49 protein-coding genes, 2 tRNA genes and 1 pseudogene (2 of these 52 running past the window's edge) are annotated in these 57,671 nt (G+C 69.2%); 27 read left to right on the forward strand and 25 right to left on the reverse strand.

Annotation, left to right across the window (positions count from 1 at the left end; all coding sequences use genetic code 11):
* Both B5D66_RS13115 and B5D66_RS13120 read left to right on the forward strand, forming a co-directional pair.
* Window positions 1-915 carry the 3' end of a CocE/NonD family hydrolase gene (locus B5D66_RS13115; protein ID WP_078761983.1) on the forward strand. 1,143 nt of this gene lie to the left of the window's left edge, so the window shows 915 of its 2,058 coding nt (coding positions 1,144-2,058); its start codon lies beyond the left edge, outside the window; it ends in the stop codon at window positions 913-915.
* Between the two features lie 294 nt (window positions 916-1,209).
* Window positions 1,210-2,277, forward strand: a complete 1,068-nt coding sequence (locus tag B5D66_RS13120) for an aminotransferase class V-fold PLP-dependent enzyme (RefSeq protein WP_078761984.1) — start codon at window positions 1,210-1,212, stop codon at window positions 2,275-2,277.
* 41 nt (window positions 2,278-2,318) lie between these two features.
* On the opposite strand, the gene B5D66_RS13125 is transcribed toward B5D66_RS13120, so the two are convergent.
* The 6 genes from B5D66_RS13125 to B5D66_RS13150 form a co-directional block, all read right to left on the reverse strand.
* Window positions 2,319-3,146 (reverse strand): alpha/beta fold hydrolase, encoded by an 828-nt coding sequence (locus B5D66_RS13125; RefSeq protein WP_078761985.1) that lies wholly within the window; start codon window positions 3,144-3,146, stop codon window positions 2,319-2,321.
* A 255-nt stretch (window positions 3,147-3,401) separates the two neighbouring features.
* On the reverse strand, window positions 3,402-3,569 hold the full coding sequence (locus B5D66_RS25480) for a hypothetical protein (protein ID WP_159457264.1): 168 nt from the start codon (window positions 3,567-3,569) through the stop codon (window positions 3,402-3,404).
* Window positions 3,570-4,180: 611 nt separating this feature from the next.
* Window positions 4,181-4,265, reverse strand: a tRNA-Ser gene (locus B5D66_RS13135).
* Between the two features lie 318 nt (window positions 4,266-4,583).
* Window positions 4,584-5,081, reverse strand: a complete 498-nt coding sequence (locus B5D66_RS13140) for a nucleoside deaminase (RefSeq protein WP_078761987.1) — start codon at window positions 5,079-5,081, stop codon at window positions 4,584-4,586.
* On the reverse strand, window positions 5,078-5,581 hold the full coding sequence (locus tag B5D66_RS13145; protein ID WP_078761988.1) for a tRNA adenosine deaminase-associated protein: 504 nt from the start codon (window positions 5,579-5,581) through the stop codon (window positions 5,078-5,080). Before B5D66_RS13145 ends, B5D66_RS13140 begins: the two co-directional genes overlap by 4 nt.
* Window positions 5,582-5,647: 66 nt before the next feature.
* Window positions 5,648-6,151, reverse strand: a complete 504-nt coding sequence (locus B5D66_RS13150) for a tRNA adenosine deaminase-associated protein (RefSeq protein ID WP_078761989.1) — start codon at window positions 6,149-6,151, stop codon at window positions 5,648-5,650.
* A gap of 634 nt (window positions 6,152-6,785) precedes the next feature.
* Between B5D66_RS13150 and upp the strand changes: the two genes are divergently transcribed.
* The 5 genes from upp (at window position 6,786) to B5D66_RS13180 (ending at window position 10,225) form a co-directional block, all read left to right on the forward strand.
* Window positions 6,786-7,439, forward strand: a complete 654-nt coding sequence (gene upp / locus B5D66_RS13155; protein ID WP_078761990.1) for a uracil phosphoribosyltransferase — start codon at window positions 6,786-6,788, stop codon at window positions 7,437-7,439.
* Window positions 7,440-7,815: 376 nt separating this feature from the next.
* Window positions 7,816-8,058: a hypothetical protein gene (locus B5D66_RS13160; RefSeq protein WP_078761991.1), complete on the forward strand. Its 243-nt coding sequence runs from the start codon at window positions 7,816-7,818 to the stop codon at window positions 8,056-8,058.
* Window positions 8,059-8,182: 124 nt separating this feature from the next.
* Complete coding sequence (locus B5D66_RS25740) at window positions 8,183-8,347, forward strand: hypothetical protein (RefSeq protein ID WP_200813631.1); 165 nt, start codon at window positions 8,183-8,185, stop codon at window positions 8,345-8,347.
* A gap of 13 nt (window positions 8,348-8,360) precedes the next feature.
* A complete protein-coding gene (locus B5D66_RS13170; protein ID WP_078761993.1) occupies window positions 8,361-8,867 on the forward strand; it encodes a PH domain-containing protein in 507 nt (168 codons plus the stop codon).
* Between the two features lie 767 nt (window positions 8,868-9,634).
* Window positions 9,635-10,225 (forward strand): RDD family protein, encoded by a 591-nt coding sequence (locus B5D66_RS13180; protein WP_078761995.1) that lies wholly within the window; start codon window positions 9,635-9,637, stop codon window positions 10,223-10,225.
* 223 nt (window positions 10,226-10,448) lie between these two features.
* On the opposite strand, the gene dnaB is transcribed toward B5D66_RS13180, so the two are convergent.
* Window positions 10,449-12,776, reverse strand: coding sequence for a replicative DNA helicase (dnaB, locus tag B5D66_RS13185; RefSeq protein ID WP_078761996.1), 2,328 nt, complete (start codon window positions 12,774-12,776; stop codon window positions 10,449-10,451).
* A gap of 326 nt (window positions 12,777-13,102) precedes the next feature.
* Here dnaB and B5D66_RS13190 point away from each other — a divergent pair, with 326 nt between their 5' ends.
* Window positions 13,103-14,464, forward strand: a complete 1,362-nt coding sequence (locus B5D66_RS13190) for an MATE family efflux transporter (protein WP_078761997.1) — start codon at window positions 13,103-13,105, stop codon at window positions 14,462-14,464.
* Window positions 14,465-14,474: 10 nt separating this feature from the next.
* Here B5D66_RS13190 and B5D66_RS13195 read toward each other — a convergent pair whose 3' ends face one another.
* The 7 genes from B5D66_RS13195 to B5D66_RS13225 form a co-directional block, all read right to left on the reverse strand.
* Window positions 14,475-15,302, reverse strand: a complete 828-nt coding sequence (locus B5D66_RS13195) for a peptidoglycan recognition protein family protein (RefSeq protein WP_078761998.1) — start codon at window positions 15,300-15,302, stop codon at window positions 14,475-14,477.
* 156 nt (window positions 15,303-15,458) lie between these two features.
* A complete protein-coding gene (gene rplI / locus B5D66_RS13200; protein ID WP_078761999.1) occupies window positions 15,459-15,905 on the reverse strand; it encodes a 50S ribosomal protein L9 in 447 nt (148 codons plus the stop codon).
* 25 nt (window positions 15,906-15,930) lie between these two features.
* Window positions 15,931-16,167 (reverse strand): 30S ribosomal protein S18, encoded by a 237-nt coding sequence (gene rpsR / locus B5D66_RS13205; protein WP_078762000.1) that lies wholly within the window; start codon window positions 16,165-16,167, stop codon window positions 15,931-15,933.
* A gap of 76 nt (window positions 16,168-16,243) precedes the next feature.
* A complete protein-coding gene (locus tag B5D66_RS13210; RefSeq protein ID WP_078762001.1) occupies window positions 16,244-16,804 on the reverse strand; it encodes a single-stranded DNA-binding protein in 561 nt (186 codons plus the stop codon).
* Window positions 16,805-16,865: 61 nt separating this feature from the next.
* The gene (gene rpsF / locus B5D66_RS13215; RefSeq protein ID WP_078762002.1) at window positions 16,866-17,156 is read right to left on the reverse strand and encodes a 30S ribosomal protein S6; all 291 of its coding nucleotides are present in this window, start codon (window positions 17,154-17,156) and stop codon (window positions 16,866-16,868) included.
* 127 nt (window positions 17,157-17,283) lie between these two features.
* Entirely contained in the window at window positions 17,284-18,630 is a 1,347-nt protein-coding gene (locus B5D66_RS13220) for a glycosyltransferase family 87 protein (protein WP_078762003.1), read from the reverse strand.
* Between the two features lie 19 nt (window positions 18,631-18,649).
* The gene (locus B5D66_RS13225) at window positions 18,650-21,352 is read right to left on the reverse strand and encodes a transglycosylase domain-containing protein (protein ID WP_235000967.1); all 2,703 of its coding nucleotides are present in this window, start codon (window positions 21,350-21,352) and stop codon (window positions 18,650-18,652) included.
* Between the two features lie 866 nt (window positions 21,353-22,218).
* Here B5D66_RS13225 and B5D66_RS13230 point away from each other — a divergent pair.
* The 3 genes from B5D66_RS13230 (at window position 22,219) to B5D66_RS13240 (ending at window position 25,476) form a co-directional block, all read left to right on the forward strand.
* On the forward strand, window positions 22,219-22,839 hold the full coding sequence (locus tag B5D66_RS13230) for a PadR family transcriptional regulator (protein WP_078762005.1): 621 nt from the start codon (window positions 22,219-22,221) through the stop codon (window positions 22,837-22,839).
* Window positions 22,840-22,904: 65 nt separating this feature from the next.
* Window positions 22,905-23,984: an inositol-3-phosphate synthase gene (locus B5D66_RS13235; RefSeq protein ID WP_200813632.1), complete on the forward strand. Its 1,080-nt coding sequence runs from the start codon at window positions 22,905-22,907 to the stop codon at window positions 23,982-23,984.
* Window positions 23,985-24,183: 199 nt separating this feature from the next.
* A complete protein-coding gene (locus B5D66_RS13240; protein WP_078762006.1) occupies window positions 24,184-25,476 on the forward strand; it encodes an MFS transporter in 1,293 nt (430 codons plus the stop codon).
* A gap of 148 nt (window positions 25,477-25,624) precedes the next feature.
* Here the strand turns inward: B5D66_RS13240 and B5D66_RS13245 are convergent, their stop codons facing one another.
* Window positions 25,625-27,139 carry a CCA tRNA nucleotidyltransferase gene (locus tag B5D66_RS13245; protein ID WP_394330052.1) on the reverse strand — a complete coding sequence of 505 codons (1,515 nt, stop codon included), beginning with the start codon at window positions 27,137-27,139 and terminating at the stop codon, window positions 25,625-25,627.
* A 475-nt stretch (window positions 27,140-27,614) separates the two neighbouring features.
* Here B5D66_RS13245 and B5D66_RS25090 point away from each other — a divergent pair, with 475 nt between their 5' ends.
* From B5D66_RS25090 to trxA, 7 genes are all read left to right on the forward strand, one after another.
* Entirely contained in the window at window positions 27,615-30,020 is a 2,406-nt protein-coding gene (locus B5D66_RS25090) for a DUF6049 family protein (RefSeq protein WP_200813633.1), read from the forward strand.
* A 193-nt stretch (window positions 30,021-30,213) separates the two neighbouring features.
* Window positions 30,214-31,956 (forward strand): murein biosynthesis integral membrane protein MurJ, encoded by a 1,743-nt coding sequence (murJ, locus tag B5D66_RS13265; RefSeq protein WP_144390109.1) that lies wholly within the window; start codon window positions 30,214-30,216, stop codon window positions 31,954-31,956.
* 456 nt (window positions 31,957-32,412) lie between these two features.
* Window positions 32,413-33,966 carry a hypothetical protein gene (locus tag B5D66_RS13270; RefSeq protein WP_078762012.1) on the forward strand — a complete coding sequence of 518 codons (1,554 nt, stop codon included), beginning with the start codon at window positions 32,413-32,415 and terminating at the stop codon, window positions 33,964-33,966.
* Window positions 33,967-33,974: 8 nt separating this feature from the next.
* On the forward strand, window positions 33,975-34,595 hold the full coding sequence (gene sigM / locus B5D66_RS13275) for an RNA polymerase sigma factor SigM (RefSeq protein ID WP_078762077.1): 621 nt from the start codon (window positions 33,975-33,977) through the stop codon (window positions 34,593-34,595).
* The gene (locus tag B5D66_RS13280) at window positions 34,592-35,440 is read left to right on the forward strand and encodes an anti-sigma factor family protein (RefSeq protein WP_078762013.1); all 849 of its coding nucleotides are present in this window, start codon (window positions 34,592-34,594) and stop codon (window positions 35,438-35,440) included. The genes sigM and B5D66_RS13280 overlap by 4 nt, the downstream gene beginning before the upstream one ends.
* 132 nt (window positions 35,441-35,572) lie before the next feature.
* The gene (gene trxB / locus B5D66_RS13285) at window positions 35,573-36,505 is read left to right on the forward strand and encodes a thioredoxin-disulfide reductase (RefSeq protein WP_078762014.1); all 933 of its coding nucleotides are present in this window, start codon (window positions 35,573-35,575) and stop codon (window positions 36,503-36,505) included.
* 48 nt (window positions 36,506-36,553) lie between these two features.
* The gene (gene trxA / locus B5D66_RS13290) at window positions 36,554-36,877 is read left to right on the forward strand and encodes a thioredoxin (protein ID WP_078762015.1); all 324 of its coding nucleotides are present in this window, start codon (window positions 36,554-36,556) and stop codon (window positions 36,875-36,877) included.
* Window positions 36,878-36,978: 101 nt separating this feature from the next.
* Here trxA and B5D66_RS13295 read toward each other — a convergent pair whose 3' ends face one another.
* The 9 genes from B5D66_RS13295 to rpmH all read right to left on the reverse strand — a co-directional run bounded on the left by B5D66_RS13295 (window position 36,979) and on the right by rpmH (window position 43,990).
* Window positions 36,979-38,076, reverse strand: coding sequence for a peptidoglycan recognition protein family protein (locus tag B5D66_RS13295; protein WP_235000968.1), 1,098 nt, complete (start codon window positions 38,074-38,076; stop codon window positions 36,979-36,981).
* Window positions 38,077-38,307: 231 nt separating this feature from the next.
* The gene (locus B5D66_RS13300; protein WP_078762016.1) at window positions 38,308-39,234 is read right to left on the reverse strand and encodes a ParB/RepB/Spo0J family partition protein; all 927 of its coding nucleotides are present in this window, start codon (window positions 39,232-39,234) and stop codon (window positions 38,308-38,310) included.
* Window positions 39,235-39,259: 25 nt separating this feature from the next.
* A complete protein-coding gene (locus tag B5D66_RS13305) occupies window positions 39,260-40,330 on the reverse strand; it encodes a ParA family protein (RefSeq protein WP_078762079.1) in 1,071 nt (356 codons plus the stop codon).
* An 8-nt stretch (window positions 40,331-40,338) separates the two neighbouring features.
* The gene (gene rsmG / locus B5D66_RS13310) at window positions 40,339-41,004 is read right to left on the reverse strand and encodes a 16S rRNA (guanine(527)-N(7))-methyltransferase RsmG (protein ID WP_235000979.1); all 666 of its coding nucleotides are present in this window, start codon (window positions 41,002-41,004) and stop codon (window positions 40,339-40,341) included.
* A gap of 322 nt (window positions 41,005-41,326) precedes the next feature.
* Complete coding sequence (locus B5D66_RS13315) at window positions 41,327-41,833, reverse strand: Jag family protein (RefSeq protein ID WP_235000980.1); 507 nt, start codon at window positions 41,831-41,833, stop codon at window positions 41,327-41,329.
* A gap of 155 nt (window positions 41,834-41,988) precedes the next feature.
* Window positions 41,989-42,921 carry a membrane protein insertase YidC gene (gene yidC / locus B5D66_RS13320; RefSeq protein WP_078762019.1) on the reverse strand — a complete coding sequence of 311 codons (933 nt, stop codon included), beginning with the start codon at window positions 42,919-42,921 and terminating at the stop codon, window positions 41,989-41,991.
* A 29-nt stretch (window positions 42,922-42,950) separates the two neighbouring features.
* The gene (gene yidD / locus B5D66_RS13325; RefSeq protein ID WP_078762020.1) at window positions 42,951-43,268 is read right to left on the reverse strand and encodes a membrane protein insertion efficiency factor YidD; all 318 of its coding nucleotides are present in this window, start codon (window positions 43,266-43,268) and stop codon (window positions 42,951-42,953) included.
* A complete protein-coding gene (rnpA, locus tag B5D66_RS13330) occupies window positions 43,265-43,765 on the reverse strand; it encodes a ribonuclease P protein component (protein ID WP_078762021.1) in 501 nt (166 codons plus the stop codon). The genes yidD and rnpA overlap by 4 nt, the downstream gene beginning before the upstream one ends.
* Window positions 43,766-43,846: 81 nt before the next feature.
* Window positions 43,847-43,990 (reverse strand): 50S ribosomal protein L34, encoded by a 144-nt coding sequence (gene rpmH, locus B5D66_RS13335; RefSeq protein ID WP_078762022.1) that lies wholly within the window; start codon window positions 43,988-43,990, stop codon window positions 43,847-43,849.
* A gap of 884 nt (window positions 43,991-44,874) precedes the next feature.
* Between rpmH and dnaA the strand changes: the two genes are divergently transcribed.
* The 9 genes and pseudogenes from dnaA to B5D66_RS13380 all read left to right on the forward strand — a co-directional run bounded on the left by dnaA (window position 44,875) and on the right by B5D66_RS13380 (window position 57,567).
* Window positions 44,875-46,917, forward strand: a complete 2,043-nt coding sequence (gene dnaA / locus B5D66_RS13340) for a chromosomal replication initiator protein DnaA (RefSeq protein WP_235000981.1) — start codon at window positions 44,875-44,877, stop codon at window positions 46,915-46,917.
* A gap of 771 nt (window positions 46,918-47,688) precedes the next feature.
* Complete coding sequence (gene dnaN, locus B5D66_RS13345) at window positions 47,689-48,828, forward strand: DNA polymerase III subunit beta (RefSeq protein WP_078762024.1); 1,140 nt, start codon at window positions 47,689-47,691, stop codon at window positions 48,826-48,828.
* A 45-nt stretch (window positions 48,829-48,873) separates the two neighbouring features.
* Window positions 48,874-49,770: pseudogene (gene gnd / locus B5D66_RS13350) on the forward strand (phosphogluconate dehydrogenase (NAD(+)-dependent, decarboxylating)); the annotation flags it as partial.
* A gap of 143 nt (window positions 49,771-49,913) precedes the next feature.
* On the forward strand, window positions 49,914-51,047 hold the full coding sequence (gene recF / locus B5D66_RS13355; protein WP_078762026.1) for a DNA replication/repair protein RecF: 1,134 nt from the start codon (window positions 49,914-49,916) through the stop codon (window positions 51,045-51,047).
* A gap of 16 nt (window positions 51,048-51,063) precedes the next feature.
* A complete protein-coding gene (locus B5D66_RS13360; RefSeq protein WP_200813638.1) occupies window positions 51,064-51,543 on the forward strand; it encodes a DciA family protein in 480 nt (159 codons plus the stop codon).
* Between the two features lie 390 nt (window positions 51,544-51,933).
* Window positions 51,934-53,871 carry a DNA topoisomerase (ATP-hydrolyzing) subunit B gene (gene gyrB, locus B5D66_RS13365; protein ID WP_078762028.1) on the forward strand — a complete coding sequence of 646 codons (1,938 nt, stop codon included), beginning with the start codon at window positions 51,934-51,936 and terminating at the stop codon, window positions 53,869-53,871.
* A 59-nt stretch (window positions 53,872-53,930) separates the two neighbouring features.
* Window positions 53,931-56,498 (forward strand): DNA gyrase subunit A, encoded by a 2,568-nt coding sequence (gyrA, locus tag B5D66_RS13370; protein ID WP_078762029.1) that lies wholly within the window; start codon window positions 53,931-53,933, stop codon window positions 56,496-56,498.
* A 222-nt stretch (window positions 56,499-56,720) separates the two neighbouring features.
* Complete coding sequence (locus B5D66_RS13375; RefSeq protein ID WP_078762030.1) at window positions 56,721-57,311, forward strand: DUF3566 domain-containing protein; 591 nt, start codon at window positions 56,721-56,723, stop codon at window positions 57,309-57,311.
* 182 nt (window positions 57,312-57,493) lie between these two features.
* Window positions 57,494-57,567: transfer RNA gene (locus tag B5D66_RS13380), tRNA-Ile, on the forward strand.
* Between the two features lie 75 nt (window positions 57,568-57,642).
* Here B5D66_RS13380 and B5D66_RS13385 read toward each other — a convergent pair.
* On the reverse strand, window positions 57,643-57,671 hold the 3' portion of the coding sequence (locus tag B5D66_RS13385; RefSeq protein WP_159457265.1) for a site-specific integrase. Its footprint extends 484 nt past the window's final position; the window shows 29 of its 513 coding nt (coding positions 485-513); its start codon lies off the right edge, out of view — the gene reads right to left on this strand; the stop codon is at window positions 57,643-57,645.

Genomic DNA, 57,671 nt, shown 5'->3' on the forward strand with positions numbered 1-57,671 from the left:
ACCGGGATCGACGCCGGACGGTTCTTCCCGTTCGGCAACGACGCCGACCTTCCCCCCGACCAACGCGAGGAGGACGGCCGCTCGGTGTGCTTCGACTCCGCGCCGTTGGAGGAGCGGGTGGAGATCCTGGGCCGGCCCCGCGTCCGGCTGCGCATCCGCTGCGACGCCCCCCGGGGCCAGGTGATCGCCCGCCTCCTCGACGTCGCCCCCGACGGATCGTCCACGCTGGTCACCCGGGGCGTCCTCAACCTGCTCGCCCGCCACGGCAGGGACCGGGCCGTCGAGTGGGAGCCCGGGGCGACCGAGGACGTCTCCTTCGACCTCAACGGCATCGGGCACGCCTTCCCGCCCGGGCACCGCGTCCGGCTCGCCCTCTCGTCGGCCTACTGGCCGTGGATCTGGCCCCACCCCGACGCCGCCGGCTTCGCCGTCGATCCGCGCGCGAGCGCCCTGGACCTGCCGGTGCGCGACCCCGCGGCCGACGCCGGGGCCGCCCCGATCCGGTTCGAGGAGCCGGAGCAGGCCGAACCGCTCGGCGTGGTCACGCCCGAGGCCGCGGAGCAGCGTCCCGAACGCCGCGTGGTGCGGGACGTCCGCAGCGGGGAGTGGCGGCTGGAGGTCGATCCGCGTTACGGCGGTACCCGGATCTACCCCGATGGGCTGGAGTTCACCGAGGACGCGCTGGAGACCTACGTCATCCGCTCCGACGACCCCCTGTCCGCCCGCACCCGGTCGGACTGGTCGATCCGGCTGCACCGGCCCGACATCGGCTGGGACGCGCGGGTGCGGACCCGTTCGGAGATCACCGCCACGGCGACGGAGTTCGTCGCCTCCAGCGAGGTCACCTGCCTCGACGGCGACGAGACGGTCTTCCACCGCACTTGGGAGCGGCGCATCCCCCGCACCGCGGGCTAGAACAGCGGCCGGGCGGTGGGCGGGGCTGCGGCACCCACCACCCGGCGCGTCTCGCGGTCCTGGTGACCGCCCCGCGCGCCCGCACCGCATCCGCCGAGGCCGGCGGTGTGCCCCGGCGGCGTGGCGGCTCCGGCCCGTTGGGGCGCCGCCACGCGTTGGCGGCGCCCCGTCGTGGTCCCCTCACCCGCCCGGTACGCGGTCTCCTCCCCGCCCCGGCTTCCCGCGAGGACGGGCCGCCGCCAGGAGACGACAGAGCGTCTTGTCGACAAAGGGGCGGCCTGCGAACATCTGAGCATGCACCCCAGCTCTCCGGCGTCCACGCCCCTGCGGTCCGCTCGCGACCGCTTCGCCCCCGAGGGCGTCTTCCTCAACACCGCCACCTACGGTCTTCCTCCCGCCGAGGCGACGGAGGCGGTGGTCGCCCTGGAACGCGACCGCGCGGCGGGCCGGCTCGACCCGGCCGCCTTCGACACGATCGTGGCCCGGGGCAGGCGGGCCTTCGCCCGGCTCATCGGCGTTCCCGACCAGCGCGTCGCCATCGGCCCCCAGGCGTCCCACTTCGTCGGTCTGGTCGCGGCGTCGCTGCCCTCCGGCGCCGAGGTCGTCGTCGCCGACGGCGACTTCACGTCGTTGCTGTTCCCGTTCCTCGTGGCCGAGCGGCGCGGGGTGCGGGTGCGTTCGGTCCCGCTGGAACGGATCGTCGAGGAGGTGACGCCCGCCACCTCTCTGGTGGCCGTGTCCGCGGTGCAGTCCGCTGACGGACGTATCGCCCCGGTCGAGGACCTGATCACCGCCACGTCGGGGAACGGGGCCCGGCTGCTGCTGGACGTCACCCAGTCGGCCGGATGGCTGCCGCTGCCCGCCGAACGGGTCGACCTGCTGGTCTGCTCCGGTTACAAGTGGTTGCTCGGTCCGCGTGGGACGGCCTTCCTCGCCGGAACGGAGGAGGCGCTGGCCTCGCTCGTCCCCTTCGCCGCGGGCTGGTTCGCGGGAGCCCAGGTGTGGGAGTCCATCTACGGGCTGCCACTGCGGCTCGCGACGGATGCCCGTCGCCTCGACCTGTCCCCGGCGTGGGCGTCGTGGGCCGGCCACGTTCCGGCGCTGGAACTGCTCGCGGAACTGGGGGAGGCGGCCGTGGGCGCGCACAACCGCGCGCTGGCCGACCGTTTCCGGGCGAGCCTGGGGCTGGAGCCGGCCGGATCGGCGATCGTCTCCGTCGAGGCCGATCCGGGAGCCGTCGACCGCCTGGCCGATGCGGGGGTCCACGCCGCGGCCCGCGCGGGGCGGGTCCGCTTCTCGTTCCACCTCTACAACGACGAAACCGATGTGGAGCGGGCGGTGAAGGTGTTGACCGACCGCTGAGGTCCGGGTCCGGGGCCGAGACCGGCCCCCGGACCGCAGGGTCACCTGCCGAGGAACTCCAGCAGGTCCCGGTTGAACTTCTCCTTGTCCCCGGGGACGTTGGCCAGACCGTGGGACCCGCCCTCGTAGACCTTGTAGGTGCAGTCGGGGATGATCTTCGAGGACTTCGCCCCGGCCGCCGCGATGGGCACGACCTGGTCGTCGTCACCGTGGATCACCAGGGTGGGGACGTCGAACCTCTTGAGGTCATCGGTGAAGTCGGTGAAGCCGAATGCGTCCACGCACTTCACGCCGGCCTGGATGCTCTCCTGCATCGCCATGAGCCAGAAGGAGTCCCGGTTGCCCTGGGTGACCTTGTTCCCGGGACGGTTGGCGCCGAAGAAGGTCTCGGAGGCGTCCTTCCAGAACTGTGACCGCTCCTTGAGGATGCCGGCCTTGATGTCCTCGAACACCTCCTCGGGTGTGCCCTCGGGGTTGGTGTCCGACTTGATCATGACCGGCGGGATCGCCGCCAGCAGGACCGCCGACCGGATCCGGGAGGTCCCGTGCCGCCCGATGTAGCGGGCCAGTTCACCACCGCCCATCGAGTGGGCCACGAGGGTGACGTCGCGCAGGTCGAGGTGGCCGATCAGATCGGCGAGGTCGTCGGCGAAGGTGTCGAAGTCGTAGCCGCCCCAGGGCTGACTGGACCGGCCGTGCCCGCGCCGGTCGTGGGCGATGCCGCGGTAGCCGTTGTCGGCCACGCACTTCATCTGGTCCTCCCAGGCGTCGGCGTTGAGCGGCCAGCCGTGGATGAACACCACCGGACGGCCGGACCCCCAGTCCTTGTAGAAGATCTCGTTGCCGTCGCGGGTCGTGACGTAGGCCATGCCGCTGTCTCCTCAGTACGTTCCGTCGAGAGTGACGACCGTGCCCGCCCGGCCTCGTCGGCGTGGCGGACCGTCGTTCTCAGCGGCGCTACCCACGGCCCGTCGACCGGTCGCCCTCGCGCGAGTACGGAGATCTTTACCGTGGCTTCCTATGAGGACGGCGCGGTTCGGGGAGGGGTGTCTGGCCGGAGACATCGAGGGGTCGGGCGCGGGCGATGGCCCGGTCCGGCCCCGGTACGGGAGACGGCCGTCCGATCAGGCGTGGCGCGCCGTCACGGTGTCCGTGTACCGCCTGGTGGACCGACCGTCCTCCTGGCTGCCGAGGCCGAAGATCCCCCTGCGGACCGTGGCGAGCCCGTCGGTGGGCACGTCGTCGTGGACAGGCGTCTCCGCCTGCGTCCCGTCGAGTTCCGGGACGGTCACCGGCGTCGCCGTGCGCTCCCGGCCACCGGCCGGGAGGGTGGTGTCTCCCGCGGTGCTCCGCCGATCGGACCAGACGGTCGGGACCGGGACCGCGCGGCACGGTGGCGACGGCCTCGGGCGTTTCTCCCCGTGTCCCGCGTTCGCCGTGGAGCCGTTGGCCGCGTCGACCGCCGGCGTCGTGGCGGTGAGCGGCGCCTGCCGTTCCCCGTCCTGTCCGACGCCCCCGGGCCCGCGGCTCACCGTCCTGCCGGGCGGGTCCCCGGTCCGGCCGGTCGTGGCAGGTGTCCCGGTGGACCGTGGCCCGTTCAGGGGTGAGCCCCCGCCTTCGGCTCCGCGTCTCGGCGCGCGATCTTGCCCGCCGGTATCCGGCCGGACGAGGGCGCGGGGCCGCGCCACGGCGACCATGACGCTCGACACCTACGGGCATCCATCCCTGATCGACTCGACGAGATGGCCGATGCGCTGGGCGCGCTCCGGACCAAGACGACCGCCAGGAAAGGCGAAGAGCCGACCGCCCCCGACCGTGTGCAGTGAATGTGCAACGGCCGGACGCGACCGGCTCTCTCAACCTCTTCGGCCCTCCGTCCGCCTGCGCAGACTCCGGCCTTCAGCGGTGGAGGAGGGATTTGAACCCTCGGAAGGTCTCCCTTCACGCGCTTTCGAGGCGCGCGCACTCGGCCACTATGCGACTCCACCGCGACCAACTCTACCGGAGTTCACCCGATGCTCGGTACGGATCATCCGCCCCTGGCGGCCTTCCTCATGAGTGGTGTCGGTTACCGGGGACCACGGGCGGACCGTTCGTGGGGGCGTCCGGCGAGAAGGGACGCGGCCCCGCCGGCGGGTACCGCCGCCGGGTCCTTCCGCTGTCGTCGTTCCCGCGCCCGGGGACCGGGGCCGAGCCCGGCGGCCCGACAGACGGAACGGTCGAGCGCTCCCCGACACGTTCTTCGGTCCCTCCCCCGCGGGCCCGCTCTCCCAACGGGCCGCGACCGGGGCATCGCGGGCCCGTCGTCAGACGGCTCTGCCGCGGCGACGGCCGAAGAAGTCGGTGAGGAGCGCCGCGCACCGCCCCGCGACATCGGGATCGACCAGGTCGGGGGGGACGACCTCGGGCCGGTGGTTGAGCCTGCGGTCGCGTACGACGTCCCACAGCGAACCGACGGCGCCCGCCTTGGCGTCACGCGCCCCGTAGACCAGCCGCTCCACCCGGGCGAGCACGATCGCGCCCGCGCACATCGTGCACGGTTCGAGGGTGACGGCGAGCGTGCAGCCTGTGAGACGCCACTCCCCCACGTGCCGGGCCGCCGCGCGAAGCGCCAGCACCTCGGCGTGCGCGGTGGGGTCGCCGCTGGCCTCGCGCTCGTTGCGTCCGGTCCCGATGACACCGCCCTGAGGGTCGAGGACCACCGCCCCCACCGGGACATCCCCGCTGTCAGAGGTGCGCGCCGCCTCCTCCAGGGCGAGTCCCAGCGCCGCGTCGTAGCCGGAGGGGCCGGTGGGCGGGATCATGCCCGCAGGGCGTCGAGGGCGTCGGCGAAGCCCGCGTGGTCGGCGATCGTGGCCAGCGCGTCGGCGGGCAGCACCCCCTCACGCAAGGTCAGCGCCAAAAGCGTCTCTTCGGGAGTGCCCAGGTCGACGAGCAGACCGGCGTCGCCGCCGGGGTCCGGATAGGGGCGCTGCCCGCCGCGTTCCTCCTCCTCGTCACCGGCGGCCACCGCCACCGTGTCCTCCAGCAGGAGCGCGGCGATCGGATAGCCGTGGACCATGCGGGCGTCGGAGAGGAAGACGCGCGGATCGGCGCGGTCGTCGACGCGCACGATCCCGAACCACTCGTCGTCGGCCTCGGCCAACAGGAGCATGGTGTCCTCGGCCGCGCCGGGATCGTGTGCGGCCGCGATGTCGCGCATCAGGTCGGCGACGTCGTCGATGCCCTCGACGTCGGTCAGGTCGACCTCGGTCCCCGTCCATCCGTCGGCGGAGCGGGAGAAGACCGCTGAGAAGATCGACACCGTGGGCTCCTGTCCTCTCTTCCGGTTCGGGGGTGGCACCCCGATCATTTCCGTTCCGCCGTCGGCCTACCCCATCGCGTCCAAAGCACGCTGAAACGCCTGCTGGAACCCCAGCCGCTCGGAGATGCTGGCCAGCACCTCGTCGGGGTACAGGTCGAGGTCGCCGGCGAGCGCGCCCAGCTCCATCTCGTCCAGGCCGAGGTCGGCGAGGATCGACAGGTCGCCGGCGGGCAGCACCTGGTCGAGGTCCTCGTCCTCGGGGACGTCGATGTCGAGGTACTCCAGCACCGAGCGCGCGATCTGCCAGTCGACGGAGGCGGTGACGTCGGAGAGGAACAGACTGACGTCGTCGCGCCCGTACACCCGGGCGATGATGAAGAAGTCGTCTCCGACCGCGACCAGCCCGATGGCCCCGCTGATGCTGGGTTGCTGGCGCAGCGCGTGCAGCAGCCCCTTGAGGTCGTGCGTCAACGCGACGGGGAGCACGTCGACGTCCCAGTACTCCTCTTCTCGATAGGCGACGGCCGCGAAGTCGTTGGAGCCGTCGTCATCGTGTTCGAGTTCCGTCATCGTCACCCCACCCGGATGTCCCTGGTCCGGCCAGGATCGCAGATCGTCCGAGGCAGCGTCATCGTAACGGCCGCTCTCGCCCGTGACTCGGTCTCCCCATAGGGGGCCGTCTCCGTGATAGAAGTCCGCGCTCACACGTCCTATTAGAACGGACGCCCCGTCCTCGACAGAACGCGACCATAAAGTTCGCGTGCGTCAACCGGACGGGAGCGTCGGCGTCACACGGAGTCTCCGGGACGGAGCCCCTGGTGAGTAAGGGTGTCCCGTTTCACCTCTGTGTCCTGGAACGCCGAAAAAGGCAGTTTCGGGCATAGATGAAACCCACCATCAGAGTGGCCGCAACCGGGCTTCCCCTCGCCTCTCGCGAGGCCGGCGCGCCGTGCGGTCCGGCCCCGCGCCCATAGGGGATCGCCCGGTGACACGCCCCGGGGAGCGGTCCCCGGTGTGGGCGCCGGGGGCGTCAGGGGCGTCGGGATGGTGCCGTCTCCTCCTCGCGGACCGGGTCCACCCCTGACTGTGGCCGTCGCCTCGCCGGACGAGCCCGCGCAGGCTCGGGAGCGCTCCTGCCCCGTCGGTAGACTCGCCGCTGGCGCCCCGCCGCATTCGCCCAGCTCACCCGGAGTGTGTTTTACAGATGGAAACCCTCATCGTCGACCATCCGCTCGTCGCGCACAAGCTCACGACGCTGCGGGACGTCAGAACCGATTCCCCGACGTTCCGTCGGTTGACCGACGAGCTGGTCACCCTGCTCGCCTACGAGGCGACACGTGACGTGCGGGTCGCCGAGGTCACCGTGGAGACCCCGGTCGCCACGACCACCGGGGCGCAGCTCACGCGGCCCACCCCCCTGGTGATCCCGATCCTCCGGGCCGGGCTGGGCATGCTCGACGGCATGACCCGTCTGCTGCCCACCGCGGAGGTCGGTTTCCTCGGCATGGCCCGCGACGAGGAGACCCTCCAGCCGGCCACCTACGCCGACCGCCTTCCCCAGGATCTGTCGGGGCGGCAGTGCTACGTCCTCGACCCCATGCTCGCCACCGGCGGGACGCTGGCGGCGTCGATGAAGCTGCTGGTGGACCGCGGCGCGGACCACGTCACCGCGATCTGCCTGCTCGCCGCACCCGAGGGGCTGAAGGCGGTCGAGCGGAAACTGGTCGAAAGCCTCGGCCGGGAGCACCGGGCGCAGCTGCGCGTGGTCACGGCCGCCGTTGACGAGCGGCTGAACGAGCACGGCTTCATCATCCCGGGCCTGGGGGACGCCGGGGACCGGTTGTACGGCTCGGTCTGACCGCGTTTCACGCACCGCGTCCGTCCACGCTTCCGTGGACGGACGCTTTCTAATTTTGGATATCAGTTAACCGTGTATTCGGATGGCCGTTTTTGAGACGTGAGAGACATCGCTCTATTTTGTGTTATCCGAATTCACGTTGAGACGGAGTTGTGACCCATAGAGGCGATCCTGGATCTCGGACGATCCGGATCAGGAGACATCCCACGCCCGAAACTTCCCGCCCCACTCCTCGCCCCGAACTCTCGGCCACGACCTCCCCTTCTGTACACCCCACCCTCCCCATACCTCCTTCCCACCTCCCTGCTACGGTTACCCACCGAAGATAATTAGGTACGGAGCGCCACCAACCACCCCTACCCCACCAAGGAGTGACATGACCGAAACGCCCACCGCAGCGCTGCACGAATTCGCTCCCGTCATGGATAAGCTCCGGGCCGAATTCGCCGACGTCCATCCGGAGACGACGGTCTCCCGCTGCGTCCGGGCGGCCAGGTCAGGGCTGCGGGATGTCACCGGGAAGGCGACTCCCGACCTCGTCGAACGCATCGCGCGCCAACATCTCCACGTTCTGGCAGCAGCATTTGCGGAAGTCGGACAGTCCCAAACCACCCGGTGACCAGGGCCACACTGTTCCCACCTGGAACGCCACGCCGTCAGCTCGGATCTGCCTTTACGAGCCCCGACAGCGGTGTAACAATCACCTTGGGTTAGTGGGTCAGTGGCATTCTTTGGAGTTGATCATGGCGAGGTTGAAACAATGGCTGAAATACGCGCTCATCGCCTTCGTCGCTTTCTATCTGCTCACCCAGCCCGAATCCGCCGCCGGAGTGATCGACGCGGGCCTGGGTGGGTTGATGTCCGCGGCCGACTCCCTGTCCCGCTTCGTCAACGCCGTGGCCGCTTAGGTTCTGAGGCGGCATGAAGCTCGTAACTCCGGGCGACGCGGCGCCCGCATCGGTCAACCGCTACCTGCTGCCACACGAGCAGCAGGTCATCACCATGCGGCGGCATCCGGCGATCCTGATCGGCCCGGTGGCCCTGGTCCTCGGCGGCCTGATCGCCGCCGGTGTCCTGAGCAGCGTCATCGGCGATCCCACCGCACTCGCCGTCATCTGGTGGGTCTGGCTCCTGCTGCTCGTCTGGTTCGTGTGGAAGGTGGCCGAGTGGTCGGTCGACTACTTCGTCATCACCTCCGCGCGCCTGCTCCTGACGACCGGGTTGATCACCCGGCAGGTCGACATGATGCCCCTGGGCAAGGTCACCGACATGCGATTCGAGCGTTCCTTCATGGGTCGGCTCCTCGGCTACGGGACGTTCGTCATGGAGTCCGCCGGTCAGGATCAGGCACTGAGCAGGATCAACTTCGTGCCCTATCCTGAACAGCTCTACCTGGAGATCGTCGGACTGATCTTCCCCGGCGACTGAGGAACAGCACACCACCAGCAGGACGTGGAAGAGGCGCCCATCGGCCGATGGGCGCCTCTTCCACGTCCTGGCATACCAGGTAGATAGAACCAAGTTGACTTAAAGGTGAACAGAAGGTTAACTATAGTCCTCACTATGCTAAACGAGGGGGTGTCGCCATGGCTCGAAAGGTGTCCGAGGCTTCGCTGACCACCCGACCCGCTCCGACCCGACGTCGCCGTCGCGCAACCGTGAACCGTGCGTGCGCGACGGTCACCTCTTCCCTCCCCCGCCCCCGGTCGATGGAGGAGACGGTGACCGAACCCGCACGGCCCGCGCTCGTCTGGGTCCTGGTACCCGACGCGACCGGTCGCATGCGCCCCGAAGCCCGCTGGGCCTAGGACACGCGACCGCGGAAGCGGCCGTCCACCACAGGTGGACGGCCGCTTCCGCGTTCTCCCCTTCTCGACTCATCGACACGGCGACCTGGCGCCTCATCTACCGGACGGACCGCCGCGGCGCCGCATACGGTCCCTCGACGTCTGCGTCCACCACCCCGGTGGACACGGGCCCGGCGCGCGGCCGCGCAGAGGGCGGGGCGCCCCCGGGCCTACGACGGGCCCCATGGCGCCGTCTCGCCGCCAAAGCGACCTGTCACCTCAGCGCCTTGTCGACTTGTCCCCGCCGATACGGCCCTGCGGCCGCAAAGCCCGGGTTTCGGCCCACTGGAATCCCCCACCTGCCACAATGCCGGGGACCCACCTGAATCGACGAGAATCCGGAATCCCATGTCCCTGCCCCCACCGCCCGGTGTCCCCTACGGACCGGGCTACGGCCCCCCGGTCGCGCCGCCGCACTACCCCGGCTACGGCTACCCGGCCGCCCACCACCTCGGCGGTCCCATCGCCTACGGCCCCCAGCCCGCGAGTTGGGGGGTCCGGCTCGGCGCCCACATCATCGACGGGTTCATCGCGACCTTCATCGGCTTCACGGTCTACCTGGCCGGAGCACTGGTCGTGATGGTGCCGCTCTCCGTCGCCCTGGACGGCCGGCCGGAGTCCACGATCGCCTCCATCATGGTTCCGTCCGTCCTGCTGATCGCCGCCGCCGCGCTGTTCTCCTCCTTCGCCTACTACTGGCTGTCCTATTCGAGGAGCGGGCAGACGCTGGGCAAGCGGATGGTCGGCATCAAGGTGATCGCCATGGCCACCGGCCTGCCCCCCACCAAGAAGGCGGCGGCCGGCCGCGTCCTCACCCAGTTCCTGCTCGCCTACGTCCCCTTCGGGTCGCTGCTCGACGGCCTGTGGCCGTTGTGGGACGAGCCCTATCGCCAGGCCCTGCACGACAAGGCCGCCAAGACACGCGTCATCGCCGTCTGACCGCGAAGGAACCTCGTCCCGCTCTCCCCCGCCCGGCCGTGGCGGGGGCCGGGGACGCCCGCTCCCGCCTCATCGGGCGTCGAAGGGCGCGACCGGGCACGCGGCCGTCCGGCGCCTCGGGGGACGGGAGGACACCCGGCCGCACCGGGACGGGCCGTTTCGAGCCAGGCCGCCCGGGGACGCGACAGCCGCCCCTGGGGAAGCGGCACCCGCGGCGGCTCGATCACCCCGGCGCCATGTCGACAAAGCGGCTGTAGTGCCCTTGGAAGGCCACCGTGACCGTCGCGGTGGGGCCGTTACGGTGCTTGGCGACGATCAGGTCGGCCTCGCCCGCACGCGGTGACTCCTTCTCGTGCACGTCCTCGCGGTACAGGAGGATGACCATGTCGGCGTCCTGCTCGATGGACCCCGACTCTCGAAGGTCGCTGACCTGCGGTTTCTTATCGGTCCGTTGTTCGGGTCCACGGTTGAGCTGGGACAGCGCGATGACCGGGACCTCCAGCTCCTTGGCCAGGAGCTTCAGCGACCGCGACATCTCCGAGACCTCCTGCTGGCGGCTCTCCACCCGCCCGCTGGAGCTCATGAGCTGGAGGTAGTCGACCACGACGAGCTTGAGGTCGTGCTGCTGCTTGAGCCTGCGGCACTTGGCCCGGATCTCCATCATCGACATGTTCGGGGAGTCGTCGATGAACAGGGGCGCGCTCGCCACCTCGCCCATGCGCCGGGCCAGCCGGGTCCAGTCGTCGTCGGTCATCAGCCCCGACCGCATCGTGTGCAGCGGTACCCGCGCCTCGGCCGACAGCAGGCGCATGACGATCTCGTTGCGGCCCATCTCAAGACTGAAGAACACGGTCGTCAGCTGGTGCTTGATGGCCGCGGCGCGGGCGAAGTCCAACGCCAGGGTGGAGTTGTGGGTGGGGACCATCGCCTCGGTCGCGAGGTACAGGTGGTCGGGATGGTCCACTTGGACACAGCGCACCGGAACGCTGGGCACCGGCCGGATCCCGGTGATGACGCGCGGGGCGAGGGCCTCCTCCCCGGGTCCGCCGTGGTGGGCGGCGGGTCCGTGCCCCACGGGGAACGTCTCGCGGGGGGCCCGGATCACGACGACGTGTTCCCGGCCCTGTCCTCCCCTCCGCGCCGGCAGCGACGCGGTCCGGTACCCCAGGCCGTGGACGAGGTCGCGGACGTCGCGGGCCAGACGGCGCGTGCCGACCGGAAGACGGATCGCCCCGTCCTCGTCGACCGCGCCCCCCGTGTCGAGGAGGCCCGCCAGCAGCGAGCGCCGCTGGGCGGGGGAGGAACGCAGGTACTCCACCGGGAGGTGGGGCTCGTCCACCACGCCCAGTCGGGTGAGGCGCGCCGTGGTCTCGGCGGCCTCGGCCCAGGGCAGGACGACGTCGTAGCAGTGCTCGGAGACGCCCACGGGCTTGGTGACCAGCCCGCTGGCCTCGATCCCCATCCGGACCTCGGGGTTCGGGCAGGCGATGCGCGCCATGGCGGGATGGCCGCCCCCCAGCCAGGCGCCGAGGAAGTAGGGGGGCAGCGCGAGATCGCGCTCGGGAAGGTCCAACGGCGCCGCGAGGGCGATGGCGGGCCGGCCCTCCAGGCCGTCCTCCAGCGACGTGGCGAGCTCACGCGTGGTCCGTACCCGGACCGGCCGGTCGGGAGCGCTCACGGGCCACTGGTGCTCGGCGTCGGCGATCACGGTGGTGCCGTCGTCGAAGGTGATCTCGTAGCACGGGCGGCCGTGCATGACCTCGGTGGTGGCGACGACGCGGGTCGGGGTGCCGTCGGCGGCGACCAGCAGGTCGCCGGTGCGGACCCGCCCCATGGTGGTCCACCCGTCGGGGGTGGGCAACGGGGTGTCCAGGGCGAGCGCCTTACCCACGGCGGGCCGGGCCGCGATGATGATCATCTGCCCGGGATGCAGGCCGTTGGAGAGGGCGTCGAAGTCGGTGAACCCGGTGGGAACCCCGGTGAGGGAACCGTCGTGGGCCGAGATGGCCTCGATCTCGTCGAGGGCTCCCGGCATGATCTCGCTGAGCGGGAGGTAGTCCTCGCCCGTGCGCTTCTCGGCCACCCGGTAGATCTCGGCCTGGGCCCGGTCGACGAGGTCGTCGACCTCTCCGTCCCCCGCGTACCCGATCTGGGCGATGCGGGTCCCGGCCTCGACGAGTCGGCGCAGAACAGCCCGGTCGGCGACGATGCGGGCGTAGTAGCCCGCGTTGGCGGCCGTGGGGACGGCCTCGGTGAGGGTGTGCAGGTAGGGGGCGCCTCCCACGCGGGTGATCTCGCCTCGCTTGGTCAGCTCGGCGTTGACGGAGACCGCGTCGACCGGCTCGCCGCGCGAGAACAGGTCGATGATGGTGTCGTAGATCGTCTGGTGGGCGGGCCGGTAGAAGTCGGCGGAACGGACGATCTCGACGACCTGGCTGATGGCCTCCTTGGAGAGGAGCATGCCTCCCAGGACGCACTGCTCGGCCATGATGTCGTTCGGAGGCGTGCGTTCGAAACCGCTCTCCTCGCGCGGGCCCTCGGTGTCGCTCACGCCTGTCCCCCCTGCACGTGCTTCAACATGCTCGAACTTGGATTGTCGCCACTTCCGACGACACCCGCAAAACGACCTGTGGACGAGCCTGGGGAGATCCTGTGGACGACCGCGCGGTTTCTGCGGATAGCTTGTGCACAACATCTGTGGATAACTTGTCCACCACCCGCACACACCCTATCTGAGCTGCAAAAACACTATTCACCGCCTGTGTGTGAAAGAAAGTTCACACGCAACTTTCCACAGGTTATCCACAGGGGATCCCGGAAGTGGTGGATAACTGTGGACAACCCGGTCGAACACCCGTCCGGTAACGTGACAGGGCCATGCCACGACCGTCCTCACTGCTCCCGGCTCCGCCTCTGCGGCACCACCACGACCGCGAGATCCTCCACCTCGCCGTCCCCACGTTCTTCGCGCTCGTCTCCGAGCCGCTCTTCCTGCTGACCGACTCCGCGGTGGTGGGACGGCTCGGCACCGCGGAACTCGGCGGGCTCGGGATCGCCTCGCAGATCCTGATGACCCTGGCGAACCTGTGCATCTTCCTCGCCTACGGCACCACATCGGCGGTGGCCCGCAGGTTCGGGGCCGGAGACATCCGCGGCGGCATCCGCAACGGTGTCGACGGGCTGTGGCTCGCGCTGCTCATCGGCGTGGCCGTCATCGCGTTCGGCTGGCCCCTGGCCCCCTGGGCGATCGAGGCCCTGGGAGCCTCCGACACCGTCGCCCCCCACGCGCTCACCTATCTGCGGATCAGTCTGTTGAGCACCCCCGCCCTGCTCGTCATCATGGCGGGCACCGGCGTACTGCGCGGTCTCCAGAACGCGCGGACGCCCCTGTTCGTGGCCGTGGGCTCCAACCTCGCCAACATCGTGCTGTGCGTGTCGTTCGTCCTGGGGTTCGGCTGGGGGGTCGCCGGGTCGGCCTGGGCGACCGTCATCGCGCAGAGCGGCGGCGCCGTCGTCTACATCGCGGTCGTGGCCCACGCGGCCCGCAGGTCAGGGGTCTCCCTGGCCCCTGACGCCGCCGGCCTGAAGGCGTCGGCCTCGGCCGGCGCTGCGCTGTTCGTCCGCACCGTGTCGCTGCGGGTGGCCCTGCTCGCCACGACCGCCGTCGCGGCGCGGCTGGGCGACGGCGAGATCGCCGCCCAGCAGGTGGCGTTCCAGATCTGGTCGCTGCTGGTGTTCGCGCTGGACGCGATCGCCATCGCCGGTCAGGCCATCATCGGCCGTTACCTGGGCGCCTCGGACGCGGCGGGGGCGCGGGCCGCGACCCGCAGGATGGTCGAGTGGGGCGTCATGGTCGGCCTGCTCTTCACCGTGCTGGTGCTCCTGGTCCGCCCCTGGGCGGCCGTTCCCTTCACCACCGACGAGGAGGTCCGGGCGTTGATCGCGGGGGCCCTCGTGGTCGTGGCGCTGCTCCAGCCCCTCAGTGGCGTGGTCATGGTGCTGGACGGCGTCCTCATGGGTGCCGGGGACCAGCGTTACCTGGCGTGGGCCAGCCTGTGGACGACGCTGGTCTACCTTCCCTTCAGCGTTCTCGTGCTGTGGCTGGTCCCCGAGGGGTCGACGATGGGACTGGTGTGGCTGTGGCTGGCCTTCGGGGTGTGGATGCTGGCGCGCGGGGTCACGCTGGGGCTGCGTGCGCGAGGGAGCGCGTGGCTGGTCACCGGAGCCACGCGCCCCTGAGGCTCGGCCGTCAGCGGGTGGGGTCCGCGGGCCCCAGCGCGGGTCCGTGGGCGAAGGCGACGGCCCGCTCGTTCATCGGGACCTCGGGGAAGGAGGGCAGGTGTTCCTCCGGGACAGGCTGCGGGGCCGGTGCCGCCAGCCGCATCTCGATCCTGGCCAGGGCCGCGCTGACGTCACGGCGCAGTTGCGGTAGCAGGGCGTACAGCTTGTCCCCCGGGCACGAGGTGACGTTGTAGTCGCGATGCCCGACGATCGCGCTGTCGGGCTTGAGCCCGTAGACCGCGCACAACCACGCGCACGTCTCGACCAGGGCGTCCATGAGCGCCGCCGGCGGCGTGGCCGAGGTGTAGGTTCCCTCGTTCTCGATACCGATGGTGTGGGCGTTGTGGTTCGCGGTGTGCGCGCCCACCGCGTGCCGACGGTTGCGGATCGCGGGCAGCGAGCTGTTGCGGCCCTCCATGATGTGACCGCCGCGGCTGATCGTGAGCTGCTGGCCGATGTCGTCCCACCCGTTGGTGTCCATGTGGTAGCGCTGAATCGACCGGGACAGCGCGAAGGCGTGGTCGCGCGAGTAGTCCGTGCTGTTCGCGGTGGCGGTGTGGTGGATGACGATGTGGTCCGGTCCGCTGCTGAGGACCTGGGCGGTGCGCTTGGCGCTGCGCGCCCCCCAGTCGCCCCGGTGGTAGACGGTCGGCTCGCCGGCGGCGAACGCGCCCCGCGCGGTCCCCAGGTCGGCGGCTCCTCCGAGGAACACCCCTCCGGTGACGAGCGCGGTACCGCGCAGCATGGTCCGTCTGCTCAGGCCCGCCTCGGCGGCGCTCTGTTCATGAGTGGACACTCGGCCTCATCCTTCCCGTTCGGGTACAGGCCCATCGCCACGATAATGTTGCAGAAAGTAATCAAACCGTCACTTTAAGCACCATGGCGTGTTGCCAAACCCGGGCAAAGGAAAACCCCGGCCCCTCGCGGGGCCGGGGTTCGAGGAGCCGCGCCGTTAGGCGGGAACGACCTCGAGCTCGATCGTGGCGACGACCTCGGGGTGGAGGCGGACCTCGACCCGGTGCTCGCCGACCGACTTGATCGGGTTGCGGATCTCGATCCGGCGCTTGTCGACCGTCGGACCGCCGGAGTTCTTGACCGCCTCGGCGACGTCGGCCGCGGTGACCGAGCCGAACAGACGGCCGGTGTCACCGGCGTTCTGGGACAGGCGGACCTTCAGCGCGCCGAGCTGGCCGGCGACCTGCTTGGCCTCGTCCAGGCTGCGGATGTCGCGGGCCGCGCGGGCACGGCGGATCGAATCGATCTGCTTCTGCCCACCACGCGTCCAGCGGATGGCGAACCCACGGGGCAGCAGGTAGTTACGGCCGTAGCCGTCCTTCACCTCGACGACATCGCCCGGGGCGCCGAGACCATTGACCTCGTGGGTCAAAATGAGCTTCACGACTTAAACCTCCCTCGGATCCCCGTTAGCGAGCGGTGCTGGTGTAGGGCAGCAGCGCCATCTCGCGGGCGTTCTTGATCGCCGTGGCGACGTCACGCTGGTGCTGCGTGCAGTTGCCCGTCACGCGACGGGCGCGGATCTTGCCGCGGTCGGAGATGAACTTCCGCAGCAGGTTGGTGTCCTTGTAGTCGATGTAGGACAGCTTTTCCTGACAGAACAGGCAAACCTTCTTCTTGGGCTTGCGCACTGCCGGCTTTGCCATCGTGGTGCTCCTTGTTCAAGAGCCCCGGTCGTCCCGGGGATGGTCATTCGGACAGATCAAAACGGGTCGTGACGGCCTAGAACGGCGGCTCGTCGGAGTAACCCCCGCCGCCGCCGAAGCCCCCGCCACCGCCGGTGGCCCACGGGTCGTCGGCGGGCGGGCCGGAGCGGCCCCCCTGCTGGCCGCCGAAGCCGCCACCACCCTGGTTGCCGTAGCCCCCGCCACCGCCGAAGCCGCCACCGCCGCCTCCGCCGAAGCCCTGGCCGCCCTGACGCTGCGTCTTCGTCACCTTGGCGGTGGCGCTGCGCAGCGCGGGGCCGACCTCTTCGACCTCGACCTCGAAGACGGTGCGCTTCTCGCCTTCCTTCGTCTCGTACGACCGCTGCTTGAGACGGCCCTGCACGATGACGCGCATACCACGCTGAAGGCTCTCGGCCACGTTCTCGGCGTACTGCCGCCACACCGAGCAGGTGAGGAACATGGACTCGCCATCTCTCCACTCACCGCTCTGGCGGTCGAACGTGCGCGGCGTCGAGGCCACACGGAAGTTCGCCACCGCGGCCCCGCTGGGGGTGAAGCGCAGCTCGGGGTCGTCGACGAGATTGCCCACGAGCGTGATCTGGGTTTCGCCTGCCATTGGTCGGCTCCGGATTCCTAGGTTCGGATCGGGCGGGGCGGGGCGCTGAGCGCCGGAGGCGTCAGTGCACCTCGGGACGCAGGACCTTGGTGCGGAGAACGGCCTCGGTGAGGTTGAGCTGGCGGTCCAGCTCCTTGACCGTGGCGGGCGTGGCGGTGAGGTCGATCACCGCGTAGATGCCCTCGGCGTTCTTGGCGATGTCGTAGGAAAGGCGGCGCTTCCCCCAGACGTCGACCTTCTCGACCGAGCCACCGTCGTTGCGGACGACACCCAGGAACTGCTCCAGCGACGGGGCGACCGTGCGCTCGTCGAGGTTGGGGTCGAGGATGACCATGACTTCGTAGCGACGCATAGGCGTGCCTACCTCCTCTGGACTGTTGCGGCCATGGTCTCTCCATGGCAGGAGGGCACAAGCTCGGATCGGCGCGCCGGAGGGGCGCCGGAGCTCTGAGCCGGACGACATCCCAGGCTACCAGTCGTCACGACGCGGAATCGCCGTCGCTCAGGCAATCCACGACGATCAGGACAGCGACGGCCAGCAGCGAGAACAACCGCGCGAACAGCAGCACCGCGTACCCCTCGAATCCCAGTCCCGTGGCCGGGTCGATGCTCCACATCAGGTGCCGCCAGATCCCCAGGACGTAGCCGATCTCGGCGAGCTGCCACACCCCGAACACCACGAGCGCCGGCCACCCGCGCGACCACCGTGGCCACGCCAGCGCCGCGAGGGGCACCAGCCACAGGACGAACTGGGGCGACCACACCTTGTTGGTGATGAGGAAGGCGGCGACGACCAGGAACAGCAGCTGTTCCAAGGGAGGGCGGCGGCGGGCGAACAGCCCGAGCAGGGCGATGCCGACACAGGCCAACAGCAGTCCGCCCGTTCCCACGGTGTTGATGCGGTCCAGATCCGCGGTGTCGAAGAGCCCGAAGCCGCCCAGGCCGTAGTAGACGGACCCCCAGTCGGCGCCGCGCTCGCTGCTGAACCGGAAGAAGGTCGCCCACGCCTGCGGAGCCGCCAGGGCGACGGGGAGGTTCACGGCCGTCCAGGCGATCAGGGCGCCGCCCAGCGGTCGCAGGAAGTCCCCGACGCTTCCCCGTCCGCGGAGCACGTCGCGCGCCACGAGCACGAACATCGGGCCGAGGAAGAGCAGGGGGTAGAACTTGGCCGCGACGGCCAGCCCGATGAGCGCCCCCGCGAGCCAGGGGCGGCGGTGCGCGTGGGCCACCAGGCCGCCGGTCGCCAGCGCGACGGCGAGCAGGTCCCAGTTGATGTAGGCGGTGAGGACCGCGGCCGGCGCGAGCGCGGTGAAGGCCCCCGCGATGAGCGCGCGGCGCCGGTCGAACGCGCGCCCGTCCCCGGACAGCCCGCCGCGCCCGGCCAGGTGCCCGACCCCGATCACCGTCGCCCCCAGGCACAACGCCAGCACCAGCGCGGTGACGTCGAAGTAGCCCAGGGCGCGCGAGAGCTGGTCGGGCAGCCAGCTCACCGACCGCGCCAGGAGGTGCATGAGGCCGCCGGTGAGCACGGGGTACTCGACCGGGACGTCCAGGTAGGGGACGATCCCCTGGTCCAGGCCGTCGCGGTAGTACAGCGGGAAGACGTCGCTGTAGCAGGACGCCGCGTACTGGGTGCCGTCGAGCCAGGCGCCGCCGAACCTGCACGGCGCCTTGGCCGCGTATCCGAGCGCCGCGCCCAGCAGGGCCAGCCCGGCCAGCTGCGGCCAGGGGGTCGCGTGACGGGTGGAGAAACGCCGGGTGCCGGCGGCGTCGGTCGCGACACCGCCGGCACCCGGGTCCCCGGTCTCACCGGAGATGGAGGTCACCTGTGCTCCATGTTGTTAGTCACCAGCCGAACGGATTGCCGTCCGGATCCTCTGGACGTCCGGGATCCCCCGTGTTGTTGTCCCCCCAACCGGGACCGTCCGGTTGTTCGGGATCGGGCGTCTCCTCCTGGCACTGCGGAAGCCACGACTGCTCCTCGCAGTCGGGCCGGCCCGGCTGCGCCGGCTCCGAGTGGGACGGGGTGGGGTCGGGCGACTCCGACTGCGTGGTGCTCGGGGTCGGCTCGGGCGAGTCGGAGGGCTCCGGCTCATCCGACGGCTCGGGGGTGGGCGTCGGGACGAAGCTCTGCGGGCTGCCGACGTTGGCCCGGCCCGGGAACTGCTGGATCTCCTGCCCCTCCATCGCCTTGGTCATGAACGCCTTCCAGATCTTGGCCGACGTCGTACCACCGTAGACGTCGCTGCCCAGACCGGGGATCTCCAGCGGCTGGTTGTCGCTGCGGTGCAGGCCGACCGCTGCGGACAGCTGCGGGGTGTACCCCACGAACCAGGCCGACGTCGCCTGGTTGGACGTACCGGTCTTGCCGGCGACCGGACGGCCGTCGGGCAGGGCGGCCTCCTTGCCACCGCCGTTCTCGACCACCTGGGTCATGGCGTAGGTGGCGTCGGCGGCGACCTCGGCGCTGAAGGCGCGGCTGCCTCCGGCGTCGATGATGTCCTGGTCCTTGGGGCGCAGGATCTCGCCGTTGCGGTCCTTGACCTCGGTGATCATGTGCTGCGGCAGGTGCATGCCCTTGTTGGCGAAGGTGGCGTAGCCGGCGGCCTGGTCCAGCGCCGTGACCGACATGGTGCCCAGGACGACGTTGGAGCCGATGGCGGTGACGGTCTCGCGCCGGCTCTCGGGGATGCCCGAGCGCTCCGCCGTGGCGACGACCTCCTCGGGGCCGACGATCTCGGCCAGCTTGACGTAGCTGGTGTTGACCGAGTCGGCGGTCGACTGGACGAGGTCGACCGGGCCGTAGGAGACGTCGCTGTCGTTTTGGATCGGCTCGCTGATGCCGGCGAAGGTCTGCGGGGAGTCACCGTCGAAGGTGCTGTCCAGGCTGATGCCCTGGGACAGGCCCGCGGCCAGCGCGTAGGGCTTGAAGGCCGAACCGGCCTGCCCCTGCTGGATGAGCGAGTTGTCCGCGTCGGTCAGCGGGTCGGTTCCCCCGTAGAACGCCTTGATCTCGCCGGTGGCCGGCTCGACCGCGGCCAGGCCGAAGTTGGTCTCCTCGGGGATGCTCTCGAAGCTGGGGAGCGTGCTGGTGACGGCCTCCTCGGCGGCGATCATCAGGTCCTCCTCCAGGGAGGTCTTCACCTGGTAGCCACCGACCGCGTACTGCTCGGCGGTGAGGTCGTAGCGGTTCTCCAGCTCCCGCTTGACCGCCTCCTGGATGTAGCCCCGGTAGCCCGCGTAGTTGTCGCCGGCCTCCAGGGGCGCGGTCTCGGGGAACTCCAGTTTGTCGGCCTCCTCCTGGCTGATGCCGAGGTTCGGGTCCTCCTCGTGCATCGCGACCATGCCGTCGACCGTGTACTGCCAGCGTTCCTTGAGGATCTTCTCCATCTCCGAGCCCGGCTGGACGTTCTCGAAGTTGCTGGGCTGCTGGATGATCGTGCCGATGAACGCGCCCTCGGCCGCGTCGAGGTCCTCGACGTTCTTGTCGAAGTAGGCCTGCGCGGCGGCCTGGACGCCGCTGGCGCCACGGCCGAAGTAGATCGTGTTGAGGTACTGGGTGAGGATCTCGTCCTTGCTCAGCGACTGCTCGACCTTCAGCGAGATCAGGATCTCCTTGATCTTGCGCAGGTAGGAGCGGTCCTGGCTGAGGCCGTCGTAGTAGTTACGCGCCATCTGCTGGGTGATGGTCGATCCACCACCGGCGCTACCGCCGGACAGGACCGCGCGCAGCATGCCCGTGGGCGAGATCGCCGGGTCGGTGTAGAAGGTGCGCTGCTCGGAGGCGAGCACGCCGTTGACCACGGTCTGGGGGATCTGCTCCCGAGTGACCGGGATGCGGTTGACCTCACCGAAGGAGGTGGCCTCGGAGCCGTCGGCGAACGTGACCGAGGTGGCGGCCTGCTCGACGCTGGCCTGGGCGTCCATGTCCGCCGCGTCGGGCAGCTGGGCGTAGGCGATGCCGAACGCCGCGACACACACGACGAAGATGACGCCGCAGGAGATCAGGACCGGCTTCCAGGTCTTGGCGAAGAAGCGCTTGAGCGGGCCGCGCTCGTCGATCTCCTCGTCGTGGTCCTTGGAGCGGCGCCGTCCGCGCGGAGGAGGCGCGGCGGCGCGGCGGCGCCCTCCGGCCTCGGAGCGTGCGCCGCTGGTGGCGCGACGGCCGCCGCGGTCGTCGTCGTAGTCGTCGCGTGCCCGGCGGCGCGGCGGGCGGTCGTCGTCGTAGTCGTCGCGTGCCCGGCGGCGCGAGGGACGGTCGTCCTCGTAGCCGTCACGGGGGCGGCGTGCCGCGCGGTCGTCGTCGTATCCCGACGAGGCCCTGCGGCGCCCTCCCTCCCGGCCGTTCTCCGCGCGCGCCGCGGAGGAACGCCGCTGCGAGCGCTCGTCGTCGTAGTCGTTCCGGGAACGGCGCGGACGTCGTTCGCGCTCGTCATCCCAGAAACCACCGTCTGCATCACTGGCCCGGCGGCGACCGGCAGCGGCGCGCTCGTCCTCGGCGTAGCCGTCCCGGCCACGCCTGCCGCCGTTGCCGCGCGGGTTCTCCACCGGGCCATCGGCCCGGCGGCGTCCGCCAGCGCTCCGTCGTCTTTCGGTACTCACGCGTCCTCGTTTGTTGTGATACGGCCGATGGGCCTTACGACCGGGGTGGGAGGGGCAGCTCGTTCCCCCTGCCAGGAACGGATCCAGCGATGTGGGCGAGCGGTCTCCCGCCGTTTCCGGTCCGGGAAACGGGCGGGATCTCGGGGATCTCGCCGATCCACCGAATACGTCGGCTGCTGCTTCCTCCTGTCGGTGACCTATCGGGACGAAAAGCTACGCGGCGCGCCCCACCGCCTCGCACACGCCGCCCGGGGCGACCATGTGTGGAGGCCTGTGGCCGGGGTAGATATGCTCCCGGCGCGGTCGCGCCATCGCTCCTTCCTGCGCCGTCCGGACTGGACGGCAGACCGGCTCCCCTGGTCCGGGGGGCTCGTCCGTGCGCTGCACAGCGTGACGCCGGGGGAGGGCGTCAGCCCTGAGAGCGATCGTTACGTTAGGGCGGGGGCGCCACATAGCACAACCCAGGCGTGAGCGTACCTGCCGGCGGAACCCCTCCGTCGCAATCGGCTCCCCATGACACACGGTTGTCAGCGTACGTCGTGTGAGGCGGAGCCGGGCCTTCGGATCGTCCGAAGTCTCTCCTTATCCGGATTCCCGCAGTTCACAGTACCCATATCGGGGAATTCCAGAAGTCCACACAAAGCGTTTGCCGGTGTCGCCGGGGCGTCTTGGGATGCCCATATATCGCTTCGATATAGTCATTTCTGCACAAAACACGTGTACGCGCATACTCCTCTCTCCCTCGGAGAGGAGAGTGCCTGGCACGGCACCGGCGGAGCCCGGTGTCCCGAGGAGGTTGGGAGGTGAGCCGGATGGGCACGCGCAGGACACACGTCCTCGAACTCGCGGTCCTCGGCCTCCTCGACGCCGCCCCCTTGCACGGTTACGAGCTCCGCAAGCGCCTCGCCCAGGAACTGGGGACGCTCCGGACCTTCTCCTACGGCTCTCTCTACCCCTGCCTGAGGAGACTGCTCGACGAGGGACTCGTCACGCAGACGCCCGACGGGTCCGGCCCGTCGCGGGGACGGCGATCGCGCATCGTCTACCGGCTGACCGGAGCCGGACGGGACCGCCTGGACCGTCTCCTCTCCGAGGTCGGACCGGCGGCCTGCGACGACGAGTGCTTCGGCGTCCACTTCGCGCTGTTCGGGCGTACCCGCGCGGATGTGCGCGTACGCATCCTCGAAGCCCGCCGTGACCGGCTCCGGCGCCAACTGGACCACGCGAACCAACGCCTGGACCAGGTGGCCGGCCGCTGCGACGGCTACCTGTTCGAACTGAACCGCCACAGCGTGGAGTCGGTGGAACGCGAAGTCCACTGGCTCGACGACCTGATCGACAGAGAACGGCGCGGCCCGGAAGGCGCGGCCACACTCGGCGGACGGACCGACCCGGGGCAACCGGGTTCCGCCCCGCCCGCACGTCCACAGTGAACGGTGCCGGCCGCGGACCGGCGCACGAACGCATTCCGTCAGCAAAGAAGAAGGAGCAAGTGCCAATGGGTTCGGTACGCGTCGCCATCGTGGGCGTCGGCAACTGCGCGGCCTCGCTCGTCCAGGGCGTCCACTACTACCGGGACGCCGACCCCGAGTCCCGGGTCCCCGGCCTGATGCACGTCCGCTTCGGCCCCTACCACGTGCGGGACGTGGAGTTCGTCGCGGCGTTCGACGTCGACGCCAAGAAGGTCGGCCACGACCTCGCCGACGCGATCAACGCCAGCGAGAACAACACCATCAAGATCTGCGACGTCCCGCCGACCGGCGTGACCGTCCAGCGCGGACCGACCTACGACGGGCTGGGACGCTACTACCGCGAGACGATCGAGGAGTCCACCGAGGACGCGGTGGACGTCGTCGCCACCCTGAAGGCGGCCAAGGCCGATGTCCTGGTGTCCTACCTCCCGGTGGGCTCGGAGGAGGCCGACCGCTTCTACGCGCAGTGCGCGATCGACGCGGGGGTCGCGTTCGTCAACGCGCTTCCCGTGTTCATCGCCTCCGACCCCGAATGGGCCAAGAAGTTCACCGACGCCGGCGTGCCGATCGTGGGCGACGACATCAAGTCACAGGTCGGCGCCACCATCACGCACCGGGTCCTGTCGAAGCTGTTCGAGGACCGGGGCGTCGTCGTGGACCGCACCTACCAGCTCAACTTCGGCGGCAACATGGACTTCAAGAACATGCTCGAACGCGAGCGCCTGGAGTCCAAGAAGATCTCTAAGACCCAGTCGGTCACCTCCCAGATCCCGCACGAGCTCAAGGCCGGCTCGGTGCACATCGGTCCCTCGGACCACGTGCCGTGGCTGGACGACCGCAAGTGGGCCTACGTCCGGCTGGAGGGCCGCGCGTTCGGCGACGTGCCGTTGAACCTGGAGTACAAGCTGGAGGTGTGGGACTCCCCCAACTCGGCCGGCATCATCATCGACGCCGTCCGCGCCGCCAAGATCGCCAAGGACCGCGGCATCGGCGGCCCGATCCTGTCGGCCTCCTCCTACTTCATGAAGTCGCCGCCGGTCCAGTACTCCGACAGCGAGGCGCACGCGGCGGTGGAACGGTTCATCGCCGGCGAGACCGAGCGCTGAGCCCGTCCTTGCCGCGCGGGGGCGGGACCACCTTCGGGTGGTTCCCGCCCCCGCGCCCGTCGCAGTCCCCGGCGGCCCTCCCGGGATGATCGGGACGCCGTGCCGTCCCCGTCCCGCGCGACACCGCGCGGAAGGTCGCGGCGCCGGCGCGGAAACCGCCCGGCACGCCACGCCCTCGGCCGAGCCGTAGCCTTGGGCCGTGTCCTTCCTCGGCGATCTGCGCGAAGTCCTCCGCGGCGGCCGGTTCCGCCGCCTCTTCGGCACCCGGCTGGTGTCACAGTTCTCCGACGGCGTCTACCAGGCCGGGCTGGCCGGATACGTGTTCTTCTCCCCCGAGCAGCACACCTCGGCCGCGGACGTGGCGGCGGCCTTCGCCGTGCTGCTGCTGCCCTTCTCGGTGGTGGGCCCCTTCGCCGGTGTCCTCATCGACCGCTGGCCCCGTCGCCAGATCCTGCTGGTGTCCGCCGTGGGCAAGGCCGCACTGGCCGTGGTGACCGCCGCGCTCGTGGCGACCGGTTCCGACGGGGTCGCGTTCCTCGCCGCAGCCCTGCTCCTGCTCAGCCTGAACAGGTTCTTCCTCGCCGCGCTGTCGGCCGCGCTGCCGCACGTGGTGGCGCGCGAGAGACTGGTCATGGCCAACGCGGTGACGCCGACGTGCGGGACCTTCGCGAGCTTCCTGGGCGCCGGCGCCGGGGCCGGCCTGCGGCTGCTCGGCGGTGACGGCCTCCTGGGCACGGCGCTCATCCTGCTGGGGGCCGGGGTGGGCTTCGCGGCCTCCGCGCTGGTCTCGATCACCCTGGGACGCCGGGAGCTGGGTCCCGACCTGGACGCCCCCGCCCCGCGGATGCGCTCTGTGCTGGGCGGCGTCGTGACGGGGCTCGCCGACGGCCTGCGCCACGTCGCCGAACGGCGCCCCGCCGGGTACGGGCTGCTGACGATCGCCGGCCACAGGTTCGTCTACGGCGTCTCGACGATCATGACGCTGCTGCTCTACAACAACACCTTCACCTCGGGCGGTGTGGCCGGGTTGGCCGGTTTCTCGGTGACGCTCGCCGCGTCGGGGGCCGGCTTCTTCGTCGGCGCGGTGATCACCCCGTGGGCGACGGCGCGGATGCGCACGGGGACCTGGATCGCGCTCCTGCTCGCGGGAGGTTGCCTGTCCCTGCCGGTCTTCGGGCTGTCCTTCTCCGCGACGCTGTTCCCCTTCGCCGGATTCGCCCTGGGGGTGGTGTCGCAGGGGGTGAAGGTCTGTGTCGACACGTTGGTACAGAGCCATGTCGACGACGCCTACCGGGGACGGGTGTTCTCCGTCTACGACATGCTCTTCAACGCCGCGTTCGTCGCGGCGGCGGCCGTCGCGGCCCCCCTGATCCCCACGTCGGGGGTCTCCGTTCCGGTGCTGCTGGCGATGTCGGCGTGCTACGCGCTGATGTGCGCCGCCTGGTGGACCGGGACGCGCCGCCCGCGCCCCGCCTCACCGGCCCTCCCCTGAGGACGCGCCGTGCCGGCCCGCGGCGCCGCGCCTCGACCCGCCGGCTCATCGACATGACCCGACGCCGACACGCCGCCTTGTCGACATACCGGCGTGTCGGCGTGTCGCGACGGCGTCCGCCCCTCACCACACGGCCGGGCGGACCACCTCAGACGTTGTCGCGGCCCCACTCCCGCAGCCGCTGCGCGGCGTCCTCCTTGGCCATCGGCCCGTTCTCCAGGCGCAGCTCCAGCAGGAACTGCCACGCCCTGCCCACCAGCGGCCCGGGGCCGATCCCGAGGATCTCCTGGATCTCGTTGCCGTCGAGGTCGGGACGGATCCGGTTGAGCTCCTCCTCCTCGGCGAGCCGGGCGATACGCCGCTCGATGTCGTCGTAGGAACGGGCCAGCGCGGCGGCCTTGCGGCGGTTGCGCGTCGTGCAGTCGGCGCGGGTGAGCACGTGCAACCGCTCCAGCAGCGGCCCCGCGTCGCGCGCGTAGCGGCGTACCGCGGAGTCGGTCCACTCGCCCTTGCCATAGCCGTGGAAGCGCAGGTGCAGCGCGACGAGCTTGCCGACGTCGGCGACCACGTCCTTGGGGAACCGCAGCGCGCCGAGGCGGTTCCTGGTCATCGACGCGCCCACCACCTCGTGGTGGTGGAAGGTCACCCGGCCGCCCTCTTCGAAGGCGCGCGTCTTCGGCTTGCCGATGTCGTGCAGCAGGGCCGCCAGCCGCAACACCAGGTCGGGCTCCATCCCCCGCTGGCGTTCCAGGTCGATCGCCTGGTCCAGGACCGTCAACGAGTGCTCGTAGACGTCCTTGTGCCGGTGGTGCTCGTCGATCTCCAGACGCAACCGGGGGATCTCGGGAAGGACGTGGTCGGCGATGCCGAGATCGACCATCAGCTCGATGCCCACCCGCGGGTCGGGGCTGAGCAGCAGTTTGACGAGCTCGTCGCGGATGCGCTCGGCCGAGACGATCCGCAGCCGCTCGGCCATGTCGGAAGCGGCCCTCTTCACCTCGGGCGCGAGCCGGAAACCGAGCTGGGCGGCGAAGCGCACCGCGCGCATGATGCGCAGGGGATCGTCGCTGAAGGAGTCCTCCGGCCGTCCCGGGGTGCGCAGCATCCGAGCGGCCAGATCGGCCCGTCCACCGAACGGGTCGGCGAACTCCTGCTGCGGCAGCCGGACCGCCATGGCGTTGACGGTGAAGTCGCGCCGGACGAGGTCCTCCTCCAGCGAGCGCCCGTAGCTCACCTCGGGCTTGCGCGACTTCGGCTGGTAGGACTCGCTGCGATAGGTCGTGATCTCGAGCTGGTGACCGCCCTTGCGCAGCCCGACCGTGCCGAAGTCGATGCCGACGGTCCACACCGCGTCGGCCCACCCGTCGACGAGTTCGAGGACGCGCTGCGGAACGGCGTCGGTCGTCAAGTCCAGGTCGTGGACCGCGCGCCCCAACAGGGCATCACGCACGGGACCGCCCACGATCGCCAGCTCGTGGCCTGCGGCGGCGAAACGCTCGCCCAGCTCCTCGACCACGGGGTCGATGGACTCCCGCAGCCCGGACAGCGCGGCGCGCTGCTCGTCCGTCGGTCCGCCGTCGGCGGCTCTGTCACGAGCGGAAACGGTGGAATCGTCGGCGAGGCGGGGAGACGGCTCATCCCCAGTCATTCCAGTGTTCGGCACAGGGACAGAGGTTAGGTGGCCTTTCCCTGAGGTGCGAATCGAATCCCGTTATGAGCTTCGGCATAGCACCTGGACAACGACGCGAAAAGGAGGCGGGACCCCGGTCCGGGCGCGAAGGAAAGGGCGGCTTCCCTCGGTTATGCCGCGCGAACCCTTCGGAAGTCGGTCCCCGAGACGGTATCGTCGAAGCAGGCCGGCGCGATCGGCCGGCGGTGTGGCGCGGCGTTCCCGTGCCGGTGACCCCTCCAGGTCGGCCACCGACCGCCCCACTGCGCGACCGCGACGCGCGGCCCAGCCCATTCACCCAGAGATGTCCAGCCGAAGACCGGTCCCATGGCCCGGTCCCCGTCATCCGGCGGTTCCACCACGACGCTCCCGCGCCTTTGAGCCGCAGCCGTTGCTTCCGGAAGTGGGGCCCGCGTCTCGGTGACCACACCGGCTGGCCATTGTCGACCGACCCGGGGATTCCAGAGGCGTGCGTCGAATCGTTCATCTAGGCGCGGTCATGGCGACGGCCGTGGCACTGGTGCCGACCGCGTTCCACCCTGTCCAAGAGGCATCCGCCGCCGTGGCCAGCACCGTGTCCCCGGCTTCCGGCGACTCCGCCGCCACCGCTCCGCTGATCGTCGAGGAGATCACGCCACGGGCGGTCGGGAAGAAGAGCACCGTCACCGTCACCGGGAAGGTGACGAACACCACCGGCGAGACGTTGGAGGGCGTCACCGTACGCCTGCGCTACTCCTCCTACCCCTTGACCGGCCGCGACCAGTTGGAGTCCCACTCCGCGGGCGAGTCCACCGATCCGCAGGCGTTCGGCCCCTCCCTCACCGTCAAGGGGCCGCTCGCGCCGGGCGAGTCCGCCCCCTACGAGCTCAAGGTGAAGACCTCCGAGCTCGGCCTGGGCGGGTTCGGCGTCTACCCCCTCGCGGTCGAGTCCACCGACGCCGCGGGTGAGCGCCTGGGCGTCCAGCGCACGTTCCTGCCCTATGACGACGGCAGCGACGTCGAACCCGTCGAGGTCGCCTGGGTCTGGCCGCTGCTGGACCGGCCACAGCGCGCCGATGACGACACCTACCTCGACGACACGCTGGACGCCTCCCTCTCCGCCGACGGCCGGCTCGGCCGGCTCCTGTCCATCGGCGGCCAGGCCGGGGGGTTCGACGAGTCCGTCGAGGAGCCTCCGGCCGACGGCACCGCCGACGCCGACGAGGACACCGCGGCCGCGGAGAAGGCCGGTGGCACGCCGGCCAAGGACGACGCGGCCGAGGCCCCCCGCGCCGCCGATTCCCGCGAGGCCACCACCGACGTCCCGCTGACCTGGGCGGTGGACCCGGGCCTGTTGGACGACATCTCCCGGATCGCCGAATCGGGCTACCAGGTGCTGGAGGACGGCGAGTCCGACACCCCGCGCGTCGCCCCCCGTGAGGCCAGCGAGAACGCGGCCACCTGGCTGGAGCAGGCGCGCGTCCTCATCGGCGAGGACCCCCTGCTCGCCACCCCCTACGCCAACCCCGACCTCGCCGCGCTCCTGGGATCGGGACTCGAGAACGACGCGGAGTCCTCGGTCACCCTGGGCCGGCTCACCCTGCAACAGGTCCTCGGCCGCTCCGCCGACCACGAGCTCGCCTGGCCGGCCGGCGGCGCCATGGACGACGCGACACGCGACTTCCTCGCCGACCGCGGCGCCGAACGCTTCCTCCTCGACGACAGCGCCCTGCCCGCCTCCGAGTGGATCGCCCACACACCGACGGCGGCCACCTCCCTGCCCTTGGGGAACGGGGAGGCGGGCACCGCGCTGGCCATCGACGGCCGCATCAGCGAGGAGATCTCCGCCGACACCTGGGAGCCCGGCCAGGCGGCCCTCGCCCAGCAGCGCTTCGCCGCCGAGACCGCGATGATCGCCGCGGAACAGCCCGGTGGGGAACGGCGGGCGGTCGTCGTCGCCCCCGAACATGACTGGGACCCCAACCCCGTCTTCGCGCAGGGGCTCCTGGAGGCCACCGAGGACCTGCCCTGGCTCGAACCGGTCGCCCTGGACGAGATCCAGGCCGATCCCGGCGCCGTCTCCGAGCGGGAGGGCCCCGTCTACTCCGACAGCGCCGCACAAGCCGAGCTGGACGGAGACCACCTCGACCGGATCAAGGACATCCGGGGCGAGGTCCGGCTGTTCAACAGTGTCCTGACCAACGACGGTGACCCGTTCCGGCCCGCCATCCTGCGCCTGGAATCGGCGGCCTGGCGCGACGAGGACGAAGCCGCGACGCGGGCCCTCGACCGTCTCGCCACCTCGGTCGACGAGACCATCGGCAAGGTCAGGGTCATGCCGGGCGAACCCGTGACGCTGGCCAGCAAGAGCGGGACGATCGGCATCCTGGTCGCCAACGACCTCGAAGAGCACAGCGTGACCGTGCACCTGTCGATCTTCTCCGAGAACTCCGAGCGCCTGTCCATCGGCAACTACACCACGTCCATGGAGATCGGCCCCGGCGGTAAGACCACCGTCTACGTGCCCATCTCCGCCCGGATCAACGGGCGCACCGTCTTGCACATGAGCCTTCAAAACGCCGACGGGGAGCCCATCAGCGCGCACGAGACCACCACACCGGTCAACGTCACCGGTCTGGGCACCACCGCACTCCTCATCAGCGGCGCGGGCGCCATGGTGCTGATCGTCGCGCTGGCCCCGCGGGCCCTGCGCAAATGGGCCCGCAAGCGCCACGAGGCCATGAGCGGCGAGGGCGAACAGGACGGCGCGCCCGCCCCCGGAGCGGCGGCCGGCGCCACCGAGGCGATGCACCACAATGTCAGTGCGCCGTCCGGCCAACGGCCGGACGCGACCTCTGGCGACGAGCGTGGTGACGGCGTCGCCGGACGGACCTGACCGCAACGGCGACGACCCGTCGCCCTCAGCCAAGGCGACCGCCCCGCACACGGATCGGTCGCACCCCAGATCGCGCGCGCCGTTCCTCGGTGCGCGCCCGAAACGCGGACCGAGCATGACCCCACCACCCGGCGTAGGCGGCGAACGCCCCACCAGACGTCCCCGCGGACGCCACCGAATCCGAAAGGAGCCGATGCCGGTGGCGACCGGAACCACGAACGGCAGCACCGAGCCCGGGCCCGACCCGCTCCCAAGCCCGCAGGCGGGCCCGTCCCCCGAGGGAGGCCCCGAGCCCGCGCCCTCGTCCCGCTCCGGAAGGATGATGCGCTCCAGCGCGGTCATGGCCGTCGGCACGTTGGTGTCGCGGGTGACCGGCTTCGTCCGCACGATCGTGCTCGCCGCGGCCCTGGGCACCCATCTCCTCGGTGACGCCTACAACGCCGCCAACACCATCCCGTTCGTCATCAACGACCTGCTCATCGGCGGCCTGATGGCGAGCGTCATCGTGCCGTTGCTGGTCAAGCGCCGCAAGCGGGACGCCGACGGCGGCAAGGCCACCGAGGACCGGCTGTTCACCGGCGCGCTCGTCCTGCTGGTGGTGATGACCACGGTGGCGATCCTCGTCGCCGAGTGGCTCGTCCGCGCCTACGCCAGCGGTTTCGAGCCGCGCCAGGCCGAGGTGTCGGTGATCCTCGCCCGCTACCTGCTCGTGCAGATCCTCTTCGTCGGCATGAGCGGCCTCATCAGCGCCATGCTCAACACCCGGGACAAGTTCGGCGCCCCGGTGTGGGCCCCGGTGCTCAACAACCTGGTGATCATCGCGGTCGGCGCCACCTTCCTGATGGTGTCCGGCCCCGGCCGCACGCCCGATACGGTCACCGACTCCGAGTTGCTGCTGCTCGGCGCGGGCACGGCGTGCGGCATGGTGCTGCAGACCATCGTCCTGGTGGGATCGCTGTGGCGGTCGGGCTACCGGTGGCGGCCCCGGCTGGACCTGCGCGGCTCGGGCCTGGGCGAGGCGGTGCGCACCGCCGGCTGGATGATGGTCTACACCTGCATGACCCAGGTGAACTTCCTCATCACCACCAACATCGCGTCGCGCGCGGGCGTGGCGAGCGTCGAGAGCGGCGCCGAGGTCGGTGCCGGGATCACCGCCTACAACTACGCCTACCAGCTCTTCCAGCTCCCCTACGCGATCATCGCGGTCTCGCTGATCACGGTGCTGCTGCCGCAGATGAGCGACTTCGCCGCGGACCGGAGGTGGGACGAGGTACGGGGCGGGTTCTCGCGGACGCTGCGCGTCTCGGCGCTGGTGCTGGTGCCGCTCTCCCTGGCGATCGCCCTGTATGCGGTGCAGGTGTCGGTACTGGTGTTCGCCCGCGGTAACACCTCCACCGCCGACGCCGCGAACATCGGTACCGTCCTGGCCGTCATGTCGCTGGGTCTGGTGCCGTTCACGATCTTCCAGCTCATGCTGCGCGTCTTCTACGCCCTCAGCGACACCCGGACCCCGGCCCTGCTCGGCCTGGGCAACGTGGTGGTGCACGGCGTGCTGGCCGTCACCGCCTACCTGGTGCTGCCACCGAGCCAGGTGGTCGTCGGGGTCGCGGGCGGTTTCATGGTCTCCTACCTCACCGGCCTGCTCATCGGCGGCGCGGTGCTCAGCCGCAGGTTGGGCGGACTGGACGGGCGGCGCATCCTCGGCTCGCTGCTGCGGCTGTACCTGGCCTCGGTGCCCTGCGTGGCCGCTGGAGCCGGCGTCCTGTGGTTCTTCACCGACCGCTTCGGGGAGGGGCTGGTCACCAACATCGGCGCGCCGGTCGTCGGGTGCCTGGTCGGCGGCCTCCTCTTCCTCGCCTTCGCCAAGCTGCTGCGGATCCGGGAGCTCGACTCGGTCGTCGAGCTCGTGCGCTCCAAGGTGGGGCGGCGCGGCTGACCACTGCGGCCGCGGACCGCGAGGGGGCGGCGGCGCGACTCACGTCCGTGGGCGCGCCGCCGCCCCCTTGTCATGACCGTGACGGCGGTCTCGGCTCGGCTCTTTTCCCCGGTGTTCTCAACCCGAAACCCGCTCCGGTGACAGAAGTCACAACTTTTCCGGTAGGGTGCCCGAGCGGCCCGCTACGGCGCTGATCACCGGGAACGCGTCACGATGGGTGAGCGACGCCGGAAGGACCGTGTTCACGGAGTCGAGACCGCCTGTCCTCCGAGAAGGGCGCTCAAGCGTCCTAGCATGGAACGGCATATCCCTGCCGCAACGCCCCCGTTTCTCCGAGCTGCCCGAAGGGAGGTTGGGGACAGCCGACATGGCCCCACACATCGAGGTCCCTCAGATCCCGGTGGCCCACGCCGCCGTGGCCCCCGATGTCCGGCCGTCGCGCCCGTCACTCCCGGCATGAGCACTTTCATGATCGAACCTGGAGCGCGGCTCGCGGGTCGCTACCGACTCGAAGAACTGGTCAACGAAACCCGCGGTGCCGCGCTGTGGAAGGCGACCGACGAGACCCTCGCCCGGCTGGTCGCCGTCTGGACGTTCACCGACGGCTTCCCCAGGACGAGCGAGGTTGTGCGCGCCGCCAGAGCGGCCAGCCGCATCGCCGACGCCCGTGTGACCCAGGTCTTCGACGCCGATGACAGCGGCCCCACCGCCTACGTCGTCGAGGAGTGGGTGTCCGGCCAGTCGCTGACCGAGCTCCTCTCGCAGGGTCCCCTGGAACCCGACCGCGCCGCCGGCCTCGTCGCCGAAGCCGCCGAAGCCGTGGCCGCCGCCGCGTCCGCCGGCATCCACCACCTGTGCCTGACCCCGAACAAGCTGATGTGGAGCTCCGGTGGAGCCGTGAAGGTCACCGGCATCGGGGTCGACGCCGCCCTGCGCGGCATCACCTCGGCCGATCCCGTGGTCACCGACGCCCGAGGCGTCGGCCGGCTGCTGTACGCGGCCCTGACCGCGCACTGGCCGGGCGAGGAGCAGACCGGGCTGCGGCCGGCCCCCCTCGTCTCGGGCCGCCCCTGCGAGCCGAGTCAGATCCGGGCCGGCATCCCCGGCCGGCTCAACGACATCGTCTGCCGCTCCGCCTTCCAGATGGCGGGGCGTAGCGGCCCTCTCAACAGCGCGCAGGACATCGCCGACGCGCTGGCCGACGTACCCCGGTTGGTCCCCCTTCCGGTCACGCCCTCGGCCCCGCGTTCCCGTCCCGCCCCCTCCGATGAGGGCGGCCCCTCCCGGCGGGCCGAGCATCCCCGCCGCGCCGAGCGCGGCGAGCGCCTGGGGGTCCCCGCCCACCAGCTCGCGACTCCGCCGCGCGGTTCCCGTGGGAACGGCCGCTCCGGTTCCTCGACGTCCACCGTCAACAAGGTGCTCATCGGCGCCGTGGCGATGCTCGTCTTCGTCGCCGTGGTCGTGGGCGCCTGGACCGTCGGCAGCGTCATGAACACTCCCAACGAGGGCAACAGCCAGGCCACCTCGGCCGAAGAGCAACCGGCGAACGCCGGAGAGCCCGAGCTCTCCGTGCTCGAACCCGCCGGCGCCGATGGCTTCGACCCGCAGGGTGACGACGGCGACGAGCACGGCGACAAGGCCGGCCTCGCCATCGACGGCGACCCCTCGACCTCCTGGAACACCCAGGGCTACAACAGCGAGAGCTTCGGGAACCTCAAGTCTGGAGTCGGCCTCATCATCGACATGGGCGCCTCCGTCGAGATCCACGAGGCGAACCTGCAGCTCGGAGGTGGCCCCTACAGCGTTCACCTCCGTGTCGGCGATGCCCCTGAGGAGTCCGCGCTCACGACGGTCAGCGAACAGGCTGGAGCATCGGGAGAGGTCAACATTAAACTGGACGACCCCGCTCAAGGCCGGTACGTCGTGGTGTGGTTCACCGCTCCGCTGCCTTCGGACGGGGGCGAGTACCGAGGCACCGTCAACGAGGTGGAGCTGCGCGGAATCACGTGAACACGGCGATGGACGCTGTTCGGGAACTCCCCGACCGGGAGTTGTTGACCAGGCATAACCAAGGCGACGAGCGGGCTTTCGGCGAGCTGGTGCGCAGGCACCGGGAACGCATGTGGGCCGTCGCCATCCGCGTGCTGGGCGACCCCGAGGAGGCGTCCGACGCCCTCCAGGACGCGTTCCTCTCCGCGTTCCGGGGCGCGCACAGATTCCGCGGCGAGGCCATGGTGAGCACCTGGTTGCACCGCATCGTCGTCAACGCCTGCCACGACCGCATCCGCCGCAAGATGGTCCGACCGGCCGTTCCCACCGACGACGCCAACCTCGACGTGCTCTCCAACGAACGCCTGAAGGGGTCCTCCAACGACCCCACCCATCGCAGTGACGCCGCCATGGACGTGCACTCCGCGCTCGAACGCCTGCCGACCGAACAGCGCCTGGCCCTCGTCCTGGTGGACATGATGGGCTATCGCGTGGACGAGGCGGCCGAGATCCTCGAGGTCGCCCCGGGCACGGTGAAGAGCCGGTGTGCTCGCGGCCGGGCGCGACTTCTGCCATATCTCTCCCATCTCAGGAACCCTGGCCCGTCCCAGGACGTCACATCTCCGAGAGGAGGTGGCAGGAGATCGTGACGTCTCATGTCGACGTGGAGGACCTCGCACTACTGGCCGAAGGACTGCTGGACGAGGACGAGGAACGCTCCACCCGGTCCCATGTGGCCGAATGCGCGCACTGCGCCGAGGTACTGGCGGCGCTCTCCGACGTACCCCGCATCCTGGCCGAGGCGCCGGTGCCACCGCTTCCCTCCGGTATGGCGGACCGTCTCGACGAAGCGCTGCGCGCCGAGTTCCGCGAACGGTCCCTGTCCCATTCCGGTGCTCCCGCGCCCCAGGACGACGATGCCGGGGCCACCGTGCTTCCGCTGCCCCGGCGCAACGGGGTCACCCGTTGGATGCCCTACCTCGCCGCCGCCGCGGCCGGCGTCTTCGTTCTGGGCGGAGGTGCCGCGGTGGTGAACGGGATCATGTCCTCGCCCGGTACCACCGCCAGCGCGCCGACTCTCGGCAACGGCGACTCCGCCGAGCCCGAGGCCGCCCTCCCCTACCGCACCATCGTGGTGTCGAGCGGCACCGACTACACCGAATCCGCCCTCCCCGAGCAGGGGGCGCGGCTGATCGAACGCTCCCCTCTCGCGGAAACGCCTCAGATCGACGCTGAGGGCTCGGAGACCTCTCCCCTGTCCGTCACCTCCGAACCGCCGGCCGAGGTCTCCTCGTGCCTCCAGAGCCTCGGCGCCGACGGCTCCTACCGTCCGGCCCTCGTCGACATCGCCGAGTACGAGGGTGACACCGCCTGGGTGATGGTGGACCAGCGGGAGTCGGGCGGCTACGGGCTGCGTGTCGTCTCGCCCTCCTGTGGGGCCGCCGGCGACGCCGGATCCGCGGTCCTGGCCGAGGCCTCCGTCCCCGCGCCATAGCCCCGCCACATCACTCGTCCCAGGTCACGCTCGATCTGGGCGGGCCCGGGAATGGCCTGCGCCTACCATCTGTTGGTAGAGAACGACTTCTCTCCAACGAGCGTGCGTACGAGTTTTAAGGGGCCTAGTAGCGTGAGCGACGTCCGTAACGTGATCATCATCGGGTCCGGGCCCGCGGGATACACAGCCGCCGTCTACGCGGCACGCGCCGAGTTGAACCCCCTCGTCTTCGAGGGGTCGATCACCGCAGGTGGCGCGCTGATGAACACCACCGAGGTCGAGAACTTCCCCGGGTTCCCCGACGGGATCATGGGCCCCGACCTCATGGACAACATGCGGAAGCAGGCCGAGCGCTTCGGTGCCGAGCTGGTTCCCGAGGACGTCACCGAGGTGGACCTGACCGCCACCCCCAAGGTCGTGAAGGTCGGCGACCGGTCCTACTACGCGCGCGCCGTCATCGTCGCCACCGGCTCCCAGCACCGCAAGCTCGGCATCCCCGGCGAGGACCGCTACTCCGGCCGCGGCACCTCCTGGTGCGCCACCTGTGACGGCTTCTTCTTCCGCGACCAGGACATCGCGGTCGTGGGCGGTGGTGACACCGCCATGGAGGAGGCCACCTTCCTCACCCGCTTCGCCCGCTCGGTGACCATCATCCACCGCCGTGACGAACTCCGGGCCAGCAAGATCATGGCCGAGCGCGCCTTCGCCAACGAGAAGATCCGCTTCGTGTGGAACAGCGAGGTGACCGAGGTTCTGGGAGACGACAAGGTCTCCTCGATCCGCCTGCGTAACCGCGAGACCGGTGAGGAGAGCACGCTCGACATCACGGGCCTCTTCATCGCCGTCGGTCACGACCCGCGCGTCGAGCTTTTCAAGGGGCAGCTCGACCTCGACGATGAAGGCTACATCGCGGTCGCCTCGCCCACGACGCACACCAACATCCCCGGTGTCTTCGCCTGTGGTGACGTTGTGGACCACAGGTACCGTCAGGCCATCACGGCCGCGGGCACCGGCTGCTCCGCCGCCATGGACGCCGAGCACTACCTCGCCGACCAGGCCGGCTGACCTCCCGACCCCTTCCACCCCTTTTCCCGTCTGTGTGAGGAGTTTCCCGTGTCCAAGCTCAAGGAAGTCACCGACGCCAGTTTCGACGTCGACGTGCTCAAGAGCGACAAGCCCGTCCTGGTCGACTTCTGGGCCGAATGGTGCGGTCCCTGCCGCCAGGTCGCCCCGATCCTGGAGCAGATCGCTGAGGAGCACGGTGACAAGATCTCGATCGTCAAGCTGAACATCGACAAGCAGCCGAACGTCACGCGCGAGTACGGCATCATGCAGATCCCGACCATGAACCTGTTCAAGGACGGCCAGGTGGTCAAGCAGATCATGGGTGCCAAGCCGAAGTCTCTGCTGCTGAAGGACCTTGAGGAGTACATCTAAGGCTTCTCATGAGACATGGGCCCCGGGAGAACCCGGGGCCCATGTCTGTTCTCAAGGCCGTGTTTCACGTGAAACACCGCCGGGCGGCGGGTCGCTCGCTGTCAGAGCAGCCGGGCCACTCGTTCACGGATCGCGTCGAAGGTAGCGGCGAACATGTTGCCCGGGCACTCCGTGGTAAGCCAGTCTCGGTGGCGCGAGACCCCGTGCACGGTGATCGCCTGCCCGTTCACCGGGTTGACGTACTCGATACGGGCCCGCGGATCCACCCCCGTGACGAGGCACAGGAGTGCCAGCACCCGCACCAGGCTGTCCTGAGCCGCCTGGGTGGGCATCTCACCCGTGAAGTCACCGAGAAGGCAGACGCCGATGTTCCCGGAGTTGTAACCGCCTACGTGTCCGGCCGTCACGACCTCCGCCCCCGTCCCCACGGGAAGGCCCGCGAAGACGGGAACCTGGTCTTCTCCCGAGTAGCGCCCCTCATAGATCGTGCCGTCCGGGCCGATGAGCAAGTGGTAGCCGATATCCCCCCACGCCTGTTCGACGGCGTGCAGATGGTAGACGGCTCGTACCGCCGCGGCGGGATCACCGTTGACCGCGAGAGCGGTGTGGTGGACGGTGATCGTCTGGGCCGGAGAGAACTCCGCCGGCCACAGCTCATTTCCCGCTCCGTCGAAGCGCAGCGACTCGTCCGCTCCCCAGCCGGCCCGCGTGACGTAGTGAACTGGCGGCAGGCTCAGCCCTTTCAGAGCGGACGGGACCTCTAGCGTCCCACCGGTCTCTCGTGACGTACGCATCCGTTGCCCGTCCCTGGTGTTCATCGTGATGGCCGCCAGCCCCTCTCCGCCACCGCGGAGTTCGTACCCCTCACTCCCCTCGGGAACCGCAAGCAGGGCGACCGGCGTCCCTTCCTCACCGTCCCTCGCGTGCTCGGCGAAGCGCACACGGTGCCACTCCCCGTCTTCCTCCACCCCGACGAACCTGATCTGTACCCCCTCGGGGAGCACTCCGTCGCTCTGGAACGCGACGTGATCGAAATGCATGCCCGGACGTATCAGTCCGGTACCCGACGTCCGTTCCACGAGCGTGTGAGGAAAGGAGGTCGGCTCTCCTGCGGCCACCGCGGCACGGGGACGCGGCAACGCGGGGACGGCCGCGAGCGCCACCGCCGCTGCGGCCATGAACTGCCGACGCTTCACCATGGGGAAATCTCCAAAGGGGGGAGGGAACCTGGTCCAGGGCCCGGGCTGTTCCCCACACGGACAGTGAGAACCCGGTACCCGCCAGGAGTCTAGGGAGACTCACGTCATAGCGGTGGGAGATAACGCGAGAGGCCGGTGCGGTTTCGGCGCCGCACCGGCCTCTGGAGAGGGGCGATGTGCCGAGGGGGACACATCGACGTGTCGATTCGCGGTCGTGTCGACCTGAGCCGGTCAGCCCTGTCGAACGGTCGGGGCCATGGTCTCGATGATGCGTTCGAGGTCTTCCATCGTCGCGAACTCCACGACGATCTTGCCCTTGTTCCGTCCCATGTTGACCTTCACCCGGGTGTCGAAGACGTCGGAAAGTCGATTTGCCAACTCCTCGACCTGCGGAGAAACCGGTGCGCGGACCGGCTTGCGACGCTCGGGGCGCGCATCGTCGTCCACGCCCAGCGCGATGATCTCCTCCAGGGCCCGGACCGAGAGCCCTTCGGCGACGATGCGCTGGGCCAGACGGTCCTGAAGCTCGGGTCCTTCGGCTGAGAGGAGCGCCCTCGCGTGTCCAGCGCTGATCACCCCGGCAGCGACCCGTCGTTGCACGGCGGGTGGGAGGTTGAGCAGTCTCAGCGTGTTGGTGATGTGGGGGCGAGAACGGCCGATCCGTCGTGCGAGCTCATCGTGGGTGGTACCGAAGTCGTCCAGGAGCTGCTGATAGGCGGCCGCCTCTTCCAAGGGGTTCAGCTGCTGGCGATGGAGGTTCTCCAGCAGGGCGTCGCGCAGCAGATCATCGTCGGAGGTCTGGCGCACGATCGCCGGAATCCGGTCGAGACCGGCCTCCTTGCTCGCCCGCCACCGCCGCTCTCCCATGATCAGCTCGTACTGGCCGTCGTCGATCTTGCGGACGACCACCGGCTGGAGGAGACCCACCTCGCTGATCGACGCCTTCAGTTCGGCGAGGGCGTCCTCGTCGAAATGCTGACGTGGCTGGCGCGGGTTCGGACTGATCGCCTTGAGCGGAACCTCTTCGAGATAGGCGCCACCGACCGTTTCGGGAACGGCCCCGGCCCCCGGCGTTCCGTTTCCAGCCGCCGTGGCAACTGGTCCCTGCGGGATGAGCGCGCCCAGTCCCTTACCCAGACCGCGCCGCTGCTGGCTCACCACCGACTCCCTTCACGTGCTGTCATCAATGTCCGACCACCGCATTCGCGCGGAACGCGATCTCCCTGGCCGCCTGCATGTAGGCCACGGCTCCGGTGGATCCGGGATCGTAGGTCATGACCGACTGCCCATAGCTCGGCGCCTCGGAGACCCGAACACTACGCGGTACCAGTGTCTTGAGTACGAGATCTCCGAAGTGAGAGCGGACTTCGTCAGCCACCTGAGAAGCCAGGCGCGTGCGGCCGTCATACATCGTCAAGACGATGGTCGAGACCGCGAGCGCCGGATTGAGGTGCGACTTGACGAGCTCGACGTTGCGCAGGAGCTGCCCCAGTCCCTCTAGCGCGTAGTACTCGCACTGGATCGGAATGAGGACCTCTTCGCAGGCGACCATCGCGTTGACGGTGAGAAGGCCCAAGGAGGGAGGGCAGTCGATGAGGATGTAGTCGAGTTCGCTCTCGTCGTAAGCGGCGAACGCTCGCTTGAGCCGGGATTCGCGGGCCACCAGGGAGACGAGTTCGATCTCGGCGCCGGCAAGATCGATGGTAGCCGGAACACACCAGAGGTTGGGGATCTGTTCCACAGGCCGCGCAAGGGAACGCAGATCCTCGTCCTCGACGAGGCAGTGGTACACGGAGCGGGATTCGGGCGTTCGCTCCATCCCCAGCGCGGTGGAGGCGTTTCCCTGCGGATCGAGGTCGACGACCATGACACGGTTGCCATGCATGGCAAGAGAGGCGGCGATGTTCACGGTTGTCGTGGTCTTGCCGACGCCCCCCTTCTGGTTGGCGACGCTGATGACGCGGCACCGCTCGGGGCGGGGCCACACCTCCTCTCCGTGTCCACGTACCGTCATCGCGGCACGGGCGGCGCGGGCGATGGGCGTATCGAACTCGACGCCGTAGTCGGAGGACGAAGGCGCTATGTCGACATCGGTTTCACGTGAAACCCCCTCCGAGACGGCCGCATCTCCCTGCCACTGAGATGTTTCACGTGAAACGTAGGGGTCAGAGGTAGCTCGTAGGGAGAATTCCACTGCGGGGACCGGGCCGGTTTCACGTGAAACGTAGGCGCCATCGGTCGGGTTCTGGGGCACGAATGAGTTCACCTCTTCCGTCCGCGCTTCTTCCTGCCGCGCGATGCACGTTGGCCTCTGGACGGGGCAGCCGGGTCGCTCTCGGTGGTGACCGTGACGCGAACGACCGTGGTAGCGGGATCGACTTTACCGCGCCCCACTCGAATCACATCTGCGACGCAAGGACGCTGGCGTGACAAATCTGCGCGCGCCTCTTCGAGTTCAGCTTCCGCTTGCTCCCCCTTCAACGCCAGCAGACTTCCTCCCGTCCGGAGAAGCGGGAGCGCCCACTTGGCGAGCTTGGGGAGCGGGGCGACTGCGCGCGCCGTGACGAAGTCGGCACGCACCTCCTTCTTCACCTCTTCCGCGCGCCCTCGTCGCACGGTGACGTTCGAGAGCCCGAGAAGGTCGACGCTCTCCTGAAGGAAGACCGTCCGGCGAAGAAGAGGTTCAAGCAAGGTGACCGAGAGGTCAGGTCGCAGGATCGCGAGAACGAGTCCCGGCAATCCGGCTCCCGACCCGATGTCGACGACCTCGGCCCCGTCCGGGAGGAGCTCCTCGACCACGGCACAGTTCATGAGATGCCGCTCCCACAAGCGGGGGACTTCGCGCGGGCCGATGAGCCCACGTTGCACGCCGGCGTCCGCGAGCAGTTCCGCGTAACGCCGCGCCACAGGCAAGGTGTCCCCGAACAGCTCGATCGCCTGTTCGCTCGGACCCCCCAGCTCTTCTGGACTCTCGCGAGAAGAGAGGTCCGCGTTCTCGGGTTCCCGGCGGCGCTGGACCGGCCCGAGAGCTCGCGACGCGAAATCCCGAGAAGAGGTCATCAGTTACCACCTTGGCCTTTGCATCCACAAGTCAACAGGTCGACACGTCCCTGAGCGGAGATGTCGATCGCGCCCAGCCTCGTCCCGTCGAGGCGGCAGGGCTCCGCTCGAAAAATCACACAATAAAGCGCCCCTCACGATCCTATGCGTGAGGGGCGCTGCTCGTTTCACGTGAAACCGATGGAGCCGGTCAGTCAGCCGGATACACCACCACGTAGCGGTACGGCTCCTCGCCCTCCGATTCGCTACGCAGGCCGGCGGCGGCGATCGCGTCGTGCACCACCTTGCGCTCGAAGGGGGTCATCGGTTCGAGTGGCTTGGCCTCGCCCGTCTTCTTGACCGTCTCGGCCACCTCGGCGCCGATCCGGCTGAGCGCCCTGCGACGCCCTTCACGGAATCCACCGATATCAAGCATGAGCCGGCTGCGGGACCCTGTCGCGCGATGGACCGCCAGGCGCGTCAGCTCCTGAAGCGCTTCCAAGACCTCGCCCTTATCGCCGATGAGTTCGTCGAGCGTGGCACCGACGACGGAGACCAGCGCCCGGTCCCCTTCCACGTCCATGTCGATGTCGCCGTCGAAGTCAGCGATGTCGAGCAGACCTTCGATGTAGTCCGCCGCGATGTCGCCCTCGTTCTCCAGCGCCTCGATATCGATTTCGGGATCCGCTGCTTCCTCCCGCTCCGAAGCGTCCGCCACGGCGACGCCGGCGCCGGTCTCCTCCACGTCATCGGTGTTGCTGTTGGTCACAGCGAGGTGTCTCCTTATTTCGCGATCCTGCCGGTCGTGCGCGTCAAGGGCTGATGCCTGCGCACCCACCCCTGCGGGGGTCACTTCCCGTGATCAGAGTGGACCTAATGCCGATTCTGCGGATTCCCGCCGCCCCGCTTCGACCGCGGCTGCTTCTTCGGTTGCTTACGCTCGATCTTAGGCTGTTCGACCGGCTCCGGCTGCTTCTCCTCGCCCTTCACGGACCGACTCTTCCGGCTCTTGGCCTCGGCCTCGGGGGACCCGGGGGCCGGGTGCTGCCGGTAGAGGAAGTGCTGCTGGATCATGGTCCAGATGTTGGAGGTGACCCAGTACAGCAGAACACCGATCGGCATGCCCAGACCGAACAGACCGAACGCCGGCGCCAGGTAGAGCATGATCTTCTGCGACTGGACCATGGGGTTGTCCGGCATGGCCGCCATTTGAGCAGCGCTGCGCTTCATGCTCTGCCGCATGGTGAGGAAGGTCGTGGTGCCCATGATCACGCAGGCCAGGGCGATGATGACCTTCGCCATGACGGGGTTGGCACCGTACTGCTCCAGCTCGGCGGCGGAGCTGGTGAACTGCGCGGCGAGCGGCGCGTGGAAGATCAGGGCGCCCTGGGCGCTGTGCACCAGTTCCTGGGTGAAACCGTACTGGGCGTTTCCCTGCGCGACACTACGCAGCACGCTGAACAGCGCGAAGAAGACCGGCATCTGCAGCAGCAGCGGGAGGCAGCCCATGATGGGGTTGGTGCCGCTCTCCTGGTAGAGCTTCATCATCTCTTGCTGCTGGCGCTGCTTGTCGTTCTTGTACTTCTCGCGAACCTTCAGCAGCTTCGGCTGGATGTCCTGCATCTTGCGCTGCGTGTGCATCTGCTTCACGAACAGCGGGACCAGGATCAGACGCATGAGACACGTCAAGAGGACAATGGCCAGACCCCAAGCCCAGCCGCTGTCAGGGTCCAGTCCGAGGAATGTCAGACCCGAATGGATCTGGATCAACACCCAGCCGACGGCTTGATACAGCGGGTCGAGCACCGGATAACTCCCTTGTCTTCAGTCCAGCTTCACAGGCCCGATGGGCCGGGAGCGGTGTCACCGCCGGTTCCCGGACCCGGTTCGGTTGCCTTCCGGGCGGAGTCGCCCGTGCGGGGTGGGACCGGATCGATTCCCCCCGGGTTGAACGGATGGCAACGCCCAATCCTCCTGGCGGCCAGCCATAGTCCTCGGAACGCCCCGTGTACCTGTAACGCCTCGACGGCGTAGGCACTACATGAGGGGTAGAAACGGCAGACCGGTGGGAACAGCGGACTGATGAAGCGCTGGTATCCGCGGATGGGCAGGATGAGCAGCCGCGCCACGGGGTTCGGTCCATCGTGTGTCATGAAGTCGCCCGCTCTCCGGAAGGCCGCTGCGCGGTCTCCCGGACCGTGTCCTCGCCCCCGCTCTGCGGAGATCCGCCGACCGGGGTGTCTTCGGGTGTGCCCGCGGCACGTCCCCGGCGGCGCTTGGCCGGACCACGAGGGCGGGTCACGGATCTGAGGGCGTCGTCGAGCTGCTCGCCCAGCGTGTGATAGGTCTGGTCGGCGGCCGTGGGTTTCGCCCTTATCACCATCAGGCTACCTGGCGGGAGAAGGGAGAGCCGCTCCCGTACCAGGTGCCGCAGTCGGCGCTGGACCTGCTTGCGGACGACGGCTCCGCCGACCGCCTTGCTCACGACGAACCCCACTCGGGGCTCCTCGGCTGGCGCCGGGGTCCCCTCCTCCGCCGGACGGGGCGGGAGATAGGCGACGATCAGGGAGTCGCGCCCGGTTCGGCGTCCCCTGCGCATGACGAGGCCGAACTCGGCGCTGCGCCGCATGCGGTTCCGAGGGGACAACATCGGTTCAGTCCTTGCACACAACAAGCGGACCGGCTGCCGAAACGGGCAGACCGGTCCGTTGTGACGATCGAGGCGCGGTGACTACTGGCTCACGGACAGCCGCGCGCGCCCCTTGCGCCGGCGCGCCGCGATGATCGCGCGCCCCGCACGGGTGCGCATGCGCAACCGGAAACCGTGGGTCTTCGCGCGACGCCGGTTGTTCGGCTGGTACGTACGCTTGCTCACTGCTGGGCTCCAGGGGCGTTCAAGGAAGTACTCGGGGGCGACCCCGCGTCTTGCCGGGCTTGTCGTTCCTGCTCTGTTGTCGCGGGGACGCTCGGCTGGAACATCGCCCGCTCGGGTCGCGGCCACCGCCGTGCGCCGATCGCGGCCGACATGACGGCGTGCGGATCGTCGGTGCACAGACAGATAGCGACTTAAGCATAAAGAACATACGGCCCGACCGAGCCGCGGTCAAATCGGCGTCCTCCCAGCCAGGGGCGGTGCCACGAGGTTTTCCACCAACCCTACGGTCTGTGGAAAACACGTTGTCCACAGGCTGCGGGCTTCCCACAAGGCCGCCTAAGCTGTGGATGACGTTCGAGTTGAACAGCGGCCCACACGGCGGTTACTGTCGCCCGGCCACCTCTTATCCACACCCTGTTCAGAACCCCCTCCAGCTGGGCTTTGTGGATAAGTCAGCTAGGCCGGCACGGTTCTGCGAGGCTGTGTACAACATGGTGCACAACATGTGGATGAAGCCTGAAAGCTGTGGAAGGACGAAGGAGCCCAGGTTCACGGAGACACAGCCGAGCTGACCGAGCGTACACATCAGAGTCCACAGAAAACCTTCGGTTACCCACAGAACACCGTTCGTGTATACGCCGCCGTTCCCGGCCGTCCAAGCCCTGTCGTGACCGCGACCGCTCCGACGACCGAGACAATGGGACGCCGGTCCTCGACGGTGGACGGACAGGTCCGCGCTGGAGGGAGCGGACCACGACAACGCGCGACCGCCGCACGCGGCCGGAACACAGTGGACGGGCGAACGCCCGTCCTCATCGACAGAACCGCGAGAAGGGGGCGAACCATGGCAGGTCACCGTGTCTGAGGCACAGGTCAACCTCGCAATGGTGTGGACCAGCGTGCTGGAGACCTTGGACAACAGCACCCTGCCTCCGCAACAGCGTGCCTGGCTGCCGCAGACCAGGCCCCTGGGCCTGATCGAGGACACGGCGCTGCTGGCCGCTCCGAACGAGTTCGCCAAGGAGATCCTCGAGACACGGCTGCGGCCCGCGATCAGCCAGGCCCTGTCCGCCCAGCTCGGGCGCGAGATCCGGGTGGCGGTGACGGTCGATCCCACCGCCGTCCAGCCCGCGCCGATGACACCGACCTCCTATCCCTCGCCCCCTCAGGTGTCCGACCACGGTCCTCGCACGCCGGGACGCGACCACCCGGGCGGCGCCCCCAGGCACGGACGGCACACCGACTACCCTCCGCGTTGGGAGTCCGACGACCGCCTCGGGCGCGACGAACAGCACGCCTGGCAGCAGCCGATGATCACGCCCGAGGACGGACCGGCCACACCGGCCGCCGCCGAGGCGTTCCCCAACGGCCAGTTCGGGCAGCCCGCCCCCGATGAGCAGGCGCACGGCCATCGCGGCTCACGAGGCCGGGCACCGCACGCCGGCGAGCCCGCGCACTCCCGCGACGGCCGGCCCGAGCCCCGGCAGGAGCACGGTCCCGGAGGCTACGGCGGTTACCAGGGGCCCGGTCCGCGTGGTGAGGACCTGCTCGCCACACGCGAAGAACCCCCCTCGCCGCACCCCGCCGACCCCGGCGGCTATTTCGCCGAGAGCTACCGCGCCCCGCGCGAACAGGCCCGGCCCGACGACACCCACTACCGCTCCTGGGAGGACACCTCACGGTGGGACGCCCCCAACCGGTGGGAGACCCCCGCGTGGGACGACGACCGTCGCCCGGGGCGGTCGGGGCCGGCCGGCCGGGATCAGCACCCGTCGTTCGACGACCGTTCCGACGCCTCCCGGCCGGGAGGGGACGCGGCCCCCGGCGGATCGGCGTCGGCGTCCCTCGCCCCGGACGAGGGGGGCAACCAGCCCCACACCTCGGCCGAGCCGGCCCGCCTCAACCCGAAGTACACCTTCGACACCTTCGTCATCGGTTCGAGCAACCGCTTCGCGCACGCCGCCGCGGTGGCCGTCGCCGAGGCCCCGGCCAAGGCCTACAACCCGTTGTTCATCTACGGTGGCTCCGGTCTGGGCAAGACCCACCTCCTGCACGCCATCGGCCACTACACCCAGCGGCTCTACGACGGGGCGCGGGTCCGCTACGTGAGCTCGGAGGAGTTCACCAACGAGTTCATCAACTCCATCCGCGACGGCAAGGCCGACGGTTTCCGGCGGCGCTACCGCGACATCGACGTCCTCCTCGTCGACGACATCCAGTTCCTGGAGAACAAGGAGCAGACGCAGGAGGAGTTCTTCCACACCTTCAATACGCTGCACAACTCCAACAAGCAGATCGTCATCTCCAGCGACCGGCCGCCCAAGCAGCTGGTCACCCTGGAGGACCGGTTGCGCAACCGCTTCGAATGGGGGCTGATCACCGACGTCCAGCCCCCGGAGCTGGAGACCCGGATCGCGATCCTGCGCAAGAAGGCGGCCCAGGAAGGGCTGGCCGCACCTCCCGAGGTGCTGGAGTTCATCGCGAGCAAGATCTCGACGAACATCCGGGAGCTGGAGGGCGCGCTGATCCGGGTCACCGCCTTCGCCAGCCTCAACCGCCAGTCGGTCGACCTGCACCTCACGGGGATCGTCCTCAAGGACCTCATCCCCGACGACGAGGGGCCCGAGATCACCGCGTCGGCGATCATGGCGCAGACCGCGTCGTACTTCGGCCTGACCACCGAGGACCTGTGCGGGACGTCGCGCTCGCGCGTGCTGGTCACGGCCCGTCAGATCGCGATGTATCTGTGCCGTGAGCTCACCGATCTCTCCCTTCCCAAGATCGGCCAGCAGTTCGGAGGCCGTGACCACACCACGGTCATGCACGCCGACCGCAAGATCCGCTCGTTGATGGCGGAGCGCCGCTCGATCTACAACCAGGTGACCGAGTTGACCAACCGGATCAAACAGCAGTCGCGCAACATCTGACCCCGTTTCGCGCCCCTCGCCCGTCCAGGGTGAGGGGCGCGGTGTGTGCCGTCCCTCGCCATCCCCGCCCCGTGGGCGCTTTTACCATGCACAGACCTGTGGATAACCCGTGGACAACCCTGCGGATAACCTGGGTTGCGCTGTGGGCAACCTGGGGATTTCCTGTGGGTGAAGCCGGGGTGGTTTCCAGCGCCGTGGTCACCCGGCTGTGGGGAATCCGTGGATAACCCGTGGACAAGGGGTGGATAACCCGTGGACAGACTGTGGAGGCTCTCGCCCGATCCACAGCCGGCCACGTTTTCCCCATGCTCCACCCACAGGGGCAGTGGACAGAAAAACACGGGTTGACCTGCGGATACGATGCTTATCCACACTATCCACAGGACCTATTACTACTACGCCTCTTTAAGAACTCTCGAGGCTTGGAAAACAGCTTCGGCCCGATTCTGTGGACATCCGCTCCGCTGCCCGACGGACCACCCCGCATCCCGTCCGAGCCAGCGCACCGAGGAGAGGACCTCTCGCCCGCACCTCGATCGCCGGCCTCCTCCCCGCCCGTGGTGGAGTGGGTCCCAATGAGGTGTGGTGGGCAGCGGCTGGATGCGAATCCGGGTACCGTGTGAACTCGCCCCCTGTAACGCGCCGGCGGCACCTCCATCCGGACCGCCCGGACCGCGCAGGTCCACAGACCGTGGACAGCGGGCCACCCCGCGGGGACGCGGGCCGGCCGCACATCGGGTTCGTGGTTTTTCGAGGAAAGAGAGTCGGATAGTGAAGTTCCGGGTCGAACGCGACGTACTCGCCGACGCAGTCGCCTGGACCGCTCGTACGCTGCCGGTCCGGCCTTCCGTCCCCGTCCTTGCCGGGATGCTGCTGGACGCGGGGGAGCACGACGGGCGGCAACGGTTGCGGCTGTCCAGCTTCGACTATGAGGTCTCCGCGCAGGTCGCCGTCGACATCGACGTCGAGGAGCCGGGTACCACGCTCGTCTCGGGCCGACTTCTGGCCGAGATCACCCGCAACCTTCCTCCACAGACGGTGGAGATCAGCACCGACGGGGCCAAGGTGGTCGTCTCCTGCGGGAGCGCGAAGTTCACCCTTCTCACCCTGCCGGTCGAGGACTACCCGACCCTCCCGGCCATGCCCGAGATGACCGGAACGGTCGGCAGCGACGTCTTCGCCGCCGCGGTGAGCCAGGTGGCGGTGGCCGCCGGCCGTGACGACACGCTTCCCATGCTCACGGGTGTGCGCATCGAGATCGAGGGCGACAAGGTGACCCTCGCCTCCACCGACCGCTACCGCCTCGCGGTGCGCGAGCTCACCTGGAAGCCGCAGGACCCGGAACTCTCCGCGGTGGCCCTGGTCCCGGCCAAGACGCTCGCCGACACCGCCAAGTCGCTGACCTCCGGCGCCGAGGTCTCGATCGCCCTGTCGGCGGCCGAGAGCGGCGAGGGCATGATCGGCTTCTCCGGTGGGGGACGGCGTACGACCACCCGCCTGCTCGAGGGGGACTTCCCCAAGTACCGGGCGCTGCTGCCGGACTCCTTCAACTCCGTCGCCGAGGTGCAGAAGGCCGAGTTCGTCGAGGCGGTCAAGCGCGTGTCCCTGGTGGCCGAGCGCAACACCCCGCTGCGGCTCGCGTTCGCCGACGGCAGGCTGGTGCTCGAGGCCGGGACCGGTGACGAGGCCCAGGCGGTCGAGGTCCTGGAGGCCGGTCTCGAGGGCGATGACATCCAGATCGCGTTCAACTCCGCGTTCCTGCTGGACGGTCTCAACGCCATCGACTCCGACATCGCCCGTCTGCAGTTCACGACATCGACGAAGCCGGCCATCATCACCGGCAAGCCCGCCGACGACGGCGGGGCGTCCGACTACCGGTACCTGATCATGCCGGTGCGGCTGTCCGGGTGACGAGTCGACTCGTCCACATATCCACAGGTCGAACATAGGGGGAGCAAGAGCATGCAACTGGGTCTCATCGGCCTGGGCAAAATGGGCGGCAACATGGCGACACGGCTCAGAGAGAAGGGCCACGACGTCATCGGGTTCGACTACAACCCCGAGGTGCGTGACGTCGACAGCCTCGCCGAGCTCGTCCAGCGCCTGGAAGCGCCGCGGATCGTCTGGCTGATGGTTCCGGCCGGCGAGCCCACCGCCGCCACCATTCGGGAACTCTCCGGGCTCCTGGAGGCCGGCGACCTCATCATCGAGGGCGGGAACTCGCACTACGTCGATGACCGCAAGCGCGCCGACGAGCTCAAGGAACTCGGCATCCACTACGTGGACGCCGGCGTCAGCGGTGGTGTCTGGGGACGTCAGAACGGCTACGGCATCATGGTCGGTGGCGCGCCCGAGGACATCGAGCGGGCCAAGCCCATCTTCGACGCCCTGACCCCCGACTCCGGCGGCGGGTACGTCCACGCCGGTGGGGTCGGTGCGGGGCACTTCGTCAAGATGGTCCACAACGGCATCGAGTACGGCATGATGCAGGCCTTCGCCGAGGGGTACGAGCTCATGGCCGCCTCCGACATCGTCGACGACGTGCCGGGCACGTTCGACAGCTGGCGCGAGGGCACCGTGGTCCGTTCCTGGCTGCTCGACCTCCTGGTGCGCGCGCTGGAGGAGGACCCCGAGCTCGCCGGCCTGCGCGGCTACGCCCAGGACTCCGGCGAGGGACGCTGGACGGTTCAGGCCGCGGTCGACCACGCGGTTCCGGCGCCGGTCATCACGGCCGCCCTGTTCGCCCGGTTCGCCTCACGACAGGAGGACAGCCCCGCGATGAAGGTCATCGCGGCGCTGCGCAACCAGTTCGGCGGACACGCGGTCACCCGGGCCACCGAAGACCAGGCGTAGCCTTTCAAAAGTCCACGTTGGAGCCTCGCTGTAGGTTTCACGTGAAACGACGTGACACCCCCGGACCCTCACGGCGCGCCCGCGAGGGTCCGGATCTCTTCCGCGTCCCATACGACCCGCCCCGCGTACAAAGGAGAGGCCAGATGTACGTATCGCAGCTGCAACTGGCCGATTACCGTTCCTACGCGTCGGCGCACGTCGTCCTGGAACCGGGGATCAGCACGTTCATCGGCCCCAACGGCCAGGGCAAGACCAACCTGGTCGAGGCCATCGGCTATGTCGCCACGCTCGGCAGCCATCGGGTCGCCACCGACGCCCCCCTGGTCCGGCAGGGAGCCGAACGGGCGATCGTCCGCGCCGAGCTCGTCAAGGACGGCCGCACGGCCCTGGTGGAACTGGAGATCAACCCGGGAAAGGCCAACCGGGCGCGTCTGAACCGTTCCTCCGCCACCCGCCCGCGCGACATCCTCGGTCTGTTGCGCACGGTCCTCTTCGCCCCCGAGGACCTGGCCCTGGTCAAGGGAGACCCCGGCGAGCGGCGCCGCTTCCTCGACGAGCTGCTGATCGCGCGCGCCCCCCGCTACGCGGGTGTCCGTTCCGACTACGACCGGGTCCTCAAACAGCGCAACGCCCTGCTCAAGTCGGCGTCGGCCCGGTTCTTCAAACAGCGCGCCGAGCCTGATCTGTCCACCCTGGACGTCTGGGACGACCATCTGGCCACGGCCGGAGCCGAACTGCTGGCCGCCCGGATCGGTCTCGTCGCCGAACTGCAACCGCTCGTCGCCAAGGCCTACGGCGAACTGGCCTCCTCCGGCGGACTTCCGGTTCTGCACTACCGCGGTTCGGCGTGGCCGGAGGGGACCGAGGTACCGGCCGACCGTGACCGGCTCGCCGGCCTGCTGCGTGACGCGCTCGTCCAGGCGCGCCCCCAGGAGCTCCAGCGCGGTGTCAGCCTGGTCGGCCCCCACCGTGACGATCTGTACCTGAGGCTCGACGAGCTTCCGGCCAAGGGGTACGCGAGCCAGGGCGAGTCCTGGTCCTACGCGCTGGCGCTGCGGTTGGCCGGGTTCGAGCTGTTGCGCGCCGACGGTGACGACCCCGTGCTCATCCTCGACGACGTCTTCGCCGAACTCGACGCGGAGCGCCGGCGGCGGTTGGCCGAACACGTGCGCACCGCCGAGCAGGTACTGGTGAGCGCGGCGGTGCCGGGCGACATCCCCGACGAGTTGGTGGGCAGACGGTTCCGGGTGCAGGGGGGAACGGTCGAACGTGAGTGACGACGCCACACGGGGCCTGGACGGGCCAGGCTCCGAGGGATCCTCGCGGCAGCCGAGCGGTATCGAACTCGCCCGCCAGGCGTTGGCTCAGGCGCGCGCCGCGGCGCGTGAGCGCGGGGCCGCGCCCACGGCGCCGCGCAGGGTCCGCCGTGGACCTCTGCGGGCCCGGCGCGAGCCCCAACTGTTCGGTGACGCCATCCGCAGTTGGTTGATCGAGCACGGTTGGCAGGAGCAGGTCGCGATCGGCGGGGTCTTCGGCCGGTGGGACCAGATCGTCGGTGCGGGTCTGGCCGAACACGTGCGCCCGGAGACCTTCGAGGAGGGGGAGCTCGTGGTCGCCGCCGACTCCCCGGCGTGGGCGACCCAGGTGCGGGCGTTGACCCCCCAGCTTCTGCGTCGGCTCAACGAGGAGCTGGGTCAGGGCAGTGTGCGTTCGATCAAGGTCCGGGGACCGGGGCGTCCCCGCGGTGGCGGAGGGCGCTGGCGGGTTCGCTGAGCCGGAGCCGCGACATTTCAGACAGAGAACAGCAGGTGATACGGGTGCCCCCTCCGCTACTCGGGTCACACCCTCGCCGAAGGCACTGAACCACGCGGGGAGTTCCGTAGAGGGGGGTCCACGTGTAGGGAGTCGTCTCCCTCTCTGTTAGCCCGCTCTGGCGCATCACAGCGCCGTGAATGCCACTTTCCGGTGATGCGCGCGGTATCATAGGTGATGGTTCTACGGACGCTTCCGCCGGCACGACCCGCCCCGAGAGCGGGGGGCAGGGAATTGGAAACGGGTGGCGCCCGGTCGCTTCGGCTGTACGACAGCCGGCGTCGGCCGGAGCCGCTTCGCTCGTCAATTGCCTATGGCTGGTAGGTGTCCCCAGCAGGAGGGTGTTCACACTTGGCCTACGATGCTCGATCAATCACGGTTCTTGAAGGGCTCGAGGCGGTACGTAAGCGCCCCGGCATGTACATCGGTTCCACCGGTGAACGGGGCCTCCACCACATGGTCTACGAAGTGGTGGACAACTCGGTGGATGAAGCCCTCGCCGGCCACGCCGACGCGATCGAGGTGACCCTTCAGGCCGACGGCGGCGTCCGTGTCGCCGACAACGGCCGTGGTATTCCCGTCGACGTCCATCCCGTGGAGAAGCGGCCAGCCATCGAGCTGATCCTGACCACGCTGCACGCCGGCGGCAAGTTCGACGGCAAGTCCTACGCCGTCTCCGGTGGTCTGCACGGTGTCGGCGCCTCCGTCGTCAACGCGCTGTCCACCCGCCTCGAAGCGGAGATCCGGCGTGACGGGTACGTGTGGCGGCAGAGCTACGTCAAGTCGCGTCCCACCGGCGAGCTCTCGCGGGGGGAGGAGACCGAGGAGACCGGCACCCAGATCACCTTCTGGGCCGACGGCGACATCTTCGAGACCACGACCTACAGCTTCGAGACGCTGTCGCGGCGGCTCCAGGAGATGGCCTTCCTCAACAAGGGACTGTCCATCACCATCCGCGATGAGCGTCCGGAGTTCGTCGACGACTCGCCCGTCGTCCAGACCTACCACTACGAGGGCGGTCTGACGGACTTCGTCCGTCACATCAACGCCACCAAGGAGCAGGCGCACGCCTCGGTCATCGACTTCGAGGACGAGGGCGACGGCATCGCGGTCGAGATCGCGATGCAGTGGAATCAGTCCTACACCTCCTCGGTGCACACCTTCGCCAACACGATCAACACGGCCGAGGGCGGCACCCACGAAGAGGGCTTCCGCTCCGCGCTGACCTCGATCGTCAACCGCTACGCGCGTGACCAGAAGCTGTTGCGGGAGAAGGAGGACAACCTCACGGGTGACGACATCCGCGAGGGGCTCACCGCGATCATCTCGGTCAAGCTGGCCGACCCCCAGTTCGAGGGGCAGACCAAGACCAAGCTCGGCAACACCGAGGCCAAGTCCTTCGTCCAGAAGGTGTGCAACGAGCATCTGCGCGACTGGTTCGAGCGCAACCCCGGCGAGGCCAAGGACATCGTCAGCAAGGCGAGCCAGGCCGCCCGGGCGCGCATCGCGGCGCGTCAGGCCCGTGACCTCACCCGGCGCAAGACGCTGTTGGAGTCCACCTCCCTCCCCGGCAAGCTGTCCGACTGCCAGTCGACCGAGCCGGAGAAGTGCGAGCTCTACATCGTCGAGGGTGACTCCGCCGGTGGCTCCGCCAAGGGCGGGCGCGACCCCGAATACCAGGCGATCCTGCCCATCCGCGGCAAGATCCTCAACGTCGAGAAGGCGCGCATCGACCGGATCCTGAAGAACCAGGAAGTCCAGGCGATCATCACCGCTCTCGGCACCGGCGTGCACGACGACTTCGACATCGAGAAGCTGCGGTACCACAAGATCATCCTGATGGCCGACGCCGACGTCGACGGTCAGCACATCCGCACGCTGCTGCTCACGTTGCTGTTCCGGTTCATGAAGCCGCTGATCGAGGCCGGCCACGTCTACCTGGCGCAGCCGCCGCTGTACAAGATCAAGTGGGACCAGCGCGGAAACGACGCCGACTACGTCTTCACCGACCGGGAGCGCGACGAGGTCATCGCCGCGGGCATCGCCGCGGGCAAGCGCGACCCTCGCCCCCGCGACTTCGTGCAGCGGTTCAAGGGTCTGGGCGAGATGAACGCGGTCGAACTGTGGGAGACCACCATGGACCCCGCCGGCCGGGTGCTCCTCCAGGTGACGCTCGACGACGCCGCGCAGGCCGACGAGATGTTCAGCGTGCTCATGGGTGAGGACGTCGAGTCCCGGCGCTCCTTCATCCAGCGCAACGCTCGCGACGTCCGCTTCCTGGACGTCTGACCCGCGAGCGGAGCACCTCGACGGCCGCGAACGACTCACCAGAAAAGGATCGACATCCAGTGACGGATGCGAACACCCCGGAAGTCCCCGAGGAAGAAACCGAGAACCGGCACGACCGGGTCGAGCCGGTCGACATCCAGATCGAGATGCAGCGCAGCTATCTCGACTACGCGATGTCGGTCATCGTCGGCCGTGCCCTCCCCGACGTCCGTGACGGTCTCAAGCCCGTCCACCGCCGCATCCTCTACGCGATGTACGACGGCGGTTACCGTCCCGACCGCGGCTACTTCAAGTGCGCCCGCGTCGTCGGCGACGTCATGGGGAACTACCACCCGCACGGTGACGCCTCGATCTACGACGCGCTCGTGCGGTTGGCCCAGAAGTGGTCCATGCGGATGCCGCTCATCGACAGCAACGGCAACTTCGGTTCGCGGGGCAACGACCCCGCCGCGGCCATGCGCTACACCGAGTGCAAGCTCGAGAACCTCGCCATGGAGATGGTGCGGGATATCGACAAGGAGACTGTCGACTTCTCGCCCAACTACGACGGGAAGACCGCCGAGCCCGACGTCCTGCCGTCCCGTTTCCCCAACCTGCTGGTCAACGGGTCCAACGGCATCGCGGTCGGCATGGCCACGAACATCCCGCCGCACAACCTGCGCGAGGTGGCCGACGGTGTCAACTGGTTCCTCGACAACCCGGACCTCTCCGACGAGGAGATCCTCGACGGGTTGATCGCCCGCATCAAGGGACCCGACTTCCCCACCCACGGGCTCATCGTCGGCCGCCGCGGCATCGAGGACGCCTACCGCACGGGCCGTGGCTCCATCACGATGCGCGCCGTCGTCGAGATCGAGGAGGACAGCCGGGGACGGCAGTGCCTGGTCGTCACCGAGCTGCCCTACCAGGTCAACACGGACAACCTCGCCCTGAAGATCGCCGAGCTCGTCAAGGACGGCAAGATCACCGGCATCGCCGACGTCAAGGACGAGACCAGTGGCCGCACCGGCCAGCGCCTGGTCATCGTCCTCAAGCGCGACGCCGTGGCCAAGGTCGTGCTGAACAACCTGTACAAGCACACGCAGCTGCAGGAGACGTTCGGCGCCAACATGCTGGCCCTCGTCGACGGCGTGCCGCGTACGCTGCGCCTCGACCAGTTCGTCCGCACCTGGGTCGCCCACCAGGTCGAGGTCATCGTCCGACGCACCCGCTACCTGCTGCGCAAGGCCGAGGAGCGCGCCCACATCCTGCGCGCGCTGCTCAAGGCCATCGACCGCATCGACGAGGTCATCGCCCTGATCCGGCAGAGCCCCTCCGCCGACGCGGCCAAGAACGGCCTGATAAGCCTGCTGCAGATCGACGACGTGCAGGCCCGCGCGATCCTCGACATGCAGCTGCGCAAGCTCGCCGCCCTGGAACGGCGTCAGCTCACCGACGAGTACGACGAGCTGATGGCGCAGATCTCCGACTACAACGACATCCTGTCCTCCCCCGACCGGCAGCGCAGCATCGTCCGCACCGAGCTCGCCGAGATCGTCGAGAAGTACGGTGACGAGCGTCGCACGCAGATCGTCCCCTTCGAGGGCGACATGCGCATGGAGGACTTCATCGCCGAGGAGGAGATCGCCGTCACGATCTCCCGCGGCGGGTATGCCAAGCGCACCCGGCTCGACAACTACCGGGCGCAGAAGCGCGGCGGCAAGGGCGTGCGCGGTGCCCAGCTCAAGCAGGACGACATCGTCCAGCACTTCTTCGTGACGACCACGCACAACTGGATCCTGTTCTTCACGAACAAGGGCCGGGTGTACCGGACGAAGGCCTACGAGCTTCCCGAGGCGGCCAGGGACGCGCGCGGCCAGCACGTCGCCAACCTCGTGCCCTTCCAGCCGGACGAGGAGATCGCCCAGGTCATGGCGTTGCGCGACTACGACGCCGCGCCCTACCTGGTCCTCGCCACCCGGGACGGGCTGGTCAAGAAGTCGCGTCTGGAGGACTTCGACTCCACACGCTCGGCCGGCATCATCGCGATCAACCTGCGCGAGAACGACGAGCTGATCGCGGCCCGGCTGGTCTTCCCGACCGACGACCTCCTGCTCATCAGCAGCAACGCCCAGGCGATCCGGTTCTCGGCGTCGGACGACTCGCTGCGCCCGATGGGACGCGCCACCAGCGGTGTCATCGGCATGCGGTTCCTCGACGGGGACTACCTGCTGAGCATGGACGTCATCCGGGACGGCGACGGCGCCACCGACGTGCTGGTGGCGACCGAGGGGGGCTACGCCAAGCGCACCCCGGCCGACCAGTACCCGCTTCAGAACCGGGGCGGCAAGGGGGTCCTGACCGCCAAGATCGTCGAGGCCCGGGGCCGGCTCGTCGGCGCCCTCATGGTCTCGCCCGAGGAGGACGAGATCTTCGCGATCACCTCGGCGGGCGGGGTCATCCGCACCCGTTGCGCCGAGATCAAGCAGTCCGGACGGGCCACGATGGGCGTCCGCCTGATGAACCTCGCCAACGGCAACCACATCGTCGCCCTCGCTCGCAACGCCGAGTCGATGGAGGAGGACGAAACCGCCGAGGCCAATGCCGAGACGGCGTCCGAGGCGGTCGAGGCGGGGTCCGCGGAGTAGTACCGTTCACCGGGAGACCGGTTCGACGTCACCGGGCGTGGGGAGGGCGTTGCCTTCCCCACGCCCTTCGCCGGTCTGGAGGCGCCGACGCAGAGCGCCGAGGGCTGTAAGGCCAATAGAGTCGCTTTTGCTAGTAATCCACCCCATCCCGTGGAGTGTTGCGGCCAGTGCCCCTCTCACGGGTTCCCACCGTCACATGGAAAGTCCAGCGGTAACGTGGCTATGTCCGACAACGCGCAACGGCAATCCGCTGCCCAAGAGCCTGACCAGGCGGACAACGACAGCAGGGAAGAACACGAAGAGCAGGAGAACGCTGCTCCGCCGGCCGTGACGGCCGACGGGGCCGATTCGTCGACGGCCGACAGCGCCGAACAGGGTGATGTGACGATGGCTGTACCGGAGACCAAGGACAAATCAGGCGCCAAGCCGGTGAATACCGCCCGCAAGGCCCACCTCTCGTTGACCCGGGTCGAACCCGGATCGGTGTTGAAGTTCAGCTTTGTTATTTCGCTTGTCTGCTTCATCGTCCTGTTCGTCGCGGTCGCGGTCCTCTACGCGTTCCTCTCGACCCTCGGCGTCTTCGACGCGGTCACCGACCTCATCAACTCCCTCACCGACGGGGGCGAGGGTGACGAGCTCCCCCTCAACCCCGAGAACTGGTTCTCCGCGGCCCGGGTGCTCGGTTACACCGGCCTCCTCGGAGCCTTGAACATCGTCTTGATCACGGCCCTGTCCACGGTCGGCGCGATGCTCTACAACCTCGCCGCCGATCTCGTCGGCGGTATCGACGTGACCCTGAGCGAGACCGAGTAATCGAGGTCTTTCCCTCCCGTTCCAGGCCCTTACGCCCGTTCGCGTGAGGGCCTGAGCACTCCGCGGGCGCGCTAGACTTGGGGATGTAGAGAGGGACGCGGGAGTCCCGCCCCTCCTCTCCCCCGCACCTCGGACACGGTTCGCCCAGGTCCGCCGGATGCGGTAGAGTTCCTCCGGAACGAGGGCGTATAGCTCAGTCGGTTAGAGCGCATCCCTGATAAGGATGAGGCCCCAGGTTCAAGTCCTGGTACGCCCACCCTCATAAGCTGCGAGAAGGCCCCTGTCGGATCACCGACAGGGGCCTTTGACAGCAGTGGTGACAGCAACGGTGTCAGTCGCCGTCCCCGAAGAGAGCGTCGC

Origin of the sequence: Marinactinospora thermotolerans DSM 45154, from assembly GCF_900167435.1 — a bacterium.
In the GTDB taxonomy this organism is placed as follows: Bacteria; Actinomycetota; Actinomycetes; order Streptosporangiales; family Streptosporangiaceae; genus Marinactinospora; species Marinactinospora thermotolerans.

What these genes read in the sequence shown, in the direction of transcription:
- B5D66_RS13140 (WP_078761987.1), bottom strand. Translation starts at nt 5,081, where the DNA reads ATGATCCCGCCCACCGGCCCCTCCGGCTACGACGCGGCGCTGGGACTC.
- sigM (WP_078762077.1), top strand. Translation starts at nt 33,975, where the DNA reads ATGGACGCTGTTCGGGAACTCCCCGACCGGGAGTTGTTGACCAGGCAT.
- upp (WP_078761990.1), top strand. Translation starts at nt 6,786, where the DNA reads ATGGAAACCCTCATCGTCGACCATCCGCTCGTCGCGCACAAGCTCACG.
- rnpA (WP_078762021.1), bottom strand. Translation starts at nt 43,765, where the DNA reads ATGTTGTCCCCTCGGAACCGCATGCGGCGCAGCGCCGAGTTCGGCCTC.
- B5D66_RS13125 (WP_078761985.1), bottom strand. Translation starts at nt 3,146, where the DNA reads ATGGCCTACGTCACGACCCGCGACGGCAACGAGATCTTCTACAAGGAC.
- B5D66_RS13160 (WP_078761991.1), top strand. Translation starts at nt 7,816, where the DNA reads ATGACCGAAACGCCCACCGCAGCGCTGCACGAATTCGCTCCCGTCATG.
- B5D66_RS13150 (WP_078761989.1), bottom strand. Translation starts at nt 6,151, where the DNA reads ATGACGGAACTCGAACACGATGACGACGGCTCCAACGACTTCGCGGCC.
- B5D66_RS13230 (WP_078762005.1), top strand. Translation starts at nt 22,219, where the DNA reads ATGGGCACGCGCAGGACACACGTCCTCGAACTCGCGGTCCTCGGCCTC.
- B5D66_RS25740 (WP_200813631.1), top strand. Translation starts at nt 8,183, where the DNA reads ATGGCGAGGTTGAAACAATGGCTGAAATACGCGCTCATCGCCTTCGTC.
- B5D66_RS13235 (WP_200813632.1), top strand. Translation starts at nt 22,905, where the DNA reads ATGGGTTCGGTACGCGTCGCCATCGTGGGCGTCGGCAACTGCGCGGCC.
- B5D66_RS13180 (WP_078761995.1), top strand. Translation starts at nt 9,635, where the DNA reads ATGTCCCTGCCCCCACCGCCCGGTGTCCCCTACGGACCGGGCTACGGC.
- yidD (WP_078762020.1), bottom strand. Translation starts at nt 43,268, where the DNA reads ATGACACACGATGGACCGAACCCCGTGGCGCGGCTGCTCATCCTGCCC.
- B5D66_RS13295 (WP_235000968.1), bottom strand. Translation starts at nt 38,076, where the DNA reads ATGGTGAAGCGTCGGCAGTTCATGGCCGCAGCGGCGGTGGCGCTCGCG.
- B5D66_RS13170 (WP_078761993.1), top strand. Translation starts at nt 8,361, where the DNA reads ATGAAGCTCGTAACTCCGGGCGACGCGGCGCCCGCATCGGTCAACCGC.
- dnaA (WP_235000981.1), top strand. Translation starts at nt 44,875, where the DNA reads ATGGTGTGGACCAGCGTGCTGGAGACCTTGGACAACAGCACCCTGCCT.
- B5D66_RS13190 (WP_078761997.1), top strand. Translation starts at nt 13,103, where the DNA reads ATGCCACGACCGTCCTCACTGCTCCCGGCTCCGCCTCTGCGGCACCAC.
- B5D66_RS13210 (WP_078762001.1), bottom strand. Translation starts at nt 16,804, where the DNA reads ATGGCAGGCGAAACCCAGATCACGCTCGTGGGCAATCTCGTCGACGAC.
- rpsF (WP_078762002.1), bottom strand. Translation starts at nt 17,156, where the DNA reads ATGCGTCGCTACGAAGTCATGGTCATCCTCGACCCCAACCTCGACGAG.
- B5D66_RS13270 (WP_078762012.1), top strand. Translation starts at nt 32,413, where the DNA reads ATGAGCACTTTCATGATCGAACCTGGAGCGCGGCTCGCGGGTCGCTAC.
- B5D66_RS13120 (WP_078761984.1), top strand. Translation starts at nt 1,210, where the DNA reads ATGCACCCCAGCTCTCCGGCGTCCACGCCCCTGCGGTCCGCTCGCGAC.
- B5D66_RS13375 (WP_078762030.1), top strand. Translation starts at nt 56,721, where the DNA reads ATGTCCGACAACGCGCAACGGCAATCCGCTGCCCAAGAGCCTGACCAG.
- rpsR (WP_078762000.1), bottom strand. Translation starts at nt 16,167, where the DNA reads ATGGCAAAGCCGGCAGTGCGCAAGCCCAAGAAGAAGGTTTGCCTGTTC.
- recF (WP_078762026.1), top strand. Translation starts at nt 49,914, where the DNA reads ATGTACGTATCGCAGCTGCAACTGGCCGATTACCGTTCCTACGCGTCG.
- murJ (WP_144390109.1), top strand. Translation starts at nt 30,214, where the DNA reads ATGCCGGTGGCGACCGGAACCACGAACGGCAGCACCGAGCCCGGGCCC.